The organism is Kineococcus sp. AC630, assembly GCF_979255925.1.
The window spans coordinates 1-56120 of sequence record NZ_CEEDMJ010000003.1 but is presented as its reverse complement, the minus strand read 5'-3'; the positions used below and the strand labels follow the sequence as shown (position 1 = coordinate 56120).

The window sequence follows — 56120 nt, the reverse complement described above, 5'->3', positions numbered from 1 at the left end:
GAGGTCGAGTCCGTGACCGGGCTCAAGCCGACGCCGATGACCTGGCCCGTCGGGATCGCGGGCGACTTCCGCGGGCTCCTCGAACGCGGGACCGGTGAGTACGTCAAGTACACGAAGGCCCCCGGTGGAGCCACCCGCGCGCTCGAGCAGCGGATGAGCGGCGAGGAGGCGGCCGCCCTGGAGGGCGCGTCCTGGCAGCAGGCCCTCGACGAGCACGACCTGCTCACGGCCACCGAGGCCGACCACGACGAGGAGGCGTTCCTCGGGTTCCGCACCACGCCGGTGTACTTCACCGCCGCGGTCGCGAACACCGGTGTTGGCCAGGTCCTCGACGCGATCGTCGACGTCGCCCCGCACCCGCACGACCAGGACGACGTCGCCGGGCACACCCACGCCGTGACCGAGAGCTTCAGCGCGCAGGTCTTCAAGACCCAGACCGGCATGAACCCCGCCCACCGCGACCGGCTGGCGTTCGCGCGCATCCACTCCGGGGTGTTCCACCGCGGCATGACCGTGCGTGACGACAAGAGCGGCCGGCCGATGGTCCTCAAGCACGTGCAGACGGTGTTCGGCGCGGACCGCTCCACGGTGGACGTCGCCTGGCCCGGTGACGTCATCGGCCTGGTCAACGCCCGCCACGTCAACGTGGGCGACACGCTGTCGGAGAACGGCCGCATCGCCTACCCGCCGCTGCCGGTGTTCGCCCCGGAGCACTTCCGCACCGTGCGCCCCTCCGACCTCCGCGTCGGCAAGCAGTTCCGGCAGGGCCTGCGCGAACTCGACGCGGAAGGGGTCGTGCGCGTCCTGACCTCCGACTCCCGCGGGGACGGCGAACCCGTCATCAGCGCTGTCGGCGCCCTGCAGTTCGACGTCGTGCAGTACCGGATGACCCACGAGTTCCGCTCGCCCGTGCTGTTCACCGAACTGCCCTACACGACGGCCCGGATCATCGACGCCAAGGACGCCCCGCTGCTGCGCGCCCACCGGGGCACCGAGGTCGTCCACCACGCCGACGGCCGGACGTTCGCCCTGTTCACCGACGAGTGGCGCGTCCGCAGCTTCGAACGCGACAACCCCGACGTGCGCCTCGAGGAACTCGTCGCCACGAGTTCCTGACGCGGTCAGGCTGTCGGTGCGGGAGTCTCCGCGAGCAGGTCCGACTCTCGTCGGGAGATCCAGGCCAGGGTGGTGGTGGCCACGTCCCGCCATCCCGAGTCGAGGGTCAGGGAGTGGCCCCGTCCTTCGATGACCTGGTAGTCGGTGACGGAGGGGTTGTCGGCGTAGAGCTTCACGACGGCCTCGGTGACCGATCGGGGCACGGTGTGGTCCTCGGTGCCGGAGATCAGCAGGAGCGGACCACGCACGACGTGGTGGGAGTCGAGGGCGGCCGGGGAGTTGCGGGTGAAGTTCGCGGTGGCGTCCTCGAAGAGCGGTCGGCCGGGTCCGGGGATGGTCCACTCGGCGTGCAGCGCATCGGACTCGGCCGGGGGCAGGGTGTTCCCGAAGCTGTAGCGGAACTCCTCGGCGGTGAGCGAGACGGTGCGCTTGCGGTTCGCGGGGTTGCCGAGCACCGGGAACGAGGAACGGAGTTGGCTGAACGGCAGGACCTTGACGCCCTTGATCGGCGCGGGGTCGATGGCGACCGCCGCCACGGCGGAGGAGTTGGCCAGGAGTTCCTGCGCGATCAGGCCGCCGAAGGAGTGGCCGACGACGATCGGCCGGACCGGCATGGACGCGATCAGTTCGGCGTAGTGGTGGCAGATGTCGCTGATGCCGACCCCGTCGAGCGCGCTCGGGTCGTCGCGGGTCGCCTGGACGGTGGGTCCGTCACCGGGCCAGCCGGGCGCGGACGTGGTGTAGCCGTTCGCCTCGAAGAGGTCCTGCCACGGCCGCCAGGCACTGCTGTGGATCCACAGTCCGTGGATGAACAGCACCGGGTGCGGGTGGAGGTCGGTGGATGCGGTCATCGCTGCTCCTCGGGGGTCGGGGTTTCACAGGGTCGGGACGAGACCGCCGTCGAGGGCGAAGTCGGCTCCGGTGACGTTGCTGGACCTGTCGCCGGCCAGGAACAGGACGAGATCGGCGACCTCGGCCGGTCGGGTGAACCGGCCCGTCGGGATTCCCGCGGCTGCCTGGGCCGCGATCTCCTCGGCACCGGTGCCCGCGGGCGCGGAACCGGCGAGGGTTTCCGCCACCCCGTGCTCACCCAGCCACAGGTCGGTCTGCACCGGTCCCGGGCTGATGACGTTGACCCGGATCCCGGCGGCCGCGACCTCCTTGGACAGCGACTTCGAGAAGTTGCTGAGGGCGGCCTTGGCCGCGGAGTAGTCGATGACCAGCGGGTCCGGCAGGTAGGCGTTCACCGAACTGATCGTGACGATGCTGCCGCCACCCCGTCGCACCATCTCGGGGATCGCCGCGCGGGTGGCCCGGACGGCCGAGAGCAGGGTCAGGTTCAACGACTTCTCCCAGTCCTCGTCGGTGACGGAGAGGAAACCTCCCGGGCGTGCGGTGACCGCGCCCACGTTGTTGACCAGCACGTCCACCCCGCCCAGTTCAGCGGCCCGGGCCACGAGGGTTCTGGGTGCCTCTGCGGTGGTGAGGTCGACGGGAACGAAGACGACCTGGTCGGAGGGCAGGTCCGGGAGGTCCGGGCCGGGCGACCTCGCGCCGGCCACCACCAGAGCGCCCTCGTCGACGAGGGCACGGGTGACCGCGAGGCCGATGCCCTTGCTCGCCCCGGTCACGACGGCGATCTTTCCGCGGAGCTGGAGTTCCATGGGAAACCCGTCTGTGCGTTGGGACGACGCCCGGACCGTCGACGGGTCGTGGCGCTCGAGTCGCTGTCCGTCGAGGTGAGTATGGGGGAGCCGATTCACCACTGGCAAGGGACGGTCAGTGCGTGAACCGCCCCGGCGTGGTCCCGAGAACCCGGCGGAAGTGGCGGGTCAGGTGCGGCTGGTCGTGGAACCCGGCGAGGACGGCGACCTCGGCGGGGCGGTGACCGGTCAGCAGCAACCTGCGCGCCAGGTCGACCCGACGCGAGGTCAGGTAGGCGTGCGGCGCCATGCCGACCTCGCGGGTGAACGTCCGGACGAGGTGGGCACCGGAGACCCCGAGTTCGGCTGCGGCCCGCTCCAGCCTGAGACCGTCGACGACGTGCTCGTCGAGCAGCGACCGCAGGCGCCGGGCCAGCGGGACGTCCCGCACCCGGGGCGGTGGGCGGCGGCGCAGGTGCGCGGTCACCGCGTCCACCAGCACGGCGGTGCGGGCCTCCGCCTCGAAACCCTCCGCGGGGTCGAGGAGGAGGGGGTGAAGTTCCCGCAGGGCGGTCGTGAACCGCGGGTCCGGGAGTTCCGGGTCGTCCGCGGCGCGGCCCGCGAGCTCGGCGGGAACCGCCGCACCGTCGAGGTAGACGACCCGTTTGCGGAACCCCGAACTCGTCGCCGCCCGACCGTCGTGCGGCACGTGCGGGGGCAGCAGCGTGACCAGGGAACCGGTCCCGTGGGTGCGGTGGTCCAGGTCGTAGCGGACGGCGCCGGAGTCCACCAGCAGCAGCGTCCAGGTGTCGTGGGTGTGCAGCGGGTAGGCGTGCCCGACGAAACGGGCGTGCAGGACCTCGGCGATCCCCGGGACGTCCGGGCGCCAACTGCGGACCAGCTCACCCACGTCACGAACGTACAAGACGGACGTCGTGCGGGGGCCGAGGATCACCCCGTGACCGACCCGAGCGAACCCGTCCGCTTCGACACCAAGATCGCCGTCCTCGTCCGCGACGACCTGGCGACCTGGCAGCGGCTCAACGTCACCGCGTTCCTGGCCAGCGGCATCACCGCGGCCCACCCGGACCTCGTGGGGGAGCCCTACGCCGACGCCGACGGCACGGCCTACCTCGCGTTGCTCGGGCGGCCCGTCCTCGTGTTCGAGGGCGACCGGGACGCGCTGCGCGCCGCGCACGGCCGGGCGCTGGGCCGGTCGCTGCCGCTGGCGGTGTTCACCGCCGACATGTTCAGCACCGGTCACGACGACGCGAACCGGGCCGCGGTGGCCGCGGTGGCCGGCTCCGACCTCGACCTCGTGGGACTGGCGCTGCACGGTCCCCGCAACGCCGTCGACAAGGTCCTCAAGGGCTCCCACGTGCACCCCTGACCCGTGGCCCGCGGTTGCCGGACGGCACGTTTCTGGTGGAGTGGCCGCGTGAACCGCCTCGACGTCCTCGACTGGCGCCGCCGCGTCGGCGCCCTCTACACCGACGTCCGGTCCGCGCAGGACCCCGCCGCCGGGCACGCGCAGTGGGTCGCCGGTCGCGACGACCTGTTCGCCACCCACCCCGCGAGTCCGCTGCTGCCCCAGGACCGCGCGACCTTCACCGGCTTGCCGGTCGCGGCCTACGACCCGGCGATGCGTTTCGTCGTCCCCGTCGACGACGCCCCGCCGCTCACGCGGGAGGCCGTCACCGGCACCGACGGCACCGTGCACTTCGAACGCGTCGGAACCGTCACGCTGCGAGGCGTCGGGACGCTGGACGTGTGGTGGCTGGACCAGTACGGCGGTGGCCTCTTCGTCCCGCTGAAGGACCCCGGCCCCGGCTACGGCGGCGGGCGCTACGTCCTCGACACCGTCAAGGGTGCCGACCTCGGGGGCGACCTCACGAGCCTCGTCGTCGACCTGAACTTCGCCTACCCGCCCAGCTGCGCCTACGACCCCGAGTGGGCCTGCCCGCTCCCGCCGCCCGGCAACGTCGTCGACGTCGCCGTGGCGGTCGGGGAGGCCGCCGGGACCTGGTCGGTCTGATCCGGCCCGGCGCGGGTCGGCTACTCGAGCCGGACGGCCTGGGCCGGCACCGACCCCTGGGCGGGAACGGCGGTCAGGACGCCGTCGCGCAGGTCCACCGTCCGTGGCGCCCGGCCGCGACGCCACGCCCCGAGCAACTGCTCGGTGGCGTCGTCGTCGCCGGCGCAGCGGAACATCCCCAGCGTGTAGATGCGGGAGGCCTCCTCGCCCTGGCGGTGCCAGGAGAACTCCTCGCCCAGGTGCAGGTAGACGTCGACGTCGTCACCGCGGGTGTCGAGGACCTCGTCGGCCAACGCGACCGCCTCCCGCAGGTGGCCGCACACCAGCAGCGCCGCGACGACGTAGCACCGGGTGTCCGGGGCCACCACGTCACCGGTCGCCAGGGCCTGGTTGGCCAGGCGCAGGGCCCGCCGGGCGTCGCCCGCGAACGCCGCGTGCTCGCTGGCCGCGACCAGCAACCGACCGCGGGACACCGAGTCCCCCGGCACGGCTCGCCGGGCCCAGGACTGCAGCAGGTCCGCGACGGCCCGTTGGCCCCGGGCGTCGTTCGCCGCGTTCAGTTCGACCTGCTCGAGGTCGTCGCAGCTGACAGGTGCTCGCACCGTTCGAACCTAGTGAGGTGCAGCGCCCGAGTCTCCCCCGCAGGAGCCGATCGGGCAGGGTTCACGCGTTCGGCGCAAGCTCCACGATCACCGGGGCGTGATCCGAGGCGCCCTTGCCCTTGCGCTCCTCGCGGTCGATCGTCGCGCCGCTCACCCGCGCCTGCAGGGCGGGGGAGCCCAGCACGAAGTCGATCCGCATGCCCTGACGCTTCGGGAAGCGCAGCTGCGTGTAGTCCCAGTACGTGAACGTCCCCGGGCCCGGGGCGTACGGGCGGACCACGTCGGCGAACCCCGCCTCCACCAGCGACGAGAACGCCTTCCGCTCCGGCTCCGACACGTGCGTCGCGCCCGCGAAGACGTCGACGTCCCAGACGTCGTCGTCGGTCGGGGCGATGTTGAAGTCACCCACCAGCGCCACCGGGGCGTCGGGGTCCTGCGCCAGCCAGGCCTTCCCGGCCTCGCGCAGCTGCTCCAGCCACAGCAGCTTGTAGGCGTAGTGCGGGTCCTCCAGGGAGCGGCCGTTGGGCACGTACAGGCTCCACACCCGCACCCCGCCGCAGAGCGCACCGATGGCCCGCGCCTCCGCGACCGCCGGGTCCCCGAAGTGCGGGACGTCGGGGGAGAAGGCCGTGCTGACGTCCTCCAGACCGACCCGGGACACCAGGGCGACGCCGTTCCACTGCGACAGGCCGTGGTGGGCGACCTCGTAGCCGAGGTCGTGGAAGGCCTGCTCGGGGAACTGCTCGTCCTTGCACTTGGTCTCCTGCAGAGCGACGACGTCGACGTCGCTGCGCTCGATCCAGGCGATGACCCGGTCGAGGCGGGCGCGGATGGAGTTCACGTTCCAGGTGGCGAGGCGCACGCGGCGGCACGTTACAGGCGAGGCCCCCACGTGCTCGGACCGGAGCCGGACAGCACCTAAGCTGCGGTCCCGTGAGCACACCGAACTCCAGCGAACGCGACCGCCTCGCGGAACTCATCGCGGCCAAGGCCGTCGTCCGCGGGACGGTGACGCTCTCCAGCGGCAAGGAGGCCGACTACTACGTCGACCTGCGCCGGATCAGCCTGGACGGCGAAGCCTCCGCCCTCGTCGGTCCCGTGCTGCTGGACCTGGTGCAGGACTGGGACTTCCAGGCCGTCGGCGGGCTCACGATGGGTGCCGACCCGGTCGCCTTCGCCATGGTCCACGCTGCCAACGCCCGCGGGTGGGCCGCAGCGCACGACGGCGCCCCGCTGGACGCCTTCGTCGTCCGCAAGGCCGAGAAGGCCCACGGTCTGCAGCGCCGCATCGAGGGCCCCGACGTCGCCGGGCGCAGGGTCGTGGCCGTCGAGGACACCTCCACCACCGGGGGGTCCGTCCTCACCGCCGTCGAGGCGCTGCGCGCAGCGGGGGCCGAGGTCGTCGGTGTCGTCGTCATCGTCGACAGGAACACCGGCGCCCGGGAGAAGGTCGAGGCCGAGGCCGGCGTGCCCTACCGCTTCGCCTACGGCCTCAGCGACATCGGGCTCGCCTGATGGGCGCCACCGGGGCCGTCGTCCTCGTCGTCGTCGTGCTGCTCGTCCTCGTGATCGCCCTGTGGGTCGTCGCGACCCGCGCGGCCCTGGTCCGGATGCGCGACCTGGCCGTCGAGGCCGGCGCGCTCGCCGATCAGCGCCGCAGCCGCCTCGCCGACCTGGCCACCCACCTCGCCGCGCAGGAGGCCGCCGCGGCCGAACCGGACCCGCAGACCGTCCGGGCGCTCGCCGACGCCGAGCACCGTCTCGCCGGGGACATCGCCTTCCACTCCGCGGCCGTGCGCGCCTACGACCACCGCCTCGCGGGTGTCCCCATCTCCTGGGTCGGTGCCGTCTCCGGCCTGCACCCGCTGGGCGCGAGCGCCGAGCAGCAGCGCTGAACGCGTTCGAGGCCGCCCTCCCGCTCCTGCGCTGCCCGCTCTGCGCGGGCCGCTTCGAGCTGACCGGGCGGACCCTCGGATGCGCTGCGGGACACCGGTTCGACCTCGCCCGTCAGGGCTACGTCAACCTCGCCGTCGGGTCGAAGGCGACCGGTGACACCGCGGCGATGGTGGCCGCTCGTGAGGAGTTCCTCGGAGCCGGGCACTACGCACCGATCGCCGCGGCGCTCGCCGACCGGGGCGTTGCGGGGTTCGTCGTCGACGTCGGCGGCGGGACCGGGTACTACCTCGCACACGTCCTGGAGCGCACCGGCGGGTCCGGGGTCGTCGTCGAGGTCTCGGCCGCGGCCCTGCGCCGCGCCGCCCGTGCGCACCCCCGGGCCGCCGCGGTCGGGGCGGACGTCTGGCGCGGACTGCCCTTCGCCGACGCCTCCGCCGACCTCGTGACGACGGTCTTCGCCCCCCGGTCGGTCCCGGAGGTGATCCGGGTCCTGCGTCCCGGGGGACGGTGGGTGATCGTCACCCCGTTGCCGGAGCACCTGGGCGAGGTCCGCGACGTGCTCGGCATGGTCGGGGTCGAGGAGCGCAAGGCCGAACGGCTGCACACCGACCTCGAGGGGTTCGTCGACCTCACCGAGGCGGAACTGCGGGTGCCCCGCCGGTTCGACCGTGCTGCGCTGCGGGCGCTGGTGCTCATGGGGCCCAGTGCCCACCACGTCGACGCCGCGGCCCTCGAGGACCGGCTCGCCGGGTTGCCCGACGTCGTCGACGTGACCGTCGCCGTGCGGCTGACGGCCGTCACGAGACCCTGAGCCACCCACCCGGGGACCGGGGCTCACGGCCCGGTGATCAGGTGGCGTTCCCCGCGGTGCGCACGGCCCGTCGCGGTGCCCCGAGCTCGGTGGCGAACCCGCCCGCGGCCAGGTGGGCGGCGAGCGCTCCCGTCCCCTCCGGGGCCAGGGCGAGCGTCGCGGACCAGCCCTCGCCGCTCCACACGACGTCCTCGACGTCGAAGCCGTGCCGCAGGTCGGCCTCCAGGCGACCGCCGTCGGCGAGGCTCGCGCGCACCTCGACGAGGTCGACCCAGCGACGGCGCAGCACGCCCGCCTCGGCGAGCGCGCCGGACACGGCGGAGCCGTAGGCGCGGACCAGTCCGCCCGTGCCCAGCAGGACACCGCCGAAGTACCGCGTGACCACGGCGAGGACCCCGGTCACCCCCGCACCGTTCAGCGCGGCCAGCATCGGGGCCCCCGCCGTGCCGGCCGGTTCGCCGTCGTCGTGCGAGCGCTGCTGCGTGCCGTCCCCGCCCAGGACCGAGGCCGTGCAGTGGTGACGGGCGTCGGGGAACTCCTTGCGGACCCGGGCGAGCACCGCGTCGACACCGTCGACGTCGCGCACCGGCTCCAGGGTCGCGATGAACCGGGACCGCTCCACGCTCGTCTCGGTCCGCACCGCGCGGGCCGGGACGGGCAGGGGGTCCCTCACGCGCGCGCCCGTCGACGTCGACGGATCCAGGCCGCGAGAGGCATGACGAAGGAGAAGACGATGGCGGTCCCGGCGATCGCGTACGCCGTCGTCCGCACCCAGGGGTGGGAGTCGGCGGCGTGACCGGCGAGCACCAGCAGCGCGCCCCAGCACAGGGCGCCCACGACGTTCGCGGAGGCGAACTTGGCGTAGGGCATCGCGGCCGTGCCGGCGATGATCGGCGTGAACGCGCGCAACCACGGGATGAACCGGCAGGCCACCACCGCGAACCAGCCGTACTTCGCGTAGAACGCCTCGGCCCGGGGCAGGTGTCGGGCGGCCTTCCCGGCCCGGCGCAGCAGCCAGGGCCGACCCAGCCGGCGTCCGGACCAGTACCCGACGGTGTCGCCCAGGACGGCCGCCAGCGTCACCCCGACGACCAGGACGGTCAGCGAGACGGGGGAGTCCTCGCGGGCGGAGATGAGACCGGCGGTGAAGAGGACGCTGCTGCCGGGCAGCCAGAACCCGATGAGGGTGCCCGTCTCGGCGAACACGATCCCGAAGACGAGGACGTACAGCCCGACCGCGCCGAGGTCCTCGAGCTGAGGGTCGGCGAGCTGTGCGATCCAGTCGGACACCTCGTGATCCTGCCAGAAGGCAGGTAGACCTCAGTCGTCGGCCAGCAGGGCCAGCCTGCGGCGTTCGTCGTCGTCGAGGCGCCGGGGACGACCCTCGTCGAAGTCGTAGGCGACGCACACCGTGGAGGCACGGACGTAGGTCCGGAGCTCACCGACGGCGTCGGTGTCGGGTTCGAGGAGCTCGTAGTCGACCTCGAAGCTGGCTCCACCCGTTCGGCCCACCCAGAGGTCGACGGCGACCGGGGCGAGGCGGTAGTCCAGCGGTCGCAGGTACTCGACGGTGTGCTTCGCCACGACCATCCCGGTCGCCAGCATCGGGGCCGAACCGTCCGGGGACTCCAGCCCGAACGCGCGCACGCGGGCCTCCTCGAGGAGCCGCATGATCTCGACGTTGTTGATGTGGCGGTAGGCGTCCATGTCCCCCCACCGCAGGGACAGGGACAACCGCCGGCGAGCCACCCGGACATCCTGCCGGGTGGCGGCTCAGCGCTGGTTCTCGGGGGTCTTGCCGTTCGACTGCGCCGGCAGCGAGGCCGTGCGGTGGCGGTCCTTGGCCCGGGCGCGCAGGAACTCGATCCCGACCGGGATGAGCGAGAGCACGACGAGCAGCAGCAGACCCAGTTCGAGGTTGTTCCGGATCAGCGTGATGTTGCCCAGCGCGTAGCCGAGCAGCGTGATGCCGGTCGCCCAGAGCACGGCGCCGATCGCCGAGAACGTCAGGAACGTCCTGCGGGACATGGCGCCTGCCCCCGCGGCGAGGGTGATGAAGGTGCGGACGACGGGCACGAACCGGGCCAGGATGATGGCGCGGGCCCCGAAGCGCTCGAAGAACTCGCTGGTCTGCTGGATCCGCTTCGGGGTCAGCAGTTTCGAGTTCGGCCGGTCGAACAACGCCGGCCCCGCCTTGCGTCCGATCTCGTAGCCCAGGACGTTGCCGAGGAACGCCGCGACGGACAGCAGCAGGCAGGAGAGCCAGATCGGTTCCCGCAGGACGTCGGAGTGGGTGAACAACCCGACGGTGAACAGCAGGGAGTCGCCCGGCAGGAAGAACATGAACAGCCCGCACTCGACGAACACGATGGCCATGGCGACCCACAGGGCGGCGGGGCCGAGGGTGTCCAGGAACGTCTCGGGGCTGGCCCAGTCGGGCAGCAGAGCGGGTGCCGCCGCCGGCAACGAGGTGGACAGCGCGGTCGTGAACTCGGCGAGCAGGGGCACGTGCCCCAGGGTAAGTCTCTTTCGGAGCCCCGTGGACGTCCCGGGCTGGAGATCAGCCCAGAGGATGACCCGTCCGGGCCGGCATCAGCCCCATGGCCGATGCCCGATCCGTGATCCCGCTGGTGGTCCCCGCGGGATCACGGATCGGAGGAGGGTCAGACCGTGGCGGCCGTGGGGTCCCAGTCGTCGGGGAGCGGGGCCGCGGCCTCGACGGTGCTGCTCACGGGCACGAACGCGCCGCTCTGCGCGGACTCGGCGATCGACTCCATGACGTCGACCACGTGGTGGGCCAGGGCGCCCTGGACGCGGTGCGGACGTCCCGCCCGGATGGCCCGGGCCATCTCGAGGACCCCGGTACCGCGGGTGGACAGCGCCGTCGTGGAGGCCAGGACCTCCCACTCCTCACTGCCGCGCCGGCGGATCTGGACGTCGCCGTCGAAGTTGTTCGGGTCCGGCAGGGCCAGGGTCGCGTCGGTACCGGTGATCTCCACGAACCCCGCCCGGGGGAGGGGGGAGTCGAAGCTGAAGATGCTCTGCGAGCTCTGGCCGCTGCGGAACTGCGCGATGGCGCTGACGTGCGTGGGCACGGTCACGTCGAAGGTCTCGCCCGCCTTGGGCCCGGAACCGATGACGCGCTGGGCCCGGGCCGTCGAGGCGATGGCCGCGACCGAGGCGACCGGGCCGAACGCCTGGACCAGCGTCGTGAGGTAGTAGGGCCCGATGTCGAACAGCGGACCGGCCCCGGTCTGGAAGAGGAAGGCCGGGTTCGGGTGCCAGGACTCCGGGCCGGGGGACTGCATCAGGGTCAGCGCCGTCAGGGGGGTCCCGATGTCGCCCCGGGCCAGCGCCTTGAGCGAGGTCTGCAGCCCCGCGCCCAGGAACGTGTCCGGCGCGCAGCCCAACCGGACACCGGCCGCCTCGGCCGCGTCGATCAGGCGCTGACCGCCTTCGCGGTCGAGGGCGACGGGCTTCTCCGACCAGACGTGCTTGCCGGCCGAGATCGCCGCGAGCGACACCTCGACGTGGGCCGCGGGGATCGTCAGGTTCACGACGATCTCGACGTCCGGGTTGCCCAGCACGGCGTCGATGCCGCCGTGGGCCGGGACGCCGTGCTCCGCGGCCCGGGCCGCGGCGGCCTCGGGGAAGAGGTCGCCGATGGCGTGGACCCGCACGTCGGGGAACGCCGTGAGGTTCTCGAGGTAGGTGCCGCTGATGACGCCGGCGCCGACGATGCCGATCCCGACCGGTCCTGTGCGGGTCTCGCTCACGACAGGGCCTTCGTCAGGTAGTCGTAGCTGCCCTGCACGGCGTCGAAGACGTCACCGGTGGTGTCGTCGAGCTCGACGACCCCGAGGTCGACCCCCGCCGAGGCCGCGAGGATCGCGGCGACGTCGAGGTCGCCGGACCCGAAGGCGACCTGCTTCTTCGTGTCCCGGCTGCCGTCACCGTCCTTGAGGTGGACCGCGCGCACGCGCTCGCCGAGGCGGCCGAGCAGGTCGGGGACCTCGACGCCGCCGACGACGACCCAGTAGGTGTCGACCTCGAGGGCGACCCCGTCGGCGAGGTGGTCGGCGAAGACCTCGAGGGCGGGGCGGCCGCCGATCTTCGTCTCGAGCTCGAACTGGTGGTTGTGGTAGCCGATGGTCACCCCGGCGTCGGCGGCGCGGAGCGCAGCGGCGTTGAGCTCGGCGGCGATCGCGGCGACGTCCTCGGCGGTGGTCCAGCGCGCGGGGTCGACGTGGGGTTCGACGACGAGCGTCGTCCCCGTCTTCGCGGCGGCGGCCAGCACGGCCTCGATGTCACCGCCCACGACCTTGGCGTGGGTGCTCGGTGCGGTCAGCCCGGCCCGGGCCAGCGCCGGGGCGAGCTCGTCGGCCTTCTCGGTGAGGCCGAACGGCTCCACCTGGCGGAAGCCGAAGCCGGCGAGGCGGGCCAGGGTGGCGTCGAGGTCGGCGGCGAGCGCGTCGCGCACCGTGTAGAGCTGTACGGAGATCTTCGACGTGTCGAGTGTCTTGTCGGCCATGAGTGGGGTTCTCGTCCTCTCGCGTGCTGCTCGCGGGGCGACCGTCCCTGGACGCCCACGTCCCCGGTCCGAGGAACCGAACCGGTTCAGCAACCGTACGGCCGCGACCCGTGCGGGCGCCAGACCCCGTTACGATCCGGCGGTGAGCGAGGGACCCCGCACTGCCCTGACCGAGGACGAACTGGCCTTCCTGCACGAGACCTTCGACCTGGCCCGGACCGGCGCGACGGCGGAGCTGACCGCCCGGGTCGACGCCGGGGTCCCGGTCAACCTCACGAACTCCGGCGGGGACACCCTGCTGGTCCTCGCGGCCTACCACGTGCACACCGAGACGGTCCGGGCCCTGCTCGAGCGCGGCGCCGACCACGCCCGGGTCAACGACAAGGGCCAGACGGCCCTCGGGGCCGCGGTCTTCCGGCAGGCCACCGACATCGTCACGGCGCTGCTGGACGCCGGGGCCGACCCGGAGCTCGGGCGCCAGTCCGGGGTGGCGGTGGCGCAGGTGTTCGACCTGCCGGAGATGACGACGCTGTTGCGGGCCAGGAGCTGAAGGCGGGAACCCGGTAGTACAAGATCAAGACGTCTATGCTGGTGCTTCTCTCGGCGAAAGTGGAGATGAGATGCGCCTCGTCCATGTCAGTGCCAGCAACTGGCGGAATTTCAAGTCGGTTGACTTCCCCTTGTCTGATCGATTGTTCATCGTGGGACCGAACGCTGCAGGCAAATCGAATCTTCTCGACCTCCTGAGGTTCCTGGGAGACATCGCGAGCCCTGGTGGTGGTCTGTCGGCGGCTCTCGATCGCCGAGGCGGGTTCGGCAAGGTGCGCAGCCTCTTCGCGCGGAACAACCAACGAGGCCGTCTCATCGTCGAGGTGCGCCTCCAGGACGGGGATGACCTCTGGCGTTACCGCCTGAGCATCCGTGGGGAGGCTCGTGGCAGGAACAGGCCGCTCGTGGACGAAGAATTGGTCGAGCTCAACGGGGTCTCCATCCTCCAGCGACCCGATGGTCGTGATGGTGACGATCCAGAGAGACTGACTCAAACTCATCTCGAGCAGATCGCAGCGAACCAGCGCTTCCGGGCCATCGCCGACTACTTCTCGAAGGTGCGCTACTTCCACCTGGTTCCCCAGGTCATCCGAGATCCAGCCCGGGCAGGGCATTCGGACGACCCCTTCGGGGGTGACTTCATCGCGCAGATGAATGCGGTCACTCCAAAGACGCGATCCGCGTGGCTTCAGCGTATGCAGAACGCTCTCCGCGCAGCGGTTCCAGAGTTCGAGTCTCTGGACATCGACGTCGATGCTTCTGGGAGACCGCACCTGGTGGCGGGATACAAGAACTGGCGAGCGACTCCCACACGACACACAGAGGTCGAATTCTCCGATGGGACGCTGCGTCTCATCGGTCTGCTCTGGACCATGGTCAGTACGCCGGCGAACGGCGGAATACTGCTGCTCGAGGAGCCAGAACTCTCACTGAACGCGTCCATCGTCCGAACTCTGCCTGCGGTTCTGTCCACTGCGCAGCGGGACAAGGATCTTCAAGTGGTGCTGTCCACCCATGCGCCTGAGTTGTTGGACGACGAGGGGGTCCTGGCTGAGGAAGTACTCGTCTTGCGTGTCACGGGAGACGGCACGACTGCCGAGCTCCTGTCGCAGGTCGAAGTGGTCGCAGGCGAGGTGGAAGCAGGCCTTCCTACCTCAGACATCGTTCAGGGACTCATCGCACCCCCTGACCTGGGTGGCTTGATCAGCGTTGGAAGCGGGCGCCGACGTTGATCAACGCCGCGGTGGAGGGTCGCTCGGACGAAGGAGCTGCTCGGGCCGTCATCAGGGCGGCCGGTCACGAGGTCGGGACGGTCTTGGCGAAGGGGGGCAAAACGCGACTGGACCCGCTGATCCCGAACTACAACCGGGCTGCGCTCCATTCGCCCTGGGTGGTGTTCAGGGACTCTGACACCAAGTGCCCGGTGGCACTACGCAGCCAACTCATGGCCAACGTCGACGTCGCTTCCCCGAACTTCGTCCTGCGCATCGTGCATCCCATGACGGAGGCTTGGCTCATGGCGGACGCGGAGAGCTTCTCCAGGTTCTTCGGCGTCCGCAGGGGCGACCTGCCCACCGATCCTGAGTCTCTGAGCAATGCCAAGTCGTCGGTCCTCGCGCTGTGCGCACGGTCCCGATCGAAGGTCGTCCGGAGCGACATGGTGACTGCCGCGGGAAAGACCGGTCCCCTCTACGTGAGCAGGATGAACGAGTTCGCAGAGCAGGTGTGGCGCGTCGACGAGGCGGTTGAGGTCTCGACCAGTCTCAGGCGGGCTGTGGTGGCCCTGAGAAGGATCAAGTGAGGCTGTGGAACCGCAAATGCGCCATCTTCCTCGTCCTCGTACCGCAGATACGCCTGAGTGTGGCTAGAGTCGGGTCGTGCCGCTCTACCGCATCCGTGACGTCGCCGACCTGCTCGGCGTCTCCGACGACACCGCCCGCCGCTGGACCGACGCCGGCACGCTGGCGAGCGGCAAGGACGAGACCGGCCGGACCGTCGTGGACGGAGCCGTGCTCGCCGCCTTCGCGGTCCAGCACGCCGCGTCGGCCGCCCCCGACACCACGGGTGTGACGCGGTCGGCCCGCAACCACTTCGCCGGACTGGTGACGCGGGTCCTCGCCGACGGGGTCATGGCCCAGGTCGAGATGCAGTGCGGACCGCACCGCGTCGTCTCGCTCATGAGTCGCGAGGCCGCCGAGGAACTCGGCCTCGAACCCGGGAGCCGGGCCACGGCCGTGGTCAAGGCGACGACGGTCATCGTCGAGACGCCCGAGGGGAACCGGTCGTGAGGATGCGTCCGGTGATCGCCCTGGTCGTCGTCGGTGGTCTGCTCGCCGCCTGCGGTTCCGGCGACACCGCGACCCCGGCGGCGACGTCGAGCTCCACCAGCGCGGCGGCCCGCGCCCTCACCGTGTTCGCGGCCGCGTCGCTGAAGGGGTCCTTCACCGAGATCGGTCGGGAGTTCGAGGCCGCGAACCCCGGCGTCACCGTCAGGTTCAGCTTCGCCGGTTCCTCCGACCTCGTCACCCAGATCACCGAGGGTGCCCCGGCGGACGTGTTCGCCTCGGCCGACGAGAAGAACATGACGAAGGTCACCGACCAGTCGCTGACCGCGGCCGCCCCGGTCGACTTCGCCACCAACGTCCTCGAGATCGCCACTCCCGCAGGCAACCCCGCCGGGATCAAGACGTTCGCGGACCTGGCGAAACCGGGGGTGAAGGTCGTCGTCTGCGCCGCGCAGGTTCCCTGCGGTTCCGCGACGCAGACCGTCGAGACGTCCTCGGGGGTCACGCTCAGCCCGGTGAGCGAGGAGTCCTCGGTGACCGACGTCCTGGGCAAGGTCACCTCCGGCGAGGCGGACGCCGGTCTCGTCTACGTCACCGACGTCACCGCCGCGGGCGAGAAGGTCACCGGGGTGGAGTTCCCCGAGTCCGCCGGCGCCGTGAACACCTACCCGATCGCCGCCCTGAAGGACGCGCAGGACGCCGACCTCGCGTCGGAGTTCGTCACGTTCGTCACCGGTACCGCGGGCGAGGAGGTCCTGCGGGACGCCGGGTTCGGCGCGCCGGCGACGTGACCCGGCGTGGCAGTGCGGTGGAGGGGAGCGCGCTGCCGCGGTGGGTGTTCGTCCCGGCGGGGGTGGGGCTGCTGCTGTTCCTCGCCCCCCTCGCCGGGATCCTGTCGCGGGTGCCGTGGGCGGACTTCGTCCCGCTCGTCACCTCCGACTCCTCCCGCGCCGCGCTGCTGCTCAGCCTGAAGACGGCCTCGGCCAGCACCCTCGCCTGCCTGGTCCTCGGGGTCCCGATGGCGTTGGTGCTGGCCCGCAGCGACTTCCCGGGGATGCGGGTGCTGCGCTCCATCGTCCTGCTGCCCCTCGTGCTGCCACCCGTCGTCGGCGGGCTCGCGCTGGTCTACACCTTCGGCCGCAGGGGCCTGTTCGGGTCCACGCTGGAGGGTTTAGGCGTCACCGTCGCCTTCACCACCGTGGCCGTGGTCATCGCCCAGACGTTCGTGTCGCTGCCGTTCCTGGTCCTGAGCCTCGAGGGAACCCTGCGCACGGCGGGTCGGCGCTACGAGGCCGTCGCCGCGACGCTGGGCGCGAGACCCGGTCGGGTGCTGTTCCGGGTGACGTTGCCGCTGGTGGTGCCGGGGCTGGTGTCCGGTGCGGTGCTGGCCTTCGCGCGCGCCCTGGGGGAGTTCGGCGCGACCCTGACGTTCGCCGGCAGCCTCCAGGGCGTGACCCGGACGTTGCCGCTGGAGATCTACCTCGTCCGCGAGACCGACCCCGACGCCGCGGCCGCGTTGTCGCTGCTGCTCGTCGTCGTCGCGGTGGTCGTCGTCGTGGCGGTCCGCGGACGGCCGGGGCGGGGGGTGTTCTGATGGCCGGTCTGGAGGTCGCCGTCCGGTTCACCCCGCGGGACGTCGACCTGGAGCTGTCGGTCGCCCCCGGGGAGGTCCTCGCCGTCCTGGGGCCGAACGGCGCCGGGAAGTCGACGCTGCTGGGACTGCTCGCGGGGTTGCTGCGACCGACCGCGGGGCGGGTCGTCCTCGACGGCGAGGTGCTGGTCGACGACCGCGGGACCTTCGTCCCCCCGCACCGCCGCGGGGTCGGCCTGCTCGCCCAGGACGCGATGCTCTTCCCGCACCTCAGCGTCGAGGCGAACGTGGCCTTCGGCCCGCGCAGTGCCGGTGCCTCCCGCACCCACGCCCGCGAACGGGCCCGGCAGCTGCTCGGGGACGTCGGCATGACCCCCTTCGCGGCCCGTCGCCCCCACGAACTGTCCGGCGGCCAGGCCCAGCGGGTCGCGATCGCGCGGGCGCTCGCTGCCGAGCCGAAGCTGCTGCTGCTGGACGAACCGATGGCCGCGCTCGACGTCACCGCCGCCCCCGAGGTCCGGCAGGTCCTGCGCCGGGTCCTGCGCGGTACCGGGCGCTGCGCGGTCCTGGTGACCCACGACCCGCTCGACGCGCTGGCCCTCGCCGACCAGGTCGTCGTGCTGGAGGCAGGTCGGGTCGTCGAACGCGGTCCGGCGCAGCAGGTCCTGTCCTCGCCGAAGAGCGCGTTCGGGGCCCGGCTGGCGGGGCTGGTGCTGATCCCGGGGACCATCACCGCGGACGGCCTGGCCACCGCGGACGGCGCCGTGGTGCACGGGCTGGTCACCGGCGCGGTGGGGGAGCGTGGCGTCGCCCTCTTCAGCCCTTCCGTGGTGTCGGTGCACGCGAGCGACCCCGGCGGGAGTCCGCGCAACCGGTGGTCCGCGACGGTGCTCGACGTCGCTCCCCGCGGGGAGGTCGTCCGCGTGCGGGCCCGACCGGACGCGCCGGCCGGTCACGACGTCCTGGCCGACATCACCGTCGCGGCGGCGGCGGAACTCGACCTCGTGCCGGGCGGCCCGGTGCACCTGGTCGTCAAGGCGACGGCGGTCCGGATCCTCGCCAGCGCCTGACGACGACGGCTCGCCCGTTCCGCCGACCCAGGGGAGCTCGCACTGCGACGATCGTCGGACGCGGGGTCTCTCAGGGTTCCCCTAGGTTCGGGGGATGCTCGTCCTCGACAAGATCACCAGGACCTTCGGGGACCGTCTCGCTCTCGACGGCGTCAGCATCAGCGTTCCGGACGGACGCATGGTGGGTTTCGTCGGGGCGAACGGTGCCGGGAAGACCACCACGATGCGGATCGCCCTCGGCGTGCTGGCCGCGGACTCCGGGACGGTGACGTTCCGCGGTCAGGTGCCCGACCTCGCCGTCCGCCGCCGGTTCGGCTACATGCCGGAGGAACGCGGTCTCTACCCCAAGGGCAGGTTGCTGGAACAGCTGGTGTTCCTGGCCCGGCTGCACGGGGTGGACCGCGGGGTCGCCGCGAAGCGGGGCCAGGACCTGCTGGAACGCCTCGGGCTGGGTGACCGGTCCGGCGACAAGCTGGAGTCGCTCTCGCTGGGGAACCAGCAGCGGGTCCAGGTGGCGGCCTCCCTGGTGCACGACCCGGAACTGCTGGTCCTCGACGAACCGTTCTCCGGTCTCGACCCGATCGCCGTCGACGCGATGGCGGACCTGCTGCGGGAGAAGGTCGCGGCGGGGGTGGGTGTCCTCTTCTCCAGCCACCAGCTCGACCTCGTCGACCGGCTGTGCGACGAACTCGTCATCCTGCACGCCGGTCGGGTCGTCGCCGCGGGAGAACCGGAGAAGCTGCGCCGGGAACGGGCCGGATCGCGCTTCCGGCTCGTCGCCGACGCCGACCTCGGCTGGCTGGACGACGTCCCCGGCGTCCGGGTGCTGGAACGGCGTGCCGACGGGACCGTCCTCGAACTCCACGGTGATCCCGACCTCGACCAGCGGGTTCTCGCCGAGGCCCTCCGCCGCGGCCCGGTCCGCTCCTTCGCCCCGCTGCTGCCCTCGTTGTCCGACCTGTTCCAGGAGGTGTCCCGGTGAACGCCCAGTGGTGGATCATCGCCCAGCGCGAGATGACCGAGAAGTTGCGGGACAAGGGTTTCATCTTCTCGACCGTCCTGCTCTTCGTCCTCGTCGCCGCGGCCTCCGTCCTGCCCGGGGTGATCTCCGGAGGTGGCGACGACTACGACGTCGCGGTCACCGCGCAGGCGCAGCCGCTGGTGGTCGCCCGGCCCGGTGAGGACCCGGACACCCGGATCGAGCTGAAGGAGGTCGCCGACGACGCGGCCGCCGAGGCCGCCGTCCGCGCCGGTGACGTCGACGCCGCCGTGGTCGTCGGGGACACCAGCGCCGTCATCCTGGGTGACCGCAGCGTCTCGGACACCCTGGCGGGCGTCCTGCGCGCCCGGATCGGTTCCGCTCAGACCGTGCTGGGTTTCCAGGCACTGGGGGTGGACCAGACCGAGGTCCAGCGCGTCCTGTCGTTGCCGCCGCCGTCGACGCGACTGCTCGACCCCGACGCGGTGGACCCGTTGCTCGTCTACTTCCTCGGCCTCGCGTTCGCACTGCTGTTCTTCCAGATCGTCGTCCTCTTCGGCTACTCGATCGCGCAGAGCGTGGTGCAGGAGAAGCAGACCCGCGTCATCGAACTGCTCGTGACGACCGTCCCGGTGCGGCAGTTGCTCATCGGCAAGATCCTCGGCAACGGGATCCTGGCCTTCGGTCAGATCCTGCTGCTCGTCGTCGCCGGGGTGGCGGCCCTGCGCATCGCCCAGCCGGAACTGCTGGACAGCATCCCGGGCATCCCCAGCGCCGCCGCGTGGTTCCTGGTCTTCTTCGTCCTCGGCTTCGCGATGCTCTCCTGCCTGTGGGCCGCGGCGGGCGCGATGGCGAGCCGGCTCGAGGACCTGCAGTCGACGGCGACCCCGGTGCAGATGTTCGTCATGCTGCCGTTCTTCGCCAGCTTCCTCGCCAACGAACCCGGTCCGCTGCAGACCGCGTTGAGCTACATCCCGTTGTCCTCGCCGATGGTCATGCCGAAGCGCGTGGTCCAGGGGGACGTCGCCCTGTGGGAACCGTTGCTCTCGCTGCTGATCATCGCGGCCACCGCCGTGCTCTTCGTCACCGTCGCGCGCCGTCTCTACGAGAACAGCCTGTTGCAGACCGGTCGGTCGCTGGGTTTCCGGTCCGCGTGGAAGAAGGCCGTCTGAGCCTTGCGATGATGGTCCGGTGAGTGACGAGGTCCAGGAGCAGCGGGTCGTCGGCGTGGGGCCCTGGGAGGGGACCTGGCCCGACGACCCGCGTTTCGACCCTGAGCTGCTGCTCGAGGGTGACCGGCGCAACGTGGGTGACGAGTACCGGTACTGGTCCAACGCCGCGATCGTCGCCGACCTCGACACCCGCCGGAACCCGCTGCACGTGGCGGTCGAGAACTGGCAGCACGACGCGAACATCGGTTCGGTCGTGCGGACCGCGAACGCCGTGAACGCGGCCGGTGCGCATGTCGTGGGCCACCGGCGGTGGAACCGGCGCGGCGCGATGGTCACCGACCGGTACCTGTCGGTGCACCACCACGCCGACGTGGAGGCCCTGGTCGCCTGGGCCGCCGAACGGGGGCTCCCGATCGTCGGCATCGACAACGTCGAGGGATCGGTACCGCTGGAGACCTACGACCTCCCGCGCGAGTGCGTGATGCTCTTCGGGCAGGAGGGTCCCGGACTGACCGACGAGGCGGTCGCGCACTGCGTCGACGTGCTGGCCATCGCGCAGTTCGGCTCGACCCGCTCGATCAACGTGGGGGCGGCGGCGGCCGTCGCGATGCACGCCTGGGTGCGCCGGCACGTCTTCGACCAGCGTCCCTGACGCTGGTCGGACCACCGTCCGCGATCGTGCCGGGGACCCCTGCACGATCGCGGACGGGAGGGGTCAGGGGAGGACGAGGACCTGGCCGACGGCGATGTGCGCCGGGTTGTCACCGATGAGGCCGCGGTTGGCGTTCCACACCGCGACGTACCCGCCGGCGACACCGTTGTTCACGGCGATCCGGTAGAGGGTGTCGCCGGGGGCGACGGTGTAGGTGCGGGCGGCGGGCGCCGGAGCGGCTTCGACGACGGCGACCGGCGCGGGGGCCGGAGCAGGCGCGGGGGCCGGAGCGGGAGCAGGCGCCGGGGCGGGAGCGGGAGCCGGGTGGAGCAGCGCGGCCTCCTGGCCGACGGGGTCCGCCGAGCCGTGCAGGCCGAGACGGCGCGAGCAGGACGGCCAGGCGTTCCAGCCCTGGGCCGCGAGCACGCGCTCGGCGACGACGATCTGCTGCTCGCGGGAGGCCTGGTCGGCGCGGCCCGCGTACTGCCCACCGCCGAAGCTGAGCCAGGTGCGCGGGTTGAACTGCAGCCCGCCGTAGTAGCCGTTGCCGGTGTTGATGTGCCAGTTGCCGCTGGACTCGCAGTGGGCGAGCGCGTCCCACTCCTGCACGGGAGCGGCCGAGGCGCTGGAGACGGGGCCCAGCAGAGCGGCACCGGCAGCGCCGGCGGCGAAGGTGGCCAGCAGGCCACGGCGGACGAGACGGTACGGGGCGCGACGGATCGCAGACATGGTTGGCCTCCAACGCCTGCGAGGTCAGCTGTCGGGTTCGGGTCGAAGGTGTGACCCGGCCGCGCGGACGCGGCTTCACCCCGAGGACTCCGCAGCGGACTGCGGTGGTCCGAGGAACCTTGGGTCCCCCGCTCCTGCCCACGGGTTCTGCATCCGGCGCGGTGGGCAGGACTCGGCGTCTCCGCGACGTGTCCCCGAACGGGCTCAGGGACGGGCCGACCGTAACAAGCGCGAGGCCCGGCGTACACCGTGCCGTGTCCGCACCGTCACGTGAACGTGCACGAAACCCCTGATCAGGCTGGTGGGCGACGCCCGCGTGTGGCGCAGATCACGCCCCGGAGCGCTCGGATCAGCTGTTCGCGAGCAGTTTCGCGACGGCTTCCTCGATCCGGGGGGTGAAGTCCCCGGCCCGTTCACCCTCGCGTCCGTGCAGCGGTTCACCGAAGGTCACGTGGATCGGCGGACGCCCCTTCACGGGCCAGTTCCGCTTCGGCGGCATCGCGTCGTAGGTCCCGCGCAGGGCGATCGGGACGACCGGCACCCCGGCCTCCAGGGCCAGGTACGCCGCACCCTTCTTGAACGGGCGCATCTCACCGGTGTAGCTGCGCCCGCCCTCGGGGAACATCACCAGGCTCCAGCCGTCGGCGAGCAGCTGCGAGGACGCGCTCGCCCCCGCCGTCCCGCGGCGTTCCAGCGGGAAGGTGCCGATGACCAGGCCCGACGGGGCCGCGCGCCACCACACGTCGAAGAAGTAGTCCGCCGCTGCGGCGATCGCGATCCGACGGCGACGGCGCGGTCCGAGGGCCTCCAGCAGCACCGGGGCGTCCAGGTGCGAGGAGTGGTTGGCGACCAGCACGGCCGCGCCGCCGAGGCGGTCCAGCACCTCGGCGTTGTGCACGTGGACCGTCACCTGCGAGCGGAGGACGGGGGTCATCAGGACCCGCTGCAGCCCGGAGCGCACCGCCGTGGCCGGGGCCGAGCGCACCCAGTCGTTGCGGTGGACCGCCCGCCCGGCCTTGTCCTCGGGAGCAGACCCGGAGTGCTTGCGCAGCAACGGCAGCGCACGCACGATCCGCGTCGGTCGGGGGATCCCCATCAGCCTCGCCATCCTTCGGTCCTCGACACCGGCGGTCCGCATCGACTGCTCGACGGTGTGGAGTGCACGGTTCGCATCCTGCCACGTCGACCCCCCGGGGAGCCTTCCGGCACGGCTCAGTCGGTGCCCGCGAGCACCTGCTGCGGCACCCGCAGCCGCCGCGCGGGCGAGCTCGCCGCCCAGTCCGCCACCGGCCAGCGCGAGGCGCGGGCCACCCGGAACAGCGGGACGTCGGGCGAGACGGCCGTCGGGTTGCCCACCGACTTCAGCAGCGGCACGTCGACGTGGGAGTCGGCGTAGGCGTAGCTGGCGGACAGGTCCGCCCCCTCGACCTCGGCGTAGCGGCGCAGCCAGGCGGCCCGTGCCTCCCCGACCAGGGGTGGGGACTTCAGGAAGCCGCTGGCCCGACGGCGCCCGCCGAGGTCGAGCTCCTCGTCCAGATCGGTGCAGACGACCTCGTCGAAGAGGGCCGACAACGGCCGCGTCACCTGGCGCACGTCCCCCGTCATGAGGATCGTCCGGTGCCCGGCGTCGCGGTGACCCTGGATGCGCCGCAACGCGTCCGAGGAGACCTGCTCCAGGAAGCGCGGCGCGTGCACGTCGTCGACGTAGGCCTCCAGCAGGTCCAGGTCGACGCCCGCGTACCCGCGGAAGAGGGAACGCAGGAAGCTGCCGCGGTCACGCCGTTCGGCGGCGATCCACCCCGGCAGGTGGCGCATGATCCGGCCGAACTCCGCGACCCGCGCCGGGGCGTCCAGCGCCGAGAGGCGCAGCGTCAGGTACGAGTCGACGACGGTCCCCGGGATCAGCGTCCCGGCGAGGTCGAAGACCGCGAGGACGGGAGCCGACCCCTCGGCGACGGGCTTCAGCGCCCGCGGGCCGGTGGACTCGGTCAGCTTGCGCCGACGGCGGATCTCCTCGTACTTGCGCATCTGCGTCGTGACGCTGGGGCAGTGGCTGTCGAGCCAGTAGTGGCGCCAGTCCACCGTCGAGGTGTCGAAGCCGAAGAGCTCCGCGTCCGCGGGGTCCAGCGACTCGTGCAGCGACAGCGTCTTGTCGTCGACGAACCGGAGCTCGGCCTCGGTGTAGGCCTTGTACAGGTCCATGTAGCGACGACCGCTGTCGAGCTGCCGGCTGAGGGTGTCGAGCTTGCGGGAGGCCTCGCGGACCCGTTCCGAGCGCGGCGCGAACGCCAGCAGCCGGTTCCCCGCGCCGGTGAGCAGCTCCCCGGCCCGGACCTTGCGCTCCACGGCCCGACCTCCCGGGAAGTCCCACGTGGGCATGACCGCGGGGGAGGAGTCGAAGGGGTGCTCCGTGAAGTACTCGCGGATGAACTCGTAGATCTGGCGGAACGTCAACGGGTTCCGGTTGCCCGAGGAGACGTGGTAGTACGCCGGCTGGGACAACGGCGGCGGGGTCGCCGACGCGACCAGGATGGCGTTCACGACGTGGTCGATGGGCACCACGTCGAGGACCGCGTCCGGTGCCGCCGGGAACTCGGTCAGCTCACCGCGGCCGTAGGCCAGGATCAGCGGCTCGGCCATCTTGAAGCCCTCGATCCAGCCCGGGTGCGGGTGCTGGACGGCGGACTCCACGACGCTCGGACGCAGGATCGTCGTCGGGATGACGGGGGCGGCGATCTCCTCGACGAGTCGCTCACCCATCGACTTGGTGAAGGTGTAGCAGTCCGTCCAGCCCAGCGTGCGGGCCCGTTCCTTGCCCGCGGCGCGCTGCTGGTCCGCGACCCAGCGCACCCGGCGTTCCTCGGCCCCGGCGGCCACGCTGAGCGGACCCGCGCGACCGTGGTCGCGTTCGGCGGCACGCAGGAACGTCCGCAGCTGCACCTCGAGGCGGGAGTCCTCCTCGATGCGGGCCGCCAGGCGCAGCCCCGCCTCGGTCTCGGTGCGCCAGTCGACCCGGTGCTCCACCGCGCGTTCCGGGACGGCGCCCCGACGTCGGCCGCCGACGAAGGCCGTCGAGACGTGCACGTAGTGGACGGCGCCGTGACCCCGTTCGTTGGCCTCCAGCGTCCGCTCGACCAGTGCACGGGTACCCACCACGTTCGTCGTGAAGGCGTCCTGGATCAGCGGGTCGAACGAGACGTCACCCGCGCAGTGCACGACGACGTCGATGTCGGACGGCAGCTCCGGCACGTCGGCGAGGTCACCCTCGAGCGCCTGCACCCGCGTCTTCAGCAGGTCGTCGACCTCACCCGCGGCGCGGAAGATCTCCTTGCGCAGCACCCCGCGCAGCCGGTCCTCGCCGGACTGACCCGGCTTCGGGCGCACCAGGGCGACCGCCGTCGTCCCGGGCAGGTCGACGAGCAGACGCTGCAGCAGCGCCTCACCGATGAAGCCCGTCACCCCGGTCAGGAGGAAACGCTTGCCGTCGAGCTGCTCAGCCAATCGCACCGGCGAATCCTGTCACGTCCCCACCACTGCCCCGTTCCCTCGCGCTCCCCCCGCGCTTCCGCCGACGCGCGCACCACCGAGCCGTAGGGTCGCGCCCGTGGAGATCGCCTGCCTGCAGACCGCCGGGACGACCGGCGATCCCGAGGCCAACCTCGCCGCCCTCGAGGTCGCCGCGGGCGACGCCGTGGCCCGCGGGGCCGAGCTGCTCGTCACGCCCGAGATGTTCCTCACCGGCTACGACCTCGGGCCCGACACCCCCGAACGGGTGCGGGCCCTGGCCCCCGGCCTGCTGGACCGGGTCCGCGACACCGCCCGCCGCCACGGCCTCGCCCTGGTCGTCGGGATGCCCGAGGTCGAGGGTGGGCACTGCTACAACGTCGCCGTCTTCGTCGGCCCCGACGGTGAGGTGCTCGGCCGCCACCGCAAGGTCCACCTCTTCGGCGACGTCGACCGCGCGGCCTTCAGCGCCGGCGACCAGCTCGTCTCCACGGTGCGGTTCCGCGGCCTGACGATCGCGATGCTCATCTGCTACGACGTCGAGTTCCCCGAGGCCGTGCGGGCCGCGGCGCTCGCGGGCGCTCACCTCGTCGTGGTCCCGACCGCCCAGATGCACCCCTTCGAGTGGGTCGCGGAGCAGCTCGTCCGCGTCCGGGCCTGGGAGAACCAGGTCTACGTCGCCTACGTCGACCACGACGGTCACGAGGGCGCCTTCGACTACGTCGGGCGCAGCAGCGTCGTCGGTCCCGACGGTGTCGTGCTCGCCTCCGTCGAGCACGGTGAGGCGCTGCTGGTCGCCCGGGTCGACGCCGACCGGGTCGCCCGTCAGCGGCGGGAGAACCCCTACCTCACCGACCGGCGCGGACCGCTCTACGGAGCCCTCGTCCAGGACTGACCCGCGGCTGTGCTGCGGCTGTGCGCGACCGCGCTACCGTGGTTCGCGGGTGCACCGTCGCACCCGCAGCGACCCGCGAGGAGGCGGCCGTGAGCCGGTTGCAGACCGATTCGGTGGAACTCGTCCGACGCCGTCCGACACCACGCTCGATCGCGGTGTGGAGCGCCGTGGCCCTCGTGGGTGCCGTGGCGTGGACGGTCCTGGCCCTGGCCCGCGGCGAGTCCGTCAACGCGTTGTGGATCCTGTTCGCGGCGCTCTCCTCCTACGCCATCGGCTACCGGTTCTACTCGCGGTTCATCACCTACCGCGTGCTGGGGGCCGACGACCGCCGCGCCACCCCGGCCGAGAAGTACGAGAACGGCGTCGACTTCGAGGTGACCGACCGGCGGGTCCTCTTCGGGCACCACTTCGCCGCGATCGCCGGTGCGGGGCCGCTCGTCGGGCCCGTCCTCGCGGCGCAGATGGGGTACCTGCCGGGGACGATCTGGATCGTCGTCGGGGTGCTGTTCGCCGGGGCGGTGCAGGACCTCACGGTGCTCTTCTTCTCCATGCGCCGCGGGGGGAAGAGCCTCGGGCAGATGGTGCGGGAGGAGATCGGGATGGTCGGCGGGGTCGCGGCGCTGATCGCCGTGTTCGCCATCATGATCATCATCCTGGCGGTCCTCGCGCTGATCGTCGTGAACGCCCTCGCCGCCTCGCCGTGGGGGGTGTTCTCCATCGCGCTGACCATCCCCATCGCGTTGTTCATGGGGGTCTACCTGCGGTTCCTGCGGCCCGGGAAGGTGCTGGAGGCCACCGCGATCGGCGTCGTGCTGCTGCTCGCGGCCATCGTCGGCGGCGGCTACGTCGAGACCTGGGGTCTCGCCGACACCCTCACCCTCACCCCGGAGACCCTCGTCATCGCCCTCGTGGCGTACGGGTTCGTCGCCTCGGTGCTGCCGGTCTGGCTGTTGCTGACCCCCCGCGACTACCTCTCGACGTTCATGAAGATCGGCGTCATCCTGCTGCTCGCGGTGAGCCTGCTGGTGGCGCGGCCGGTGCTGGCCAACGACGCCGTGACGTCGTTCGCCCGCGAGGGCGACGGCCCCGTGTTCGCCGGCTCGCTGTTCCCGTTCGTGTTCATCACCATCGCCTGCGGGGCGTTGTCGGGTTTCCACGCCCTCATCGCGTCGGGGACCACGCCGAAGATGGTCGCCAAGGAACGGCAGGTGCGTTTCATCGGCTACGGCGGGATGCTCGTGGAGAGCTTCGTCGCGATCAGCGCCCTCATCGCTGCCTCCGTCATCGACCAGGGTCTCTACTACGCCGTGAACTCCCCGGCCGGGGTCACCGGCGGCACCGTGGGGACGGCGGCGCAGTTCGTCAGCGGACTGGGGTTCACGGCGACCCCGGACGCGCTCGACGCCGCCGCGCGGGCCGTGGGCGAGGACAGCGTCGTCTCCCGCACGGGTGGCGCCCCGGCGCTGGCGCTCGGGATCTCCCAGGTGTTCCACCAGGCGTTCGGCGGTGGGTTGCAGGCGTTCTGGTACCACTTCGCCATCATGTTCGAGGCGCTGTTCATCCTGACCGCCGTCGACGCCGGGACCCGGGTCGGGCGGTTCATGCTGCAGGAGACCCTCGGGAACGTCTGGAAGAAGATGGGTGACCTGTCCTGGCGGCCGGGGAACCTCATCGCCAGCGCCGTCGTCGTCGCGGCCTGGGGCTACTTCCTCTACACCGGGGTGACCGACCCGCTGGGCGGCGTCAACCAGTTGTTCCCGTTGTTCGGGATCGCGAACCAGTTGCTGGCGGCGATCGCGCTGACGCTGGTGACGACGCTGCTGGTCAAGCACGGCCGGGCCCGCTACGCCTGGGTGACGGCGGTCCCGCTGGTGTGGGACCTCGTCACGACGATGACGGCGAGCTGGCAGAAGGTGTTCTCCGACGACCCGACGATCGGGTTCTTCGCCCAGCGCGCGAAGTACTCCGACGCCCTCGCCGCCGGGGACGTCCTGGCCCCGGCGAAGGACGCGGCGCAGATGCAGCAGGTCGTGACGAACTCCACCGTCAACGGGGTCCTGCAGTCGTTGTTCGCCGTCCTGGTCGTCGTCATCGCGCTCAACGCGGCCGTCGTCGTGGTCCGGGCGCTGCGTGCCGGCGGACTGCCGACGACGGAGGAACCCGCGGTGCCCTCGAAGCTCGTCGAACCGGCCGGGCTCGTCGTGACCGCGCAGGAGCAGCGCGAGCTGGCGCTCGCCCGGGCGGAGCTGGAACGGTGAGAGCGCTGCTCGGGGCGCTGGGGTGGTGGCGTCGCCAGGTCGACGGGACCGACCGCTGGGAGGCCTACCTCCGGTCCTGCGCGGCCCACGGTCACCCGCCGGTGAGTCGCGGGGTGTTCGAACGCCGACGGGCGGACGCGAAGGCCGCGCGGCCCGGGGCTCGCTGCTGCTGAACCGACGGGTCACCCACCTCGTGGAGAGGTCGGGGGATCGACGACGGACGACCTGAGACGGAGCTGAGACCTCGTGCTCGACAGCTGGTGCACCCGCAGACAGGATCGAGCCATGAAGCGCTTCCGGGTGACCGTCATCGCCCACCGCCGTTCGGCGGTGCGGACGGACGGCGACGCCGGGTCCGGTGTCGTGCACACCGAGACGGTCCGCGCCGACGACGCCGGGTTCGCCCGCGACCTCGTCCTCGTCCGGGTCCACGCGGAGTCGGCGCTGGTCAGCAGCGCGGCCGTCGGGATCGATGCCGTCCTCGTGGAGCGGCTGCGCTGGGGTCGTCCCCCGGTGCGCGAGTTCGACCGGCGTCGCGTCGTCGCCGCCCGCTGACCGGGCCGTGGTGGAACTGGACCTCGAGGAGTTCGAGGTCGCCGTCGGGGACGCGCTGGACTCGATCCCCGGGGAACTGGCGCGCGCGATGGACAACGTCGTCGTCCTCGTCGAGGACGAGCCCGGCCCGGAGTTCCCGCCGGACCTGCTGGGGCTCTACGAGGGGACCCCGCTGACGGAACGGGACTCCTGGTGGGCCGCCGGTGCCCTGCCCGACCGGATCACGATCTTCCGCCGTCCGACCCTCGCGGTCTGCGCCGACCGTGAGGAGGTCGTCGCCGAGGTGCGGATCACCGTCGTCCACGAGATCGCCCACCACTTCGGCCTCGACGACGCCCGGCTGCACGAGCTCGGCTGGGCATGATCTCCGAGCCGTGGGGGGCGGCGCTCGATTTCCTGTCGGCATACAAGCAGAGTGCTCCTCAGGCGCGCAAGGCTGACGTGGAGAAGGCTTTCGTCGACGCATTCTCTAACCATCGGATGCGTAGCGTCTACGTTGCAGACGGGTACGCTCTTCGGTTCACCGAAGCAAACGGCCCCACGTTTTCAAATACTGTACTGTCGCTCTCTGCTCTACAAAGGCACGACCGCGAACCCTTCATTGTGGTGATCGTGAGACCGGGAGGGGTCAAATTCGCCTGAGTAACACCAGTCTACTGCGCAAAATCAGTCATAGCTCGCGGGACCTGACTGTAGACCGACTGAGGGGGAGCTTCAACGGGACGGACATCTTGAGCAGCCTCGATGGTCTCAGTAACGAACGGCGGAACTTTCCCGACTTGTTTGCACGCCACGCGGCTTTCACATGGGAGGAGAATCTGGGGCGCCTCGTCGAGGCAACGAGCGCCATCCTTCCTGCGGGGAGCCCGTTCCGTGTCTCGATTGCGGACCGGGAGAGCATTCTGAACGCTCCCCAGCGCACCGCGAACATGTTGAGTGCAGGTCTATTCTCCGAACTGCAGGACCGCCTGGACCGCATCGTCCAGACTGCCAGTGAAGACGTTCTTCGCATCGCCCGGGTCGAGAATGTCAATCTCCGCGGGAACGCTATAGAAGAGCTGATCACGCACCTGACGCCCCAGCACCGTCTGGAAGACATTGGCCTCCGACACCCCGGTGGGGTTCTGGGAGTTGATGTCAAGACAACAACAATTGGCAAGTCGTCCGCGCCCAAAGGCTACAACGTAGGCAAGATGTTGGCCTGGCTTGCGAGTGTGGAGCACACCGCAGCGTTCTATTTCATCGGCGTTGACTCATCCGCGGGGCGCATCGCCACGCGACTCGTGCCCATCTTTGACCGGACCGTCCTCAACGCAACTCACGTCACACACCATTGGGCCGGCCGTGCGTCACGGGGGGTCACTCAACTTGACGGTGGCTTCAAGGCCGTCCTTGACGCCGGGTTCTCCTCAATTGTGGACGTCATTGGTTCGCGCGACTTCCTGATCGGTCTGCTCGATAGCTAGGAGGGTGCTGGTCACCCTCGATGAGGGGTTCAGGCGCGTTGAGGGAATGCCCGCTCTCACGGCTTAGTTGAGACCCTCGTGAACATCGACCTCCTGAGCTTCGAACTCGCCCGCGAGGCGTTCGACGACCGCCGCTTCACCGAGGGCGCGCGGCTGCTCGAACCCCTGGTCGAGAAGAACCCCGACGACCGCTCCCTGCGCGAACTCCTGGCTCGCACCTACTTCGGTGCCGCCATGCTGTCCAAGGCGGAGGAGCAGGCGCGGGACCTGGTGCGCCGCACGCCGTCCGACGCGTTCGCGCACCTGCTGCTGTCGCGCACCCTCGAGCGGCAGAGCCGGCACGACGAGGCCCGGGGCCATCGTGTGATGGCGCACGTCCTCGGCGCGGAGGTCTGACCCGCAGCCCTGACCTCAGATCAGGTCGATCAGGTCCCCGATGCCTTCGACGATCTGGTGGGGCTGGAACGGGAACCGCCGGACCTGCTCGCGCTTCGTCGACCCGGTGAGGACGAGGAACGTGCGCAGGCCGGCCTCGATGCCGGCGACGACGTCGGTGTCCATCCGGTCGCCGATCATCGCCGTCGTCTCGGAGTGAGCCTCGATCCGGTTCATCGCCGAGCGGAACATCATGGGGTTGGGTTTCCCCACGAAGTAGGGTTCCGCCCCGGTCGCGCGGGTGATGAGCGCCGCCACGGACCCCGTCGCCGGCAACGACCCCTCCTTCGAGGGGCCGGTGGCGTCGGGGTTCGTGGCGATGAACCGCGCCCCGGCCTCGACGAGGCGGATCGCCTTCGTGATGGCCTCGAACGAGTACGTCCGCGTCTCGCCGAGGACGACGTAGTCGGGGTCGGTGTCGGTCATCGTGTACCCGGCCTCGTAGAGCGCCGTCGTCAGCCCGGACTCGCCGATGACGTAGGCCGAACCGCCGGGCATCTGCCGGGCCAGGAAGTCCGCCGTCGCGAGCGCCGAGGTCCAGATGTTCTCCTCGGGGACCTCGATCCCGCTGCGGGAGAGGCGGGCGGAGAGATCGCGTGGAGTGAAGATCGAGTTGTTCGTGAGCACCAGGAACCGGCGGCTCGAGTCCGCCAGCCGCTGCAGGAACTCCGCCGCACCGGGCAGCGCGTGGTCCTCGTGGACCAGCACGCCGTCCATGTCGGTCAGCCAGCACTCGATGGCCCGGGTGTCGCCCATCTCGTTCCCCTCCACGGCTCTCACTCCGCCAACCCGGCCAGCACCGCGGCCGTTCCCGACAGGCCCAGGCGGGTCGCGCCGGCCTCGAGCAGCGCGAGCGCGGCCTCCGTCGAACGGATCCCGCCGCTGGCCTTGATGCCGAGCCGACCGCCCACGGTCGCGTGCATGACCTCGACGGCGTGCACGCTCGCGCCGCCGCTGGGGTGGAAACCGGTGGACGTCTTCACGAAGTCGGCGCCGGCGGCCTCGGCCGCCCGGCACACCGCGACCAGCGCCTCGTCGGGCAGCGCCGCGGACTCGACGATGACCTTGAGGACCGTCGGGGAGGGGATCGCCGCCCGGACGGTCGCGATGTCGTCGCGGACGGCGTCGTAGTCACCGGCCAGGGCCGCGCCGACGTCGATGACCATGTCGACCTCGTCCGCCCCGGCCCGCGCGGCGAGGGTGGCCTCCGCCGCCTTCACCGCGCTGGTGTGCTTGCCGGACGGGAAACCGCACACCGTGGCGACGACGAGACCGTCGCCCCGGAGGGGGAGCATGTTCGGCGAGACGCAGACGGCGAGGACGCCCAGCGACCGAGCCTCCTCGCACAGCGCCGCGACGTCGGCGGCGGTCGCCTCGGGCTTCAGCAGGGTGTGGTCGACCAGTCGGGCGACCTCGGTGCGGGTGCGTTGGCTCACGGCGCCGAGTCTGCCACTGACCGTCGATATCGGCGGAGACGGTTGCGGGGTGGGGCGGTGGCGACGACCCTCCCGTCGGCGATGAGCCCGTTGAGGTAGCGGGTCACGACAGCCCGCCCCAGTCCGAGAGCTTCGGCGAGGTCGGTGACGTGGTGTTCGCCCCCGTCGGCCATCAGGGCCAGCAGCTGCTCGGGGCGCGTGACCGGCACGCGGGGGGCTGCGGGGGACGGGGCGGGGAGCGCGGTGGGCACGGTGGGTGGCGGCTCGACGATCTCGTAGCGGACGTGCTTCGGGTCCGCCACGTGGGTGAGGAGCCCACGATCGGCGAGGTCGCGCAGCACGGTCATCGCCTCTGGGCCGTCCAGCCCGGATCGGCGCAGGGTCGGCGCGTCGACGCTGCCACGGCGGCGGGCGAGGGCCAGTGCGAGACGTTGCGGCTCGGAGCCCACGGCGCCGAGGGCGGCGGCGAGCCACTCACGCGTCGGGGGGTCCAGCAGTTCCCCTCGGGGGAACGTCACCCGGAACCGGGGGAGCGTCGCGGTGAACTCCGGGACCGACAGGCCCGCGTCGCGCAACAGTGACGTCATGACGGGGATGCCGCTGCCGCGGTTCTCGCAGACGACCCGGTCGGTCCCGGGGAGTGCGACGTCGGCCAGCAGCAGGGCGAGTCGGCTGTTGCGGCTCGACGACACGTCCCCGAGGGCGTCGGCGGTCACCGGCCCGAACAGTCCCCCCGGGCTGATGACCTCGAGGCGGTCCGCGTACATCTCGACCTGGACCTGCGCACCCCGGCTGAGCGGCCCGTAGTCGCGGTGCATGACGGCGTTCACGACGGCTTCGCGCACTGCTTCGACGGGGTAGTCGTAGGCGTCGCTGCGGCCAACCCCGGTGACCGTCGACCGGACCGCCATGTTCCGCGTCACCGCCGCCACCGCGTCCTCGATCATCTCCGGCAGTGGTCCGGTGAGGGTCTGGTTGTCGAGGAAGCGTGGCCCGCCGCTGGGACCGGCGCCCTTGGCCGTCCCGGGAACGTGGACGAAGGAGACGTGCAGCTGCGGGAAGAACTCCTGCGGGTAGGCGCCCAAGGTGAGCAACCCGGCCAGGGTGGGGACGAGAGTGCCGCCGTGGGCCACGAGGACGCCGAGGCGGCGCAGGACGACGTCGTCGGGGACGCCGGCGAAGATGCGGGCCTGACGGCGGCGGACGTGGCCCAGCAGCGCCTGGACGGCGTCCGGGGAGAGGTCGTCGACGGTCGTCGGGGTGGGTTCGAGGTCGTGCAGGGGTTGCCCGCGGCTCTCCCGCAGGGCGTACGCCTCGTAGTCGGTGAGGAGGCGCTCGCCCTCGTAGCTGCGCAGGTAGGAGCCGCCGCGCTCGCCGCGACTGGTGATCCAGCAGGGTTTCTGGTCGGCGGGGAGTTCCGGAACGCCGGCGGCGACGATCGTCGTCCCGTCGATGTCCACGAGGTCGATGTCCAGCCGGACGGGTGGGGTGAGCTCGTTGCCGGCCGCTTCGTCGAGGAACTGCGCTGTGCGGTGAGCGTCGAAGCCGGGGGCAAGGGCGAAGCCGTCGGCCTCATCCACGCCCAGGAGGATCAGGCCGCCGTGGCCGTTGGCGAAGGCGCTGATGGTCTCGCGGACGCTGCGGGGGAGTCCCCCGGTGGCCCGCTCGGCCTCGATCGTGGCGCTCTCGCCGTGGCAGCGGAGGACCGCGAGGGCGGCGAGGACGTCATCGGGGGTGGGCATCGGGCCTCCGGCTGTGACCGTCAAGACATCGTACTCTTGGGCGGTCACATCGTACTTGATGCTACTGGAAGTCGATGAAGTGGATGAAGGACGGTGGTGTGACCTGCCCGGCGGCGTCCAGCCGCGATGTCCTCATTGCGCTCGATCGCATGGACGGCGCACCGCCTCGCCCGTCTGCACGACGCGGACGACGCGAAGGGGCCGCCCCCTCGTCCTGGACTTCGCGGTCGAGGACCGGAGGAATCCGGACCGCCTTCGAGTCGAAGTACACCGATGCCTACCTGGAGACGGCGACCGACCCCGACCTCGTTCACGACCTGTCGGCCAAGCTCGACTAGGCCGCGCCATCTCCACCGAGACGGAGATCGACAACGCCGCCGACGTGATCGTCGAGCAGAAGGGCAACAACGCCCTCGCCGCGGCTCCAGCCCCCAGCCGAACAGCGTTTCGCCACGAAGCTCCAGTCCGCGCTCAGCGCGAACGGCGGCGCGAGCGACGAGGCGGCGCTCGACGCGTTCCGCAAGGACGTCGGCACCTTCGTGCGTCTCCACGACGTCATGAGCCAGATCGTTGACTACGGCGACGTCGCCCTGGAGAAGCAGTCCCTGTTCCTGCGCCAGCTCGAACGGCTCATCCGGAAGCAGGACCCCGCCGCCGACGTCCACCTCGGTGACGTCACGCTCGTCCAGATCAAGCAGATCGACCACGAACCCACGACTGTCCCTGGGGAGGAGAAAGGTCGGTCCGGACTCACCGCGGCCGGGTCCGGGGCCGCGAAGGACCCGACGATGGTCGCGCTGCACGAGGTCATCGACCGGATCGACGACCTCTTCGGCGACGGGGACTTCACCCCCGGGCAGGAGGAGTCCTTCGTCGAGGGAGCCATGACGGTGCTCTGGGAGAACGACGTCCTGCGCACGCAGGCCGCCGCCAACACCACGACCCAGTTCGCGGAGAGTCCCGACTCGAAGGACGAGTTCCTCTCCTCGGTGTCCGACGACCAGGGCGCCCGCGCCAAGATCGTCCTCTTCTTCTTCAGCGACTCTTCCCAGGCCGACGTGGTCATCGGCGCGTTCGCCAAGGCCTTCCACGCCGCGGTCCGGGACCTGCAGAAGACTGGGTGAGCCGGCGTCTCGGTCAGTCCTCCACCAGGCGGGAGGCGATCGAGTAGAGGTTCTCCCCGTCGTATGACCAGGCGTCCGCGGCGGAGAAGGTGGGGGTGGGAACCCCGGCGAGCTCGAAGATCAGGTTCCTCAGCGCGGAGGGGGTCCACGTCGCATCCGGTTCGACGGCCCACCGCAGCGGTCGCGTGGGGTCCGTCACCCAGGTCACGTCGAGACGCACAGGGTCGGCGTCGAGCCAGTCCCGGACGGTGGCGACCACCTCGGGCTTGGCGAGTCCATCGAGGTTCAAGGTGAGCCGGTCACCGTCGGGGATGGCGCGGGCCTCCGCGATGAGCGTCACGGACTTCGCCCGCCGCTTGTTGACGACGAGCTGTTCCCGGACCTCGGCGGTGCTGCTGCTCAGGAAGGGGCGCAGACGGCGGTCGGTCAGGTCGTCCACCGGGAAGAGGCGCTGAAAGCTGGCCAGGATTGCGTCGTCGTCCCGGAACAACCGGTACTCGTGGCACTCGATGACGAGGTCCGGGGCGACACCCGCCAGCCACTGCACGGTGGTCAGCACCTGCGCGGGGAAGGCCTCGGCGACGAGCAGGAGCCGCGGCAGACGCAGCAGGTCGTCGGTCCACTCCGACTCGACGTGCCGGGTCAGGGCGTCGAGCGCCTCCTCCTCGGACAGGGACTCGTTGTACTGCCGCGACCTCCAGTCGGCGTGCACCCGTGCGAGGAGCTGCCGGTCGAAGCCCGCCGCGAGAGCGGCGTAGGTGATCGCCTGAAGGTGCACCAGGCGGTCGCCGGCCCGTTTCAGCTCGATGACGACGAGCTCACCGCTCGTGGACAGGGCCAAGACGTCCGGTCGCTCGCGGGCGGAGTCGGAGGTCGACGCCCAGGAGGCGAACTGGGTCGTCACCACCTTCAGATCGGCGCCGAGGACCTCGGGGTGGTCCTTGATCCAGGTTTCGAGGTGCTGCGTCTCGGTGAGGGACTCACCGGTCATGGTCGTGGACTGCAGCACGGAGGAGGCGGCGCCGTCGAGGCGGAGGAGGTGAGCCACAGTGACAGCTTGACCACCTGGGACGGAGTCCCGCAACCAGTCCATCCACCGGTCCAGGGGCCTCCCGGACCGTCCGACCGGACGACGGGCGGTGGCTGTCGGGCGCGGCGGTTAGGCTCGGGCCCGTGGTGAGCATCCCAGGCCTGAAGTCCCGCACGGTCGCCCAGGACGAGGCAACCAGTCGTTCGACCCGCCGTCTCACCGGCTGGGGCCGGACCGCGCCGACGACGGCCACCGTCCTGCACACCCAGGACCTCGACGTCATCGCGGAAGCCGTGCGCACCGCCGGTCCCCGCGGCGTCATCGCCCGGGGCCTCGGCCGCTCCTACGGCGACTCGGCGCAGAACGCGGGGGGTCTCGTCGTCGACATGACCGCGTTGGACCGCATCCACGACATCGACGTGGACGCCGCGACCGCCGACGTCGACGCCGGCTGCTCCCTGGACAAGCTGCTGCGCGCCGTCGTGCCGCACGGCCTGTGGGTGCCGGTCCTGCCGGGGACCCGCCAGGTGACCGTCGGCGGCGCGATCGGCGCCGACATCCACGGCGGCAACCACCACACCCAGGGCACCTTCACCCGCCACGTGCTGTCGCTGGACCTGCTGACGGCGGACGGGCAGGTACGCACCCTCACCCCCGACGGCCCGGACCGCGACCTGTTCCTGGCCACCACGGGCGGCATGGGCCTGACCGGCATCGTGCTGCGCGCGAAGATCCGCCTGGACCGCGTCGAGACGTCGTACTTCATCGCCGACGTCGAGCAGACCCCCGACTTCGACGACATGCTCGAGCGGCTGCAGAAGAACGACGAGAACTACACGTACTCCAAGACGTGGTTCGACTCCGTCACCACGGGCCCGCACATGGGTCGCGGGTTCCTGCTGCGCGGCTCCTCGGCGAAGCTGTCCGACCTGCCCCCGGAACTGCGCAAGGACCCGCTGAAGTTCGACGCCCCGCAGCTCGCGAGCTTCCCCGACCTCTTCCCCTCGGGGATGCTCAACCGGCTGTCCGCGAAGGCCCTGAACGAGTTCTACTACCGGAAGTCGAAGACCAAGTCCGGTGTGGTGCAGAACATCACGCAGTTCTACCACCTGCTCGACCTGTTCGCGGACTGGAACCGGGCCTACGGCCCGAACGGCTTCCTGCAGTACCAGTTCGTCGTGCCCCTGGACCGGACCGACGTCCTGAAGGCCAGCATGGAGGCCATCGTCGAGTCCGGTCACATCTCGGCGCTGAACGTCCTCAAGCGCTTCGGGGACGCCAACGACGCCCCGCTGTCCTTCCCGACCCGCGGCTGGACCCTCGCCGTGGACCTGCCCGTCCGGAAGGGTCTGGACCAGCTGTGCGACCTGCTCGACGAGATGGTCCTCGACGCCGGTGGCCGTCTCTACCTGGCCAAGGACTCCCGCACCACGGCCGACCGCTTCGCGCGCATGTACCCGGAGCTGCCGGCCTGGCGGACGGTCCGTGACCAGGTCGACCCGGAGCGGAAGTTCTCCTCGGACCAGGCGCGACGTCTGCAGCTCGTCCGCGACTGAGCTCAAGTCGCGGCCGCCCGGTGCCGATCCCTCACGGACGGGTCGCGACAGGACCCGGTGAGTCGAAGGACGGGTGGTGTGGGCGTGGCGGTGCGCGACGTCTCGCTCGACCCCGTGCAGCAGTTGCGCCGCGAGCTCGACGAGCTCGACGACCTGGTGGGCATGGACCCCGCGGAGGGCGCCCGGGTGGCCCGCTCCCTCGCCGGGCGGGCCTGGGACCTGGGCGCGCGCGGGGCCCTGGCCTGTGCCCGCGTCTGGGAGGCCGAGGCCCTGCAGCGCGACGGTGACGGCGCGGCCGCGGCGGCCGCCGTCGCCGCGGTGCGGCGCGAGCACCCCGACCTCACGAGCGAGCTCCGGGTGCGGGCCAGCTGGGTCCTCGCCCGGTCCTTCACCGACATCGGCGACCGGCCGACGGCGCTCGAGCACGCCCTGGACGCGGCGGCGGCCTTCGACGACGACGTCCCGCAGCGCGTCCGGACGCGGGTCCTCATCAAGGTCGCGGACCTCCTGGACGAACTCGGAGCGCACGAGGACTCCCGGTCCTGGTACCGCCGCGCCGAGGAACTCGCCCTCGGTGACGCACAGCTCCACCTGCTGGTCGTGAACAACCGCGCCTACTGCGAACTCGAACGCGGTGACGTCACGGCCGCCCGACGGGAACTCGCCCTGCTCCAGGAGCTCAGCCGGCGCTACGACCGCCCGTTGAACGCGAACACCCTCGACACCGTCGCGCGCATCCACCTGCTCTGCGGGGACGCGACCACGGCCCAGGAGGTCGCCCGGGCCGCGGTCCGGACGAGCTCCGCGATGGAGATCAAGAACGCCGACGACCTCCCCGTCTACCTGCTCACCCTCGCGGTCGCCCAGCGGGTCCTCGGGGACGCCACCGCGGCCTCGGCGACCCTCCAGGAGGCCCGGGCCGCCTGCACCGGGGTGGGGTTCGCCGACGTCCGCACCCAGATCCTGGAGGAACAGGCCGAGGTGTTCGCCGCCCTCGGCGACCTGCGGGCGGCCTTCGAGACCCACAAGGCCTTCCACGCGGCCGACAAGGAGTTGCTGTCGGAGCAGCGCGAGGCGCAGGCCCGGGCCCGGCAGGCGATGTTCGAGACCGACGTCGCCCGGGAGGAGGCCGCCCGCTACCGCGAGGAGGCCCGGCGCGATCCGCTGACGGGGCTGGGCAACCGGCTCTTCGTCGACGAACGGCTCCCGGAACTCATCACGGCGTTCCAGGTGGGCGGACGGCTCGTGAGCGCGGTCCTGCTCGACCTCGACCACTTCAAGACGGTCAACGACACGTTCTCCCACGAGGTGGGGGACCAGGTCCTCTGCATCTTCGCCGGCATCCTGGCCGACGCCGTGGTGCGGTTCCCGGACTCCTTCGCGGCGCGCCTGGGGGGCGAGGAGTTCGTGCTCGTCCTGGCGAGCGACGACGAGGGGTACGCCGCCCGTGCGGCCGAGTGGGTCCGGCGGACGGTCGCGGGGCACGACTGGTCCGCGGTCACCCCCCGGCGGGGCATCACCGTCAGCGCCGGGGTCGCCACCCTGGATCCCGCGGGGGACAAGGCGTCGCTGCTGTCCGCGGCCGACGCGCGCCTCTACGCCGCGAAGGCGGCGGGGCGCAACTGCGTCGTGACCCGCTAGGCGGTGAGGTCCGGCGGGTGCCCTCGCGTCACGCGATCGGGACCGCGGAACCCGTGACGACGATGCCGCCCCGTGCGGGGACGTCGACCGTGAGGACGCCGGGACGGCCCACGTGCCGGCCCTGCAGGATGGTCACCCGGGCCGGTGGGTCCACCAGGCGCAGTTCGCGCAGGTAGCCCCCGAACGCGGCCGCGGCGGAACCGGTCGCCGGGTCCTCGGTGATGTCCCCGACGGGGAAGAGGTTCCGGGCCTCGAACACCCCGGGTTCGCGGCGGTGCAGGACGCTGACGGTGGCCGGCCAGCCGTGTGCGTCCAGCACCCGCCGGGCCCGCACGGGGTCGAACCGGAACCCGTCGAACGTCGGACCGTCCCGCAGCACCAGGACCGGGTGCGGGTTCCCGGCGGCCGCGAGGCGCGGCGGGTGGTCCGCGTCGAGGTCCGCCTGCCGCAGCCCCAGCAGGTCGAGGACCTCGCTGAGCGTCGCGTCCGGCAGTTCCTCGACCGCGGGTTCGACGCTGGTGAACGACGCGGTGGCCACGCCGCCGGTGAGGTCCGTCTCCAGGGCCACGAGCCCGACCGGGGTCTGGAAGGTGAAGGGCCCCGCCCCGTGGCGTTCGGCGAGGGCGACGGCCGTCGCCACGGTCGCGTGTCCGCAGAAGGGGACCTCCGCGTGCGGGGAGAAGTAGCGCAGCCCGAACCGCCGTTCCGCACCGTGCGCGGTGTCGACGACGAAGGCGGTCTCGGCGTAGCCCACGTCCGCGGCGACGGCGAGCATCTCCCCGGCGGTCGCGTCGACGGCGTCGAGGACGATCCCCGCGGGGTTCCCCCCGGCCGGGTCCGTGGTGAAGGCGGCGTAACGCAGGACGTCCACGTCGCGGACTCTACGACGTGGACGTCCTGCGGTGGGAGCGGCTCAGCCCTTGAGCGCTCCGGCCGCGATGTTGGCGATGAAGTGCCGCGAGCCGATGAGGAAGATCCCGATGAGGGGGACGACGCTGACCACGGCGCCGGCCATGATCATCCCGTAGTCGGTCGTGTAGACCGAGTTCAACTGGGCCAGCGCCGTCTGCAGGGTCTGCCGTTGCGGGTTCACCAGGACGACCAGCGGCCAGACGTAGTCGTTCCAGGCCGTCACGAAGGTGAAGATCCCGAGGAACGCGAGACCACCGCGCAGCATCGGGATGGCGACCGACCACCAGGTGCGGAAGAACCCGGCACCGTCGAGGGTCGCCGCCTCGACGAGCTCGTCCGGGATCGAGGCGGTGGCGAACTGGCGCAGCAGGAAGATCCCGAAGGCGTTGGCGATGCCGGGGACGATGAGGGCCTGGAGGTCACCGACCCAGCCGAGCTTCGACATCAGGATGAAGCTCGGGACGAGGGAGAGGTTGCCCGGGACGAGGAAGGTCGCCAGCAGGACCGTGAAGAGCACGTTGCGACCGGGGAAGCGGAACTTCGCGAAGGCGAACGCGGCGAGGGAGTCGAAGAGCACGACGAGGACCGCGAGCGACCCGGAGACGACGAACGAGTTCAGCAGCGAGCTCGGCAGGTCCACGCTCGTGACGACGTTGCGCAGGTTCTCCAGCAGGTGCGTGCTGGGGATGAGTCGGGGCGGGTACCCGAAGATCTGCGCCGTGGTGCTGGTCGACATGACGAGCAGCCAGTAGAACGGGAACAGGGCGAAGACGACCCCGATGATGATGCAGCCGTGGGTGACGACGCGGCCCAGGAACCACTGACGGCTACGACGCGGTTTCTGGACGACGAGGGTGTCGCCGTGGCGACCACGCCCGCGCGTGGAGCCGGACCGGACCAGTTCGGGTGCGCTCATCGTCCCGCCTTCCTCGTGCGCTTGGGGGCGGGGATGGTGTCCCGGTCCCGCAGCAGTCGCCAGTTGATGATCGCGAACACGGCCGCGAGGATGAACAGCGCCCACGCGATGGCCGACCCGTAGCCGAAGTCGAGCTGGGAGAACGCCTGGTTGTACTGGTAGAGGACGATCGTCATGCCGGCCTCGTTGACCCCGCCGACGGTGCCGTTGCCGTTGGCCGCGCCGAAGAGGATCTGCGGTTCGGTGAACAGTCCCAGCCCGCCGATGGTCGAGGTGATGACGGTGAAGAGGATGACCGGTCGCAGCATCGGGATCGTCACCGAGAAGAACGTGCGCCAGAACCCGGCGCCGTCGACCTTCGCGGCGTCGTAGAGGTCGCTGGGGACGGCCTGCAGCGCAGCCAGGTAGAGGATCGCGTTGTACCCGGTCCAGCGCCAGATGACGAGCATCGCCAGCGTCACCTTGATGCCCCACCCGGTGGACAACCACGCCACCGTCGGCAGGCCCAGGGCCGTGAGGGCCGAGTTGACGATCCCGAAGCTGTCGGAGAACACCGACCCGAAGACGATCGCCATGGCGACCATGCTCGTGACGTTGGGGACGAAGAACGCGACCCGGTAGAAGCCCTTGAGGCGGATGTTCTGGTGCAGCAGGAACGCCATCACCAGCGCGATGAACAGCATCGGGACGGTGGAGATGACCCAGATGATCAGGGTGTTCCCCACCGCGTTCCAGAACCGGGTGTCGTGGATCAGGTAGTTGTACTGCTGGAGGCCGACGAACTTGATCTGGCTGATCCCGTCCCAGTCGGTGAACGACAGGTAGATCGAGAACAGGATCGGCAGCAGGCCGAAGACCAGGAAGATCACGTAGAACGGGGTGATCGCGAGGTACTGCGGCCACCAGGAGCGCAGCCCGCGACGGGCGACGGTGACGCCGTCGGGACGGTTCCGGGAACCGGTCGACGTGCCGGTCGGCAGGGTGACGGCCATCAGAGGACACCTCGCTTCTTGAGCAGCTTGTCGATGGCGGCCACGGCGTCGCCCCAGGCGTCGTCGGGGTTCTTCCCGGCGGACTCGACCACGCGCAGCTGGTCGGTGAAGGACGTCGTGAGGTTCTCGTAGGTGCTGATGAACGTGGTCGGCACCTTCTGGGCGGCGGTGCTGAAGAACTCCAGCGGGTCCTGGTCGCCGTAGAAACCACCGGCGTCCGCCATGGTCCCCAGGTCGAACGCCGCGGGCGCGGAGGGGAACAGCTGGATCTCGTTGTAGGACTGCGCCTGGTTCTCCGGGGTCGTCAGCCAGCGGGCGAAGTCGAGGGCGGCCGCGGGGTCCTTGCAGGACTTGGGGACGGCCAGGAAGGACCCACCGCTGTTGCCGGGGTCGCCGGGTTGCTGCGCGATGCGCCAGTTCCCCGAGGTCTGCGGAGCGGTGTCGGTGAGGACCTTCATCCACCAGGCGCCCTCGATGTTCGCGCCGAGCTTGCCGCTGTTCCAGGCGGCGTTCTGCTCGGTGTCCAGCTGCAGGTTGCGCGTCACCTTCGCGGCGATGGCGGCGACGGCGGTGTCCCACGCCTTCCTGATCGCGGAGTCGGAGGAGTGGAAGAGGGGTTTGTCGTCGGAGTCGAAGTACCGCTGCGGTGAGGCGTTGACGTACTGGTTGAAGACCATGACCGCGTTGGTGGCGAGGGCGACGTCGCTGGTCTCCCGCAGTTTCGCCCCGAGCGCGATCCACTCCTCCCAGGTCCGGACCGCCGCACTCACGTCGGCCGGTTCCGAGGGCAGCCCGGCGGCGGCGAAGAGGTCGGCCCGGTAGAAGAACCCGGTCGGGCCGGTGTCCATCGGGAAGAAGAGGAAGCGGCCCGAGGGGGTGCGGCCGAGGTTCCACTTCCAGTCGTAGTAGTCGTCCTTGTAGTCCTGGGCCCCGTAGTCGTCGAGGTTGAAGAACTGGTCCTCGCTGGGGAAGTACAGCGCGGCGTTGGAGTTCACGGCCGTGAGGTCCGGGATGTAGGCCTGGGCGGCGAAGCTGGTCCGCAGCTTGGTGTCGAAGGCCCCGCCCAGGACGTCGGCGCGCAGCTTCCGGTCCGTCCCCGGGATCCCCTTCGCCGCCGTCGCGAGGAGGGTGGGGGAGATCGAGCGGTTCCAGTACCAGAGCACCAGTTCGTTCGGGTTGCTGGAGATCGAGGTTCCCGACCCGCACCCCGCGAGGGATGCGGTCAGCGGGACCCCCGCAGCGGCGGCCAGGCCGCCCTGCAGCACGCGGCGTCGGGACAACCCCGGGCCGCTGTGCCGTCCGGGAACCGCGCCCGGAGCGGATGACGACAACGACAATCCAACCAGCCCACTCTCTTCGTCGAGACCTTCGGCCGTGAACTCCATGGACGCTGTCGTGAGCGCTCACGGAGTGATAGGACGGTGCCACCGCGGGTGGTGACTGTCAAGGCACGCGATGATGCGTACCGGACATCCGGGACCGGACTGGGGAGTTTCTGTGAGCGCTGGACAGGACGAACGCGTCGTGCGGCGTGCCCGGCGGACCTCGGCGACGATCGAGGACGTCGCGCAGGCGGCGGGGGTGTCGCGTCAGACCGTCACCCGGGCCATGAACGCCATGGACGGGATCAGCCAGGTCACCAAGGCCCGCGTCCTGGCGGCCGCCAAGGAACTGCACTACCGGCCGTCGCGGTTCGGGCGCGGTCTGGCCCGGGCCACCCACGACACGCTCGGTCTCGTCGTCTCCGACCTGACCAACCCCTACTACCCCGAGTTCGCCGCAGCGACCGTCCGCTACGCGGGGGAGCTGGGCTGGAACGTCGTGCTCGTCGACACCGTCCACGCCACGGACCGGGACCGCGTCCTGCGGGACCTGGCCAGCCAGGTCGACGCCGTCCTCGGCTACCTGGGGGACAGCGACGTGTGGGTCGACGCCCTGGCCGGGATGACCGTCGTCAGCATCGACCCCCCGGCAGCGGGGTTGCTGTCCACCACCAGTGGTGTCTCGCTCGACCCGCGGCCGGCGCTGCGGGAGGCCGCGGCCCACCTCGCCGCGGTCGGCGTCCGCGACGTCGCCGTCGTCGACGGTGACCGCGAGCGCGAGGTCAGCACCCGCGCCGCGATCATCGCCTCCGCGTTGCGGGCCGAGGGGATGGACGTGCGGTTCGTCTTCGCCGGGGCCCAGGACGTGGAGGCCGGCCGGTGGGCGGCGCGTGAGCTCATCGCCGGGGGGTTGCCCGACGCGGTGTTCGCGTGGAACGACATCCTCGCCGTCGGTGCGCTGGCGACGTTCACCGAGCAGGGCATCTCGGTGCCGGACGAGGTCCGGGTCGTGGGGATCGACGGGTTGTCCCTGGGCACGTTCATGACCCCCCAGCTCACGACGCTCGCCGTCGACATGGCCGAGGTCGCGCGGCACGCCGTCGACCTCGCCGTCGCCGCCCTCGATCCCCACCACCCCGCGGAACCCGAGGTCCGCTGGGTCGAGCACGTCTTCACCCCGCGCGGATCCGCCTGATCAGCGGCGGGACTGCCCGCCGCGGTACTTCTCCCACGGGTCGTAGTCGACCTCGAGCTCGGCCTGTTCCGGACGGTCCGCCTCGGGGACGTGCTGCAGGTTCACCCGGATCCGGTACCAGAGCGAACTGCTGCCGCGCATCCCGTCGAGCAGGACGTCGGACTCGGTGAGCATCGGCACGACGTCGGGGTGCCTGGCCTTCCACGCCTCCAGCCCGGCGAGGGCCTCGGGTCTCGTCCGCGCGCGGGCGATCTCGACGAGCGGCATGGTCTTCGTCCGGGACCCCGTGCCCTTGGGGGCCTTCTCCGCCGGACCCAGCCGGTCGGCGAGGTCGAGCAGCCCCTCCAGCGAACCCCCGGCCCCGTCCATGCCGGCCCACGGATCACCGCCGAGGTCCGCGACGCGCCGCGGCACGGTGAGGACGGTGTGGTCCTCGGGGCGCACGTCGCGCACCTCGTCCCAGGTCAGCGGGGTCGACACCCGGCCGTCGGGGAGGGCGCGGACGGAGTAGGCCGAGGCGACCGTTCGGTCCTTGGCGTTCTGGTTGAAGTCGACGAAGACGCCCTCACCGCGTTCCTCCTTCCACCACCGGCTCGTCGCCAACCCGCCGGCCCGGTTCTCGACCTCGCGGGCCACGGTCTCGGCCGCGAGCCGCACCTGCGGGTAGGACCACACGGGATCGATCGGGGCGTAGACGTGGAAACCCCGGGACCCCGACGTCTTGGGCCACGCGGTCAACCCGTGGTCGGCCAGCACCTCGCGCGCGACGAACGCGACGTCGACGATCTGGTGCCAGTCCACGCCGGGCATCGGGTCGAGGTCGATGCGCAGTTCCACCGGGTGGTCGAGGTCCTCGGCGAGCACGGGGTGCGGGTTGAGGTCCAGACAACCGAGGTTGACGACCCAGGTCAGGGAGGCCTCGTCCCGCACGACCGTCTCGGCTGCGGAGGTCCCCCGCGCGTAGTGCAGTTCCGCGACTTCGATCCAGTCGGGGCGTTTCTCCGGAGCCCGCTTCTGGAACACCGCCTCGGCCTCGATGCCCTTCACGAACCGCTTGAGGACCATCGGCCGTCCGCGCACGCCCCGCAGCGCGCCGTCGGCGACGGAGAGGTAGTAGCGGATCAGGTCGAGCTTCGTCGTCCCGGTCTGCGGGAAGACCACCTTGTCCGGGTTCGTGACCGTGACCTCGCGGCCGGCGAGTTCGAGGACGATCTGCGGGGACGCCACGTTCCGACCCTAGTGTCCGTGGCATCGTGAGGACAGGCAGCAGGGGGCGGAGGAGGCAGACCGTGAGCACCACCACGTACGTCGTCCACGGCGACGCGCTGGACCCGTGGATCGCCGAACGCCGCCGTCTTCGGCCTGGACACACGCGACGAGGTCTGGAACGGGATCTACCACGTGGTACCGCACGCTCGCGCCTCCCACGGCGCGTTGTCCCACCGCCTCGGTGCGCGTCTCCACGACCGCGCTGAGGCCCGGGGATTGGTCACGCTGGGCGAGTTCAACCTGGGGACCGAAGGTGACTACCGCATTCCGGACATGGGGTGGATCGCGACCGGGCTCTCCGCCGATCAGCTGGGCTTGTACGTCCCCACCGTCGACGTCGTCGTCGTGGTGGTCTCTCCAGGCGATGACACTGAGGAGAAGGTTCCCTGGTACCTGGGTCGCGCCGTTCGCGAGGTCTGGCAGATCACCCCGGCCGCCGAGACGGTCGAGGTCGTCGGTAGCGGTGGTCCCCGCCCGAGGAGCGACGTCTTCGACCTGAGCGCCGCCGACATCAGGAGTCTGCTGGGCTGGGCCTGATCCTCAGATCGGGTTGATCAGGCGTTGCAGGAACCGGCGGGTGCGGTCCTCGCGGGGGTTCTCCAGGACCGCGGACGGGGGGCCCTGTTCGACGATGACGCCACCGTCGAGGAACAGCACCTGGTCGGCCACCTGGGACGCGAACCGCATCTCGTGGGTGACGACGACCATCGTCCAGCCCTCACCGGCCAGGTCCTTCATGACGGCCAGCACCTCCCCGACGAGTTCCGGGTCGAGTGCGGACGTGGGTTCGTCGAAGAGCACGACCTGCGGCCGGATCGCCAGCGCCCGGGCGATCCCGACGCGCTGCTGCTGACCACCCGACAACTGGTACGGGTGCTGATCGGCCTTCTCGGACAGGCCGACCCGTTCCAGCAGGGCGAGACCCTCGGCCCGGGCCTCCTCCGGCGGGCGACGCTGCACCAGGACCGGGCCCTCGATGACGTTCTGCAGCACCGACAGGTGCGGGAACAGGTTGTGGCTCTGGAAGACCATGCCGCTCTGGGCCCGCAACCGCGTGGTGGCCCGCTGCAACGCCCGCCCGCGCAGCGCGGGGGAGAACTCCACGCTGACGTCGCCGATGCGCACGGTCCCCGCGTCGGGCACCTCGAGCGCGTTGAGGGAACGCAGCACGGTGGTCTTGCCCGAACCCGAGGGCCCGATGAGGACGGTCACGGAACCCGGGGCGACGTGGGCGTCGATCCCGCGCAGCACGTGGTGGTCGCCGAAGGACTTGTGCAGTCCGCGAACTTCCAGCAGGTCCACGTTCACCTCGCCACGTAGCGGTTCAGGCGCGTCTCGGCGCGGGTCTGGGCGAACGACAGGACCAGGCAGACGACCCAGTAGTAGAGCGCGGCCAGGCCGTAGAGCGTGAAGAACTCGAAGGTGGGCGCCGCGAGCTCCTGGGCCTTGCGCAGGAGCTCGGTCGCCTGGATCGCCGAGGCCAGCGAGGTGTCCTTGACCAGCGAGATGAGGGTGTTGGACAGCGGCGGCACCGCGACCCGGGTGGCCTGCGGGAGCACGATGCGCCGCATCGTCGTCGGGTAGCTCATGCCGATGGTCAGCGCGGCCTCGGTTTGGCCCCGGGGGACGGAGAGGATCGCGGCGCGGATGACCTCGGAGGCGTAGCCGCCGACGTTGAGGCTGAAGGCGATGACCGCGCTGGGGAACGGGTCGATCGTCAGGCCGAACGACGGCAGCGCGTAGTAGATGAGGAAGAGCTGCAGCAGCAGCGGCGTCCCGCGGATGACCGACACGTAGAAGCGCGCGATCCCCTGCAGGACGCGAACGCTGGACAGCCGCATGAGGGCCACGACCAGCGCGAGCACGAGGCCGATCGGGAAGCTGGCCAGGGTGAGGGGGATCGTCCCCCTGAACAGCCCGCTCGCGAGCGGGACGAGGGAGTCCTTCACCAGGTCCAGGGTGCTCTGGTCCACGTGGTGCCCTCCCTCGTCCCGTCCGGTCTCAGCCGGCGGCCGGGCTGGAGACGTCCTGGCCGAACCACTTCTGCGAGATCGTGGCCAGGGTGCCGTCGGCCTTCAGCTTGGCCAGCGCGTCGCTGACCTGCTGGGCGGTGTCGGCCTCGTCCTTGCGGAAGACGAAGGCCTGCTCGGTCTGGTCGTCGGTCTTCGCGGCGATCTTCACCCCGGTGTCCCCTGAGGTCTTGAGGTAGTCGAGGACGGCGAGCTGGTCGTTGACGGTGACGTCCACCCGGCCCTGCTTGAGCAGGGTCATGGCCTGGGTCAGGCCCTCGACGGCCTCGACCTTCGCACCGGCGTCGGTCGCGGTCTGGGCCCAGTTGCTCGTCGTGGACTGCGCCGAGGTCTTGCCGGAGATGTCGGCCAGCGAGGTCACCGAGGTGTCGTCCGCGCGGGTCACCACGACGCCCGTGGACACCGTGTAGGGGGTGGAGAAGGCGTACTTCGCCTTCCGCGCGTCGGTGATGGACACCTGGTTGGCCACGCCGTCGTAGCGCTTGGCCTCCATGCCGGCGAAGAGGGAGTCGAAGTTGTTCTCCGAGAACTCGACCTTGCGCCCGAGCTGCTTCCCGACGGCCTGGGCGACCTCGACGTCGTAGCCGGTGAGCTGGTTGGTCTTCTCGTCGTGGAAGCTGAACGGGGAGTAGGTGCCCTCCGTGCCGAAGCTCAGCGAGTCGTCGGTGGAGCCCGCGGTGTCGCCGCCTCCGCACGCGGCCAGGAGGCCCGCGAGGGCGAGTGCGCTGATGGTGCCGAGGGTCCTGCGTCGCATGGCTGAGCTGTCCTCCTGAGAACGGGCACCCACCGTGAGCACCCGACGGTGCAGCGACAACCTAGGGGCTGCGCATTCCCGGCGCGCCCCGGACGGCCCTCAGGCGGGGACGGTGGACTGGCGGACGACGAGGCGGGTGGGCATCGTCGTCGAGCCCGGGGAGGTGGTGCCGGCGACGGCGTCGAGCAGCAGTTCGCCCGCACGGCGGCCCAGCGCCTCCAGCCCCAGGTTGACCGTCGTCAGCGGGGGACGGGCGGCCAGGGCGATGACGTCCCAGTCGTCGAAGCCCACGACGGCGACGTCCCCGGGCACCGTCCGGCCCGCGTCGCGCAGGCCGTCGCAGATCCCGCGGGCGATCTGGTCGCTGCCGCAGGTGATGGCGTCGAGCTCCGGGTGCTTGCGCAGCAGCAGGTCCGCGGCGAGGCGACCCCAGCGTTCGCTCCAGTCCCCGTGCAGGGTCGGGCCGACGAGGGCGTCCCCGGCGGTCTCCTCCGCGGCCGCGCGCCGGACCCGGGCCGCGTGGTGGTCCTCGGGACCGGTGACGTGGGCGACGCGGCGTCGTCCGAGGTCGAGGACGTGGCGGACGGCGGCCGCGGCCCCGCCGCTCTGGTCGATGGTCAGCGAGGTGTCCCGGGGGTCCTGGGAGGGGGTGAAGGCGTAGACGACCGGGACGTGACCGGGGATCGCGATGGGGGCCCGGGACTCGGTGCGGCGCCCGGTGACGATGATCCCGTCGACCCGGCGGGCCAGCAGCGTCCGCAGGTAGTGCTGCTCGCGCAGCGGGTCGTCCCGGCTGTCGCAGAGCAGGACGCTCATCTCGCCCGCCCCCAGGGCGTTCTCCGCACCCAGCAGGATGGGGATGGAGAAGCGGCCGAAGCTGTCGGTGGTGATCAGTCCCACGGTGTAGCTGCGTCCGGAGGACAGGCCGCGCCCGAGGGAGTCGGGGGTGAAGCCGAGCTGCTCGGCGGCCCGGCGGACCCGTTCGCGCGTCTCGTCGCGCAGCTGCCCGGTGCCGTTGAGGGCCTTGGACGCCGTCCCTGCGGAGACCCCGGCGAGCGCGGCGACGTCGACGATCCGAGCCGGAACGGTGCTTTCCGTCATCGCTCGCCCTCCGATCCCTGTGAGTCGCAGCAGACTACAGGTCCCTTGACGGCGGCGGGACGGCGTTCTACGGTGACGGCAGAAAACGTGTTCCGGCGTTTCCGAGACTCGATGGAGAGCTGATGACCAGCACGACCGCTGGGCCCGACCTGACCGTGAACAGCACCGCCGGCGCCCCCGCCGCGCCGACGGCCGACGCGGCCGTCGTCCTGCACCCCGTCCCGCTCGGCGCCTCGCGCATCACCAGCGGCTTCTGGTTCGAGCGCCAGGAGGCCAACCGCCGCCAGGCCATCCGCACGGGCTACGAGAAGCTCGAGACGGCCGGCAACCTGCGCAACCTGCGGATCGCCGCGGGGACGGAGCAGGGCGAGGTCAAGGGCCCGATCTTCATGGACTCCGACGTCTACAAGTGGCTCGAGGCCGCCGGCTGGGAGTACGGGCGCGGCGCGGACGAGCAGATCCTCGCCTGGATCCGCGAGGTCAGCGACGTCGTCGCCGCCGCGCAGGCCGAGGACGGCTACCTCGACTCCGTCCAGCAGGTCCGCGGGAAGGGTGAGCGCTACGTCGACCTGCCCTGGAGCCACGAGCACTACTGCGCCGGACACCTCTTCCAGGCCGCCGTCGCCGTCCACCGCGGCACCGGCGAGACCCGCCTGCTCGACGTCGCCGTGAAGCTGGCCGACCACCTCGTCGCCACCTTCGGCGCCGGGAAGACGGAGGAGGTCGACGGTCACCCCGTCGTCGAGATGGGCCTGGTCGAACTCTTCCGCGAGACGGGGAAGCGCGAGTACCTCGACCTCGCCACCTGGTTCGTCGACGCCCGCGGCACGGGGATCATCGAGCGGCTGCACGGCAAGGAACCCACGTACTTCTCCGACCGCGTCCCCGTGCGCGAGCAGACCTCGCCCGAGGGCCACTCGGTCCGCGCCGTGTACTTCACCGCCGGTGCCGCCGACGTGGCGGCCGAGACCTCCGACGCCGGGTTGCTCGCCGCCCTCACGCGGCAGTGGGAGGGCATGCTCGCCTCCAAGGCCTACGTCACCGGTGGCATCGGTTCCCGCTGGGACTGGGAGCAGTTCGGCGACCACCACGAGCTCAGCCCCGACCGCGCCTACGCCGAGACCTGCGCCGCCATCGGCAGCGTCCAGTGGACCTGGCGGATGCTGCTGGCGACGGGGGACTCCCGCTACGCCGACCTCGTCGAACGGACCCTCTACAACGCGTTCCTGCCCGGCGTCTCCCTCGCCGGGACGGAGTACTTCTACGTCAACGCGCTGCAGCTGCGCCACGGCGCGCACGCCGAGGAGGAACGCAGCGCGACCCACGGCCGCCGGGCCTGGTTCGACTGCGCGTGCTGCCCGCCCAACATCATGCGGACGCTGTCCAGCCTGGACGCCTACGTCGCCACCAGTTCGGCCCAGGGCGTGCAGGTCCACCAGTTCACGACCGGCACGATCGAGGCGGCCGGGGCCACGCTGGCCGTGACCACCGACTACCCCTGGGACGGCACCGTCCGCGTCGAGGTCACCGCGACCCCGGGCGAGTTCGAACTCGCCCTGCGCGTGCCGGCCTGGGCCGAGGGGGCCACCGCGATGGTCAACGGTGGCGACGTGGCCGTGACGGCGGGGGAGTACCTGCGCGTCCGTCGCGAGTTCGCCGTCGGCGACGTCGTGGAACTCGTGCTCCCGATGACGGTCCGCGTCGTCGAGGCCGACACCCGCGTCGACGCCGTGCGGGGTTGCGTCGTCGTCGAACGCGGCCCCCTCGTGTACGCCGTCGAGCAGGCCGACCTCCCGGCCGACCTGCCCGCCGACGACCTGCGGGTCCGCGTCTCCGAGCTGCGTGGAGCGGGTTCGGAACACCGTGCCGACCTGCTGGAGGGCGTCACCGTCCTCCAGCTGCCCGTGCACGTGGCCCTCGCCGCGGCGAGCGGCCCGCTCTACCGACCGGCCGGGGACGACCCGGCCCCCGAAGCCGCCGAGGAGACCCTCCTCGTGCCGGCCATCCCGTACTACGCGTGGGCCAACCGTGAACTCGGTGCCATGCGGGTCTGGTTCCCGCGGGCCTGACCCCGTGAACCCTGGAGGAGGTGCGATGGAGCTCCACCGCAGGAACGTGCTCGGACTGGGCGGACTCGCAGCGCTGGCGGCTCTCCTGCCGGCCTGCGCGTCCGCCCTGCCGGAGGCCGACGTGACGGCCGCCGGTTTCGGTGAGAACGCCACCGGGACCGTGCGGTTGTGGTGCCGGGCGGCGACAGTCGTCGGCGTCCGGCAGGTCGTCGACGCGTTCAACGCCTCCCAGGACCGGGTGACCGTCGAGGTCACCCCGGTCCTGGACGGGCAGTACGTCACCAAGCTCGCCACCGCGATCCGCGGTGGCAACGTGCCGGACATCGTGGACATCGACGACATCAACTCGATGTTGTTCATCTACCGCGACTCGTTCACCGACCTGACCCCGCTGGTCCAGCAGCTCGACTTCGCCGACCAGCTCAACCCGGGTCAGCTCCGGTTGGCCGTGCGCGACGACAAGAACTACGGCGTCCCCTACATCGCGGACAACTCGGCGCTGTTCTACAACACCGAGTTGTTCGAGAAGGTCGGACTCGACCCTGCGGAGCAGACCCAGGACCTCGACGGGTTGCTCGAGGCCGCCCGCGCGATCGGCGCGATCGGCGACGGGACCTACGGCTGGTCGATCGACGCCAACGCCGCGGGCATCCTCGGCTTCGTCGTCCAGCCCCACATCTGGGCCGCCGACGCACCGAACATCGTCGGTGAGGTCGGAGCGCAGAAGGGGGCCATCGCGGACAACGACGCGGTCCGGCGGACCTTCGACTTCTACCGGACGATGTGGAAGGAGAAGCTCATGCCGCAGGCCAACTTCTCCGGCGACGGTTCCCGCTGGGGGGCCGACTTCCGCGACGGGAAGGTCGGGCTGATCCCGGCCAACTTCTCTGTCGCCGTCCTGAACGCCGATCCGGAGATGCAGGCCAAGACCGGGGTCGTGCTGCTGCCCGGCCCGGACGGCGGACGGGCGACGTTCGCGGGCGGGGACAACCTCTGCATCCCGCGCGGCGCGCCCAACGCGTCGGGGGCGTGGGAGTTCGCGAAGTTCGCCCTCGACGTCCCGCAGCAGCAGAACCTGCCCGCCGGCGGGTACATCCCGGTGCGTGCCGACGCCGCGACGCCGGAGTACCGGGAGAAGTTCCCGTTGGCCGTCGCCCCGCTCGACGGGATCGCCGGCGCCTACGCGCCGACGACGCTCGCCTACAACCTGCTCTTCAACCAGCAGGACTCTCCCTGGATCGCCGCCTTCCGCCGGGCCGTCTTCGACGACGACCTCGACGGGGCGCTGGCGCAGGGGCAGAAGGACTTCGACCGCATCCTGGAACAGGCCCAATTGTGAGCACGCTGACCAGACCCCCGATCGACCGTCGTCCGAAGTCCCTCACCCACCCGCCCCTGACGGGGGTGCTGCTGACCCTGCCGGCGCTGGCGTTCGTCGTCGTCTTCGTGCTGGTGCCGCTCGTCTTCGCGGTCTACATGTCGTTGACGAACTGGCCGCTGATCGGGTCCTACCACTTCATCGGTCTCGGCAACTACGCCGCCGTGGCCTCGGACCCGGTGTTCTGGAAGTCCGTCGGGTACACCGTCTTGTACACCGCGATCGTCACGATCCCGATCCTCGTGCTGGGGTACGTCCTGGCCGTCGTGGTGCGCAGCAACCGCCGGTTCTCGACGGTGTTCCGCACCGTCTTCTTCATCCCCTACGTCATCGGCCTGACGACCCTGAGCTTCCTCATGGTGCTCGAGGCGCAGCCGAGCTCGGGGGCGGTGAACATCGTCCTCAAGGCCCTCGGGGTCACCGACGGGACGACGGCGTGGCTGGCCGACGGCCCGCTCGCGACGGGCCTGATCTGCGTGATGATCGTGTGGGCCGTCTCCGGTCTCACGATGGTCCTGCTCATGGGCGGGATGCAGGGGATCCCGCGCGACGTCTACGAGTCGGCCGAGATGGACGGCGCGAGCTGGTGGCAGCGGGAACGGGACATCACCGTCCCGATGCTGCGCCGGACCATCGCGATGAGCCTGGTGATCTCGGTCATCGGATCCCTGCTGGCGTTCACCCAGTTCTACATCCTCACCCGGGGTGGCCCGGGGACGGACACCCAGAGCGTCGTCATGTACGTCTACCAGCGCGGGTTCGTCCAGCTGCAGCTCGGCGCGGCGTCGGCGCTGTCGATCGTCCTCGTCGTGGTCATCGGCCTGGTCACCGCGGCCCAGTTCCGCCTGTTGCGAGAGAAGGCCTGACGATGGCGACCCTGACCACGACGAAACCCGGTGGGGAGCTGAAGGTCCGCTCGACCGGTCGGGCTCCGGTGAACGGGCGGGCCGAGACCCGCACGAAGCTCACCCTGTACTGGCTCGGCGGAACCCTCGCGGCCTTGGTGTTCCTCGTGCCGTTGCTGTGGTCGATCCTGCGGTCGTTCCAGAGCAACGACGCGATCGTGTCGGCCACCCCGACGCTGTCCGCCCTGACGCAGTTCACGACCGAGAACTTCAAGGCGCTGTTCACCGGGGACGCCGACATCGTCCGCGCCGTCGCCAACAGCCTGATCGTCTCGGTCTGCACGGCGGTGCTGACCGCGGTCCTGGCCACGCTGGCCGGCTACGGGTTCGGCCGGTTCCACTTCCGTGGCCGCAACGTCCTGTTCGGGTTGATCGTGGTGACGATGATGGTGCCCTTCCAGGCCATCATCACCCCGCTCTACCTGCAGATGAACGCCATGGGTCTCACGGACTCCCGCCTGGGTCTGGTGCTGTTCTACTCGACGGTCAACCTGCCGTTCGGGGTGTTCGTGATGCGGAACGCGTTCGAGAACATCCCGGCCGAGATCGAGGACTCCGCCCGCGTCGACGGCGCCGGGACCATGCGCGCGCTGGTGTCGGTGCTGCGGCCCATGCTCGTCCCCGGGATGGCGACGAGTGCGCTGTTCGCGTTCCTGGCCAGCTGGACGGAGTTCCTCGGCGCCCTGACGTTCCTCACCGACGACAAGCTCTACACGCTGCCGCTGTCGCTGGTGAACCTGCAGGCCGGGGCCTACGGCGCGGTGAACTTCGGGTACCTCGTCGCGGGTGCGGTGGTCGCGATGGTCCCCTGCGTGATCCTCTACGTCGCCCTGCAACGGTTCTACGTCGCCGGTCTCGCCTCGGGGGCGGTCAAGGGCTGAGAGGCGTCAGACCAGGACGGCGAAGGGCGACGGCGAGGGGGCCGTCGCCCGGACGTCGTTCCAGGCGTGCGCGAGCCTGGCCACCGCCTCGCGCAGGGTCTCCGGATCGGCTCCGAACGGCAGCCGCAGGTAGCGCTCGAACGCGCCGTCCACCCCGAAGCGCGGGCCCGCGGTGACGTGCACGCCGTAGCGGCGCGCGGCTACCGCCAACGGTGAGCTGAGCGCCCGGCCGAGGTGCACCCACAACGCCAGGCCACCCGGTACGACGGGGAGTTCCCACTCGGGCAACCGGTCGCCGACCTCCGAGAGGAGGGCGTCGCGGCGGGCCCGGAGTTCGACGCCGCGTGCGGCCAGGACCGCGTCCAGGTCCGGCAGGGCCCGGGCGACCACGAGCTGGTCGAGGACGGGGGTCCCGAGTTCCCACGTGGAGCGGCGTTCGGCGAGGTGGCGGACGGTGGCGGCGTCGGCGCGGATCCAGCCGATCCGCAGGCCGCCCCACAGGGTCTTGGCCGCCGAGCCGACGTGGATCACGTCGGAGGGGAACGGGGGCGGGACCTCCCGGTCGATCGCGAGGTCGTTGGTGGTCTCGTCGACGACGAGCCGGGTCCCGTAGCGGCGGGCGAGTTCGCAGACCCGCCGGCGCTGCGCGGCGGGCATCACCGAGCCGGTGGGGTTGTGGAACCCCGGCATCAGGTACCCGAGCGCGGGCCGGGTGCGGGCGAAGGCCTCCTCGAGCGACTCCTGGTCCCAGCCTCCCGCCGACGTCGCGGTCGTGGGTGCCACGGGGACGGCGACCGGACGACCACCCACGGCGCGGACGGCGTCCAGGGCGTGCGGGTACCCCGGGGACTCGACGAGCACCCGGTCCCCCGGGGAGGTCAGGGCACGGGCCAGCAGGCCGACGGCGTGCTGGGCGCCGAGGGTCACGAGGACCTCGTCCGGTCGCGTCGCCAGACCTCGCGCGGTGTAGCGGAGGGCGAGCTGCGTGCGCAGTTCCGGGAGGCCGACGAGGTCGTAGCCGACCCCGGAGAGGTGCCGGGGCAGGTCCTCGACCGCCTGCCGGGAGAGGTCGAGGACGGTGGGGGCGGCGGGC

At 71.2% G+C, this 56120-nt stretch carries 61 protein-coding genes, 1 pseudogene and 1 riboswitch (1 of these 63 running past the window's edge); of the genes and pseudogenes, 34 read left to right on the top strand and 28 right to left on the bottom strand.

Features of this window, described 5'->3' with window-relative positions:
- Positions 1-1116: the 3' portion of a peptide chain release factor 3 gene (locus AC0I8G_RS03925; protein WP_471728758.1), read on the top strand. It extends 507 nt beyond the left edge of the window; the window shows 1116 of its 1623 coding nt (coding positions 508-1623); its start codon lies off the left edge, out of view; it ends in the stop codon at positions 1114-1116.
- 5 nt (positions 1117-1121) lie between these two features.
- Here AC0I8G_RS03925 and AC0I8G_RS03920 read toward each other — a convergent pair whose 3' ends face one another.
- The 3 genes from AC0I8G_RS03920 to AC0I8G_RS03910 form a co-directional block, all read right to left on the bottom strand.
- Positions 1122-1967 carry an alpha/beta hydrolase gene (locus AC0I8G_RS03920; RefSeq protein ID WP_471728757.1) on the bottom strand — a complete coding sequence of 282 codons (846 nt, stop codon included), beginning with the start codon at positions 1965-1967 and terminating at the stop codon, positions 1122-1124.
- Between the two features lie 24 nt (positions 1968-1991).
- Positions 1992-2780, bottom strand: a complete 789-nt coding sequence (locus AC0I8G_RS03915) for an oxidoreductase (protein WP_471728756.1) — start codon at positions 2778-2780, stop codon at positions 1992-1994.
- 115 nt (positions 2781-2895) lie between these two features.
- The gene (locus tag AC0I8G_RS03910; protein WP_471728755.1) at positions 2896-3669 is read right to left on the bottom strand and encodes a helix-turn-helix transcriptional regulator; all 774 of its coding nucleotides are present in this window, start codon (positions 3667-3669) and stop codon (positions 2896-2898) included.
- A gap of 48 nt (positions 3670-3717) precedes the next feature.
- Here AC0I8G_RS03910 and AC0I8G_RS03905 point away from each other — a divergent pair, with 48 nt between their 5' ends.
- Complete coding sequence (locus AC0I8G_RS03905) at positions 3718-4149, top strand: DUF2000 family protein (RefSeq protein ID WP_471728754.1); 432 nt, start codon at positions 3718-3720, stop codon at positions 4147-4149.
- A gap of 48 nt (positions 4150-4197) precedes the next feature.
- Positions 4198-4794, top strand: a complete 597-nt coding sequence (locus tag AC0I8G_RS03900) for a DUF1684 domain-containing protein (RefSeq protein ID WP_471728753.1) — start codon at positions 4198-4200, stop codon at positions 4792-4794.
- Positions 4795-4814: 20 nt separating this feature from the next.
- On the opposite strand, the gene AC0I8G_RS03895 is transcribed toward AC0I8G_RS03900, so the two are convergent.
- Both AC0I8G_RS03895 and AC0I8G_RS03890 read right to left on the bottom strand, forming a co-directional pair.
- Positions 4815-5396, bottom strand: coding sequence for a hypothetical protein (locus AC0I8G_RS03895; RefSeq protein ID WP_380262841.1), 582 nt, complete (start codon positions 5394-5396; stop codon positions 4815-4817).
- A gap of 61 nt (positions 5397-5457) precedes the next feature.
- Positions 5458-6258 carry an exodeoxyribonuclease III gene (locus AC0I8G_RS03890; protein ID WP_471728752.1) on the bottom strand — a complete coding sequence of 267 codons (801 nt, stop codon included), beginning with the start codon at positions 6256-6258 and terminating at the stop codon, positions 5458-5460.
- A gap of 71 nt (positions 6259-6329) precedes the next feature.
- Between AC0I8G_RS03890 and pyrE the strand changes: the two genes are divergently transcribed.
- From pyrE to AC0I8G_RS03875, 3 genes are read left to right on the top strand one after another with little or no spacing between them, the layout of a single operon-like run.
- Positions 6330-6911, top strand: coding sequence for an orotate phosphoribosyltransferase (gene pyrE, locus AC0I8G_RS03885; RefSeq protein ID WP_471728751.1), 582 nt, complete (start codon positions 6330-6332; stop codon positions 6909-6911).
- Positions 6911-7291 carry a hypothetical protein gene (locus tag AC0I8G_RS03880; protein WP_471728750.1) on the top strand — a complete coding sequence of 127 codons (381 nt, stop codon included), beginning with the start codon at positions 6911-6913 and terminating at the stop codon, positions 7289-7291. The genes pyrE and AC0I8G_RS03880 overlap by 1 nt, the downstream gene beginning before the upstream one ends.
- Positions 7288-8103 (top strand): putative RNA methyltransferase, encoded by an 816-nt coding sequence (locus AC0I8G_RS03875; protein ID WP_471728967.1) that lies wholly within the window; start codon positions 7288-7290, stop codon positions 8101-8103. Before AC0I8G_RS03880 ends, AC0I8G_RS03875 begins: the two co-directional genes overlap by 4 nt.
- Before the next feature lie 37 nt (positions 8104-8140).
- Here AC0I8G_RS03875 and AC0I8G_RS03870 read toward each other — a convergent pair whose 3' ends face one another.
- From AC0I8G_RS03870 to AC0I8G_RS03845, 6 genes are all read right to left on the bottom strand, one after another.
- The gene (locus tag AC0I8G_RS03870; RefSeq protein WP_471728749.1) at positions 8141-8776 is read right to left on the bottom strand and encodes an IMPACT family protein; all 636 of its coding nucleotides are present in this window, start codon (positions 8774-8776) and stop codon (positions 8141-8143) included.
- A complete protein-coding gene (locus AC0I8G_RS03865; RefSeq protein WP_380262833.1) occupies positions 8773-9393 on the bottom strand; it encodes a DedA family protein in 621 nt (206 codons plus the stop codon). The genes AC0I8G_RS03870 and AC0I8G_RS03865 overlap by 4 nt, the downstream gene beginning before the upstream one ends.
- A gap of 30 nt (positions 9394-9423) precedes the next feature.
- Positions 9424-9852 carry an acyl-CoA thioesterase gene (locus tag AC0I8G_RS03860; protein WP_328293255.1) on the bottom strand — a complete coding sequence of 143 codons (429 nt, stop codon included), beginning with the start codon at positions 9850-9852 and terminating at the stop codon, positions 9424-9426.
- A gap of 24 nt (positions 9853-9876) precedes the next feature.
- A complete protein-coding gene (locus AC0I8G_RS03855; protein WP_471728748.1) occupies positions 9877-10611 on the bottom strand; it encodes a DedA family protein in 735 nt (244 codons plus the stop codon).
- 155 nt (positions 10612-10766) lie between these two features.
- On the bottom strand, positions 10767-11879 hold the full coding sequence (locus tag AC0I8G_RS03850; protein WP_471728747.1) for a Gfo/Idh/MocA family protein: 1113 nt from the start codon (positions 11877-11879) through the stop codon (positions 10767-10769).
- The gene (locus tag AC0I8G_RS03845; protein ID WP_471728966.1) at positions 11876-12400 is read right to left on the bottom strand and encodes a sugar phosphate isomerase/epimerase family protein; all 525 of its coding nucleotides are present in this window, start codon (positions 12398-12400) and stop codon (positions 11876-11878) included. Before AC0I8G_RS03845 ends, AC0I8G_RS03850 begins: the two co-directional genes overlap by 4 nt.
- Between AC0I8G_RS03845 and AC0I8G_RS03840 the strand changes: the two are divergent.
- From AC0I8G_RS03840 to AC0I8G_RS03790, 11 genes and pseudogenes are all read left to right on the top strand, one after another.
- Positions 12377-12580 (top strand): annotated as a pseudogene (locus AC0I8G_RS03840) (hypothetical protein); the annotation flags it as partial. The gene AC0I8G_RS03845 and the pseudogene AC0I8G_RS03840 overlap by 24 nt on opposite strands.
- Positions 12581-12776: 196 nt before the next feature.
- Positions 12777-13184, top strand: a complete 408-nt coding sequence (locus AC0I8G_RS03835; protein ID WP_471728746.1) for an ankyrin repeat domain-containing protein — start codon at positions 12777-12779, stop codon at positions 13182-13184.
- A gap of 70 nt (positions 13185-13254) precedes the next feature.
- Positions 13255-14415 (top strand): AAA family ATPase, encoded by a 1161-nt coding sequence (locus tag AC0I8G_RS03830; protein ID WP_471728745.1) that lies wholly within the window; start codon positions 13255-13257, stop codon positions 14413-14415.
- A complete protein-coding gene (locus AC0I8G_RS03825) occupies positions 14412-14984 on the top strand; it encodes a hypothetical protein (protein WP_471728744.1) in 573 nt (190 codons plus the stop codon). Before AC0I8G_RS03830 ends, AC0I8G_RS03825 begins: the two co-directional genes overlap by 4 nt.
- Before the next feature lie 76 nt (positions 14985-15060).
- Positions 15061-15471: a TOBE domain-containing protein gene (locus AC0I8G_RS03820; protein ID WP_471728743.1), complete on the top strand. Its 411-nt coding sequence runs from the start codon at positions 15061-15063 to the stop codon at positions 15469-15471.
- A gap of 2 nt (positions 15472-15473) precedes the next feature.
- Positions 15474-16259, top strand: coding sequence for a molybdate ABC transporter substrate-binding protein (gene modA / locus AC0I8G_RS03815; RefSeq protein ID WP_471728965.1), 786 nt, complete (start codon positions 15474-15476; stop codon positions 16257-16259).
- Positions 16256-17062, top strand: coding sequence for an ABC transporter permease (locus tag AC0I8G_RS03810; protein ID WP_471728742.1), 807 nt, complete (start codon positions 16256-16258; stop codon positions 17060-17062). The genes modA and AC0I8G_RS03810 overlap by 4 nt, the downstream gene beginning before the upstream one ends.
- Positions 17062-18129, top strand: coding sequence for a sulfate/molybdate ABC transporter ATP-binding protein (locus AC0I8G_RS03805; RefSeq protein ID WP_471728741.1), 1068 nt, complete (start codon positions 17062-17064; stop codon positions 18127-18129). Before AC0I8G_RS03810 ends, AC0I8G_RS03805 begins: the two co-directional genes overlap by 1 nt.
- Positions 18130-18223: 94 nt before the next feature.
- The gene (locus AC0I8G_RS03800; protein ID WP_471728740.1) at positions 18224-19111 is read left to right on the top strand and encodes an ABC transporter ATP-binding protein; all 888 of its coding nucleotides are present in this window, start codon (positions 18224-18226) and stop codon (positions 19109-19111) included.
- Positions 19108-20280, top strand: a complete 1173-nt coding sequence (locus tag AC0I8G_RS03795; protein ID WP_471728739.1) for an ABC transporter permease — start codon at positions 19108-19110, stop codon at positions 20278-20280. The genes AC0I8G_RS03800 and AC0I8G_RS03795 overlap by 4 nt, the downstream gene beginning before the upstream one ends.
- 19 nt (positions 20281-20299) lie before the next feature.
- Complete coding sequence (locus AC0I8G_RS03790) at positions 20300-20932, top strand: TrmH family RNA methyltransferase (protein WP_471728738.1); 633 nt, start codon at positions 20300-20302, stop codon at positions 20930-20932.
- A 63-nt stretch (positions 20933-20995) separates the two neighbouring features.
- Here AC0I8G_RS03790 and AC0I8G_RS03785 read toward each other — a convergent pair whose 3' ends face one another.
- The 3 genes from AC0I8G_RS03785 to AC0I8G_RS03775 form a co-directional block, all read right to left on the bottom strand.
- Positions 20996-21661, bottom strand: coding sequence for a transglycosylase family protein (locus AC0I8G_RS03785; protein WP_471728737.1), 666 nt, complete (start codon positions 21659-21661; stop codon positions 20996-20998).
- Positions 21660-21830: riboswitch (cyclic di-AMP (ydaO/yuaA leader) on the bottom strand. (Overlaps the previous gene by 2 nt.)
- Before the next feature lie 180 nt (positions 21831-22010).
- Positions 22011-22769 (bottom strand): lysophospholipid acyltransferase family protein, encoded by a 759-nt coding sequence (locus tag AC0I8G_RS03780; RefSeq protein WP_380160445.1) that lies wholly within the window; start codon positions 22767-22769, stop codon positions 22011-22013.
- A gap of 104 nt (positions 22770-22873) precedes the next feature.
- Positions 22874-25168, bottom strand: a complete 2295-nt coding sequence (locus AC0I8G_RS03775; protein WP_471728736.1) for an SDR family oxidoreductase — start codon at positions 25166-25168, stop codon at positions 22874-22876.
- 97 nt (positions 25169-25265) lie between these two features.
- Here AC0I8G_RS03775 and AC0I8G_RS03770 point away from each other — a divergent pair, with 97 nt between their 5' ends.
- The 8 genes from AC0I8G_RS03770 to AC0I8G_RS03735 all read left to right on the top strand — a co-directional run bounded on the left by AC0I8G_RS03770 (position 25266) and on the right by AC0I8G_RS03735 (position 30735).
- Positions 25266-26060 (top strand): carbon-nitrogen hydrolase family protein, encoded by a 795-nt coding sequence (locus AC0I8G_RS03770; protein ID WP_328293240.1) that lies wholly within the window; start codon positions 25266-25268, stop codon positions 26058-26060.
- 98 nt (positions 26061-26158) lie between these two features.
- Positions 26159-28318, top strand: a complete 2160-nt coding sequence (locus AC0I8G_RS03765) for a carbon starvation CstA family protein (protein ID WP_471728964.1) — start codon at positions 26159-26161, stop codon at positions 28316-28318.
- Positions 28315-28491, top strand: coding sequence for a CstA-like transporter-associated (seleno)protein (locus tag AC0I8G_RS03760; protein WP_328293238.1), 177 nt, complete (start codon positions 28315-28317; stop codon positions 28489-28491). The genes AC0I8G_RS03765 and AC0I8G_RS03760 overlap by 4 nt, the downstream gene beginning before the upstream one ends.
- 112 nt (positions 28492-28603) lie before the next feature.
- On the top strand, positions 28604-28873 hold the full coding sequence (locus AC0I8G_RS03755) for a hypothetical protein (protein WP_471728735.1): 270 nt from the start codon (positions 28604-28606) through the stop codon (positions 28871-28873).
- Between the two features lie 7 nt (positions 28874-28880).
- The gene (locus tag AC0I8G_RS03750) at positions 28881-29237 is read left to right on the top strand and encodes a metallopeptidase family protein (protein WP_471728734.1); all 357 of its coding nucleotides are present in this window, start codon (positions 28881-28883) and stop codon (positions 29235-29237) included.
- Complete coding sequence (locus AC0I8G_RS03745) at positions 29234-29515, top strand: hypothetical protein (RefSeq protein WP_471728733.1); 282 nt, start codon at positions 29234-29236, stop codon at positions 29513-29515. Before AC0I8G_RS03750 ends, AC0I8G_RS03745 begins: the two co-directional genes overlap by 4 nt.
- A gap of 89 nt (positions 29516-29604) precedes the next feature.
- Entirely contained in the window at positions 29605-30339 is a 735-nt protein-coding gene (locus AC0I8G_RS03740) for a hypothetical protein (RefSeq protein ID WP_471728732.1), read from the top strand.
- Between the two features lie 78 nt (positions 30340-30417).
- Positions 30418-30735, top strand: coding sequence for a tetratricopeptide repeat protein (locus tag AC0I8G_RS03735; RefSeq protein ID WP_380262800.1), 318 nt, complete (start codon positions 30418-30420; stop codon positions 30733-30735).
- Positions 30736-30750: 15 nt separating this feature from the next.
- On the opposite strand, the gene AC0I8G_RS03730 is transcribed toward AC0I8G_RS03735, so the two are convergent.
- From AC0I8G_RS03730 to AC0I8G_RS03720, 3 genes are read right to left on the bottom strand one after another with little or no spacing between them, the layout of a single operon-like run.
- Positions 30751-31530 (bottom strand): HAD-IIA family hydrolase, encoded by a 780-nt coding sequence (locus AC0I8G_RS03730; protein WP_471728731.1) that lies wholly within the window; start codon positions 31528-31530, stop codon positions 30751-30753.
- A 20-nt stretch (positions 31531-31550) separates the two neighbouring features.
- Entirely contained in the window at positions 31551-32210 is a 660-nt protein-coding gene (gene deoC / locus AC0I8G_RS03725) for a deoxyribose-phosphate aldolase (protein WP_471728730.1), read from the bottom strand.
- Positions 32207-33952, bottom strand: coding sequence for an ATP-binding protein (locus tag AC0I8G_RS03720; protein ID WP_471728729.1), 1746 nt, complete (start codon positions 33950-33952; stop codon positions 32207-32209). The genes deoC and AC0I8G_RS03720 overlap by 4 nt, the downstream gene beginning before the upstream one ends.
- A gap of 557 nt (positions 33953-34509) precedes the next feature.
- Between AC0I8G_RS03720 and AC0I8G_RS03715 the strand changes: the two genes are divergently transcribed.
- Positions 34510-35076 (top strand): hypothetical protein, encoded by a 567-nt coding sequence (locus AC0I8G_RS03715; RefSeq protein WP_471728728.1) that lies wholly within the window; start codon positions 34510-34512, stop codon positions 35074-35076.
- A gap of 13 nt (positions 35077-35089) precedes the next feature.
- Here the strand turns inward: AC0I8G_RS03715 and AC0I8G_RS03710 are convergent, their stop codons facing one another.
- Positions 35090-36124, bottom strand: coding sequence for a DNA-binding protein (locus tag AC0I8G_RS03710; protein ID WP_471728727.1), 1035 nt, complete (start codon positions 36122-36124; stop codon positions 35090-35092).
- Positions 36125-36267: 143 nt separating this feature from the next.
- Between AC0I8G_RS03710 and AC0I8G_RS03705 the strand changes: the two genes are divergently transcribed.
- Both AC0I8G_RS03705 and AC0I8G_RS03700 read left to right on the top strand, forming a co-directional pair.
- On the top strand, positions 36268-37662 hold the full coding sequence (locus tag AC0I8G_RS03705; RefSeq protein WP_471728963.1) for an FAD-binding oxidoreductase: 1395 nt from the start codon (positions 36268-36270) through the stop codon (positions 37660-37662).
- 84 nt (positions 37663-37746) lie between these two features.
- The gene (locus AC0I8G_RS03700) at positions 37747-39303 is read left to right on the top strand and encodes a GGDEF domain-containing protein (protein ID WP_471728726.1); all 1557 of its coding nucleotides are present in this window, start codon (positions 37747-37749) and stop codon (positions 39301-39303) included.
- Between the two features lie 28 nt (positions 39304-39331).
- On the opposite strand, the gene AC0I8G_RS03695 is transcribed toward AC0I8G_RS03700, so the two are convergent.
- Genes AC0I8G_RS03695 through AC0I8G_RS03680 form a run of 4 tightly spaced genes read right to left on the bottom strand, consistent with a single transcriptional unit; the run spans position 39332 to position 43403 of the window.
- A complete protein-coding gene (locus tag AC0I8G_RS03695) occupies positions 39332-40174 on the bottom strand; it encodes a PhzF family phenazine biosynthesis protein (protein WP_471728725.1) in 843 nt (280 codons plus the stop codon).
- Between the two features lie 42 nt (positions 40175-40216).
- A complete protein-coding gene (locus AC0I8G_RS03690) occupies positions 40217-41131 on the bottom strand; it encodes a carbohydrate ABC transporter permease (RefSeq protein ID WP_471728724.1) in 915 nt (304 codons plus the stop codon).
- Positions 41128-42123, bottom strand: coding sequence for a carbohydrate ABC transporter permease (locus tag AC0I8G_RS03685; RefSeq protein WP_328293227.1), 996 nt, complete (start codon positions 42121-42123; stop codon positions 41128-41130). The genes AC0I8G_RS03690 and AC0I8G_RS03685 overlap by 4 nt, the downstream gene beginning before the upstream one ends.
- Positions 42123-43403: an ABC transporter substrate-binding protein gene (locus tag AC0I8G_RS03680; RefSeq protein WP_471728723.1), complete on the bottom strand. Its 1281-nt coding sequence runs from the start codon at positions 43401-43403 to the stop codon at positions 42123-42125. The genes AC0I8G_RS03685 and AC0I8G_RS03680 overlap by 1 nt, the downstream gene beginning before the upstream one ends.
- A 217-nt stretch (positions 43404-43620) precedes the next feature.
- Here AC0I8G_RS03680 and AC0I8G_RS03675 point away from each other — a divergent pair, with 217 nt between their 5' ends.
- On the top strand, positions 43621-44640 hold the full coding sequence (locus tag AC0I8G_RS03675) for a LacI family DNA-binding transcriptional regulator (protein ID WP_471728722.1): 1020 nt from the start codon (positions 43621-43623) through the stop codon (positions 44638-44640).
- Here the strand turns inward: AC0I8G_RS03675 and AC0I8G_RS03670 are convergent, their stop codons facing one another.
- Positions 44641-45867 carry a DNA polymerase domain-containing protein gene (locus AC0I8G_RS03670; protein WP_471728721.1) on the bottom strand — a complete coding sequence of 409 codons (1227 nt, stop codon included), beginning with the start codon at positions 45865-45867 and terminating at the stop codon, positions 44641-44643.
- A gap of 135 nt (positions 45868-46002) precedes the next feature.
- Between AC0I8G_RS03670 and AC0I8G_RS03665 the strand changes: the two genes are divergently transcribed.
- Positions 46003-46446 (top strand): Uma2 family endonuclease, encoded by a 444-nt coding sequence (locus AC0I8G_RS03665; RefSeq protein ID WP_471728962.1) that lies wholly within the window; start codon positions 46003-46005, stop codon positions 46444-46446.
- Positions 46447-46449: 3 nt separating this feature from the next.
- On the opposite strand, the gene AC0I8G_RS03660 is transcribed toward AC0I8G_RS03665, so the two are convergent.
- The 4 genes from AC0I8G_RS03660 to AC0I8G_RS03645 form a co-directional block, all read right to left on the bottom strand.
- Positions 46450-47217 carry an amino acid ABC transporter ATP-binding protein gene (locus AC0I8G_RS03660; RefSeq protein WP_380262780.1) on the bottom strand — a complete coding sequence of 256 codons (768 nt, stop codon included), beginning with the start codon at positions 47215-47217 and terminating at the stop codon, positions 46450-46452.
- Positions 47214-47882: an amino acid ABC transporter permease gene (locus tag AC0I8G_RS03655; protein WP_471728720.1), complete on the bottom strand. Its 669-nt coding sequence runs from the start codon at positions 47880-47882 to the stop codon at positions 47214-47216. The genes AC0I8G_RS03660 and AC0I8G_RS03655 overlap by 4 nt, the downstream gene beginning before the upstream one ends.
- A gap of 28 nt (positions 47883-47910) precedes the next feature.
- Entirely contained in the window at positions 47911-48693 is a 783-nt protein-coding gene (locus AC0I8G_RS03650; RefSeq protein ID WP_471728719.1) for a transporter substrate-binding domain-containing protein, read from the bottom strand.
- Positions 48694-48792: 99 nt separating this feature from the next.
- Positions 48793-49794 (bottom strand): LacI family DNA-binding transcriptional regulator, encoded by a 1002-nt coding sequence (locus tag AC0I8G_RS03645; protein WP_471728718.1) that lies wholly within the window; start codon positions 49792-49794, stop codon positions 48793-48795.
- Positions 49795-49916: 122 nt separating this feature from the next.
- Here AC0I8G_RS03645 and AC0I8G_RS03640 point away from each other — a divergent pair, with 122 nt between their 5' ends.
- Genes AC0I8G_RS03640 through AC0I8G_RS03625 form a run of 4 tightly spaced genes read left to right on the top strand, consistent with a single transcriptional unit; the run spans position 49917 to position 55027 of the window.
- On the top strand, positions 49917-51863 hold the full coding sequence (locus AC0I8G_RS03640) for a glycoside hydrolase family 127 protein (RefSeq protein ID WP_471728717.1): 1947 nt from the start codon (positions 49917-49919) through the stop codon (positions 51861-51863).
- 25 nt (positions 51864-51888) lie between these two features.
- Positions 51889-53202, top strand: coding sequence for an ABC transporter substrate-binding protein (locus tag AC0I8G_RS03635; protein ID WP_471728716.1), 1314 nt, complete (start codon positions 51889-51891; stop codon positions 53200-53202).
- On the top strand, positions 53199-54107 hold the full coding sequence (locus AC0I8G_RS03630) for a carbohydrate ABC transporter permease (protein WP_380262768.1): 909 nt from the start codon (positions 53199-53201) through the stop codon (positions 54105-54107). Before AC0I8G_RS03635 ends, AC0I8G_RS03630 begins: the two co-directional genes overlap by 4 nt.
- Before the next feature lie 2 nt (positions 54108-54109).
- Positions 54110-55027, top strand: coding sequence for a carbohydrate ABC transporter permease (locus AC0I8G_RS03625; RefSeq protein ID WP_471728715.1), 918 nt, complete (start codon positions 54110-54112; stop codon positions 55025-55027).
- Positions 55028-55033: 6 nt separating this feature from the next.
- Here the strand turns inward: AC0I8G_RS03625 and AC0I8G_RS03620 are convergent.
- A partial coding sequence (locus AC0I8G_RS03620; RefSeq protein WP_471728714.1) for an aminotransferase-like domain-containing protein occupies positions 55034-56120 on the bottom strand: 1087 nt, incomplete at its 5' end.

Excerpts from the sequence above, each read along its gene's own strand:
- AC0I8G_RS03745 (WP_471728733.1), top strand. The coding sequence starts at position 29,234 with ATGATCTCCGAGCCGTGGGGGGCGGCGCTCGATTTCCTGTCGGCATAC.
- AC0I8G_RS03635 (WP_471728716.1), top strand. The coding sequence starts at position 51,889 with ATGGAGCTCCACCGCAGGAACGTGCTCGGACTGGGCGGACTCGCAGCG.
- AC0I8G_RS03920 (WP_471728757.1), bottom strand. The coding sequence starts at position 1,967 with ATGACCGCATCCACCGACCTCCACCCGCACCCGGTGCTGTTCATCCAC.
- AC0I8G_RS03640 (WP_471728717.1), top strand. The coding sequence starts at position 49,917 with ATGACCAGCACGACCGCTGGGCCCGACCTGACCGTGAACAGCACCGCC.
- AC0I8G_RS03785 (WP_471728737.1), bottom strand. The coding sequence starts at position 21,661 with ATGTCTGCGATCCGTCGCGCCCCGTACCGTCTCGTCCGCCGTGGCCTG.
- AC0I8G_RS03800 (WP_471728740.1), top strand. The coding sequence starts at position 18,224 with ATGCTCGTCCTCGACAAGATCACCAGGACCTTCGGGGACCGTCTCGCT.
- AC0I8G_RS03720 (WP_471728729.1), bottom strand. The coding sequence starts at position 33,952 with ATGCCCACCCCCGATGACGTCCTCGCCGCCCTCGCGGTCCTCCGCTGC.
- AC0I8G_RS03715 (WP_471728728.1), top strand. The coding sequence starts at position 34,510 with ATGAGCCAGATCGTTGACTACGGCGACGTCGCCCTGGAGAAGCAGTCC.
- AC0I8G_RS03755 (WP_471728735.1), top strand. The coding sequence starts at position 28,604 with ATGAAGCGCTTCCGGGTGACCGTCATCGCCCACCGCCGTTCGGCGGTG.
- AC0I8G_RS03805 (WP_471728741.1), top strand. The coding sequence starts at position 17,062 with ATGGCCGGTCTGGAGGTCGCCGTCCGGTTCACCCCGCGGGACGTCGAC.
- AC0I8G_RS03730 (WP_471728731.1), bottom strand. The coding sequence starts at position 31,530 with ATGGGCGACACCCGGGCCATCGAGTGCTGGCTGACCGACATGGACGGC.
- AC0I8G_RS03645 (WP_471728718.1), bottom strand. The coding sequence starts at position 49,794 with ATGACGGAAAGCACCGTTCCGGCTCGGATCGTCGACGTCGCCGCGCTC.
- AC0I8G_RS03690 (WP_471728724.1), bottom strand. The coding sequence starts at position 41,131 with ATGAGCGCACCCGAACTGGTCCGGTCCGGCTCCACGCGCGGGCGTGGT.
- AC0I8G_RS03780 (WP_380160445.1), bottom strand. The coding sequence starts at position 22,769 with ATGGCGAGGCTGATGGGGATCCCCCGACCGACGCGGATCGTGCGTGCG.
- AC0I8G_RS03685 (WP_328293227.1), bottom strand. The coding sequence starts at position 42,123 with ATGGCCGTCACCCTGCCGACCGGCACGTCGACCGGTTCCCGGAACCGT.
- AC0I8G_RS03880 (WP_471728750.1), top strand. The coding sequence starts at position 6,911 with ATGGGCGCCACCGGGGCCGTCGTCCTCGTCGTCGTCGTGCTGCTCGTC.
- AC0I8G_RS03915 (WP_471728756.1), bottom strand. The coding sequence starts at position 2,780 with ATGGAACTCCAGCTCCGCGGAAAGATCGCCGTCGTGACCGGGGCGAGC.
- modA (WP_471728965.1), top strand. The coding sequence starts at position 15,474 with ATGCGTCCGGTGATCGCCCTGGTCGTCGTCGGTGGTCTGCTCGCCGCC.
- AC0I8G_RS03625 (WP_471728715.1), top strand. The coding sequence starts at position 54,110 with ATGGCGACCCTGACCACGACGAAACCCGGTGGGGAGCTGAAGGTCCGC.
- AC0I8G_RS03650 (WP_471728719.1), bottom strand. The coding sequence starts at position 48,693 with ATGCGACGCAGGACCCTCGGCACCATCAGCGCACTCGCCCTCGCGGGC.
- AC0I8G_RS03830 (WP_471728745.1), top strand. The coding sequence starts at position 13,255 with ATGCGCCTCGTCCATGTCAGTGCCAGCAACTGGCGGAATTTCAAGTCG.